The sequence below is a fragment of the Luteibacter sp. GL_149 genome (assembly GCF_057834065.1).
This window is the reverse complement of the sequence record NZ_CM174395.1, coordinates 2,981,765-3,039,435: the sequence shown is the minus strand read 5'-3', so window position 1 is coordinate 3,039,435 and position 57,671 is coordinate 2,981,765. Positions and strand designations below refer to the sequence as shown.

50 protein-coding genes (2 of these 50 running past the window's edge) are annotated in these 57,671 nt (G+C 62.6%); 21 read left to right on the top strand and 29 right to left on the bottom strand.

Features of this window, described 5'->3' with window-relative positions; genetic code table 11:
- The 4 genes from AC3IR3_RS13480 to AC3IR3_RS13465 form a co-directional block, all read left to right on the top strand.
- Window positions 1-55, top strand: the end of a protein-coding gene (locus AC3IR3_RS13480; RefSeq protein ID WP_489192824.1) for a TolB family protein. 920 nt of this gene lie to the left of the window's left edge; the window shows 55 of its 975 coding nt (coding positions 921-975); the start codon falls outside the window, past its left edge; it ends in the stop codon at window positions 53-55.
- 107 nt (window positions 56-162) lie between these two features.
- A complete protein-coding gene (locus AC3IR3_RS13475) occupies window positions 163-1,254 on the top strand; it encodes a sensor histidine kinase (protein WP_489192822.1) in 1,092 nt (363 codons plus the stop codon).
- Window positions 1,251-2,006, top strand: a complete 756-nt coding sequence (locus AC3IR3_RS13470) for a LytR/AlgR family response regulator transcription factor (RefSeq protein ID WP_489192820.1) — start codon at window positions 1,251-1,253, stop codon at window positions 2,004-2,006. The genes AC3IR3_RS13475 and AC3IR3_RS13470 overlap by 4 nt, the downstream gene beginning before the upstream one ends.
- A gap of 154 nt (window positions 2,007-2,160) precedes the next feature.
- Window positions 2,161-3,132, top strand: coding sequence for a TolB family protein (locus AC3IR3_RS13465; RefSeq protein WP_489192818.1), 972 nt, complete (start codon window positions 2,161-2,163; stop codon window positions 3,130-3,132).
- 20 nt (window positions 3,133-3,152) lie between these two features.
- On the opposite strand, the gene AC3IR3_RS13460 is transcribed toward AC3IR3_RS13465, so the two are convergent.
- Window positions 3,153-3,644: a MerC domain-containing protein gene (locus tag AC3IR3_RS13460; protein ID WP_489192816.1), complete on the bottom strand. Its 492-nt coding sequence runs from the start codon at window positions 3,642-3,644 to the stop codon at window positions 3,153-3,155.
- Between the two features lie 56 nt (window positions 3,645-3,700).
- On the opposite strand from AC3IR3_RS13460, the gene AC3IR3_RS13455 reads away from it, so the two are divergent.
- The 6 genes from AC3IR3_RS13455 (at window position 3,701) to AC3IR3_RS13430 (ending at window position 9,008) form a co-directional block, all read left to right on the top strand.
- The gene (locus AC3IR3_RS13455) at window positions 3,701-4,231 is read left to right on the top strand and encodes a ZrgA family zinc uptake protein (protein ID WP_489192815.1); all 531 of its coding nucleotides are present in this window, start codon (window positions 3,701-3,703) and stop codon (window positions 4,229-4,231) included.
- Window positions 4,228-4,944: an ABC transporter ATP-binding protein gene (locus AC3IR3_RS13450; RefSeq protein WP_489192813.1), complete on the top strand. Its 717-nt coding sequence runs from the start codon at window positions 4,228-4,230 to the stop codon at window positions 4,942-4,944. Before AC3IR3_RS13455 ends, AC3IR3_RS13450 begins: the two co-directional genes overlap by 4 nt.
- Before the next feature lies 1 nt (window position 4,945).
- Window positions 4,946-6,202, top strand: a complete 1,257-nt coding sequence (locus tag AC3IR3_RS13445) for an ABC transporter permease (protein ID WP_489192811.1) — start codon at window positions 4,946-4,948, stop codon at window positions 6,200-6,202.
- Window positions 6,202-6,912 (top strand): DUF3299 domain-containing protein, encoded by a 711-nt coding sequence (locus AC3IR3_RS13440; RefSeq protein WP_489192810.1) that lies wholly within the window; start codon window positions 6,202-6,204, stop codon window positions 6,910-6,912. Before AC3IR3_RS13445 ends, AC3IR3_RS13440 begins: the two co-directional genes overlap by 1 nt.
- 45 nt (window positions 6,913-6,957) lie before the next feature.
- The gene (locus tag AC3IR3_RS13435) at window positions 6,958-8,229 is read left to right on the top strand and encodes a GTP-binding protein (protein ID WP_489192808.1); all 1,272 of its coding nucleotides are present in this window, start codon (window positions 6,958-6,960) and stop codon (window positions 8,227-8,229) included.
- Between the two features lie 203 nt (window positions 8,230-8,432).
- Window positions 8,433-9,008, top strand: coding sequence for a hypothetical protein (locus AC3IR3_RS13430; protein WP_489192806.1), 576 nt, complete (start codon window positions 8,433-8,435; stop codon window positions 9,006-9,008).
- A 52-nt stretch (window positions 9,009-9,060) separates the two neighbouring features.
- On the opposite strand, the gene AC3IR3_RS13425 is transcribed toward AC3IR3_RS13430, so the two are convergent.
- On the bottom strand, window positions 9,061-9,960 hold the full coding sequence (locus AC3IR3_RS13425; protein WP_489192804.1) for a LysR family transcriptional regulator: 900 nt from the start codon (window positions 9,958-9,960) through the stop codon (window positions 9,061-9,063).
- 180 nt (window positions 9,961-10,140) lie between these two features.
- Between AC3IR3_RS13425 and AC3IR3_RS13420 the strand changes: the two genes are divergently transcribed.
- The 3 genes from AC3IR3_RS13420 (at window position 10,141) to AC3IR3_RS13410 (ending at window position 12,258) form a co-directional block, all read left to right on the top strand.
- Window positions 10,141-10,989: an alpha/beta fold hydrolase gene (locus tag AC3IR3_RS13420; RefSeq protein WP_489192802.1), complete on the top strand. Its 849-nt coding sequence runs from the start codon at window positions 10,141-10,143 to the stop codon at window positions 10,987-10,989.
- Between the two features lie 82 nt (window positions 10,990-11,071).
- The gene (locus tag AC3IR3_RS13415) at window positions 11,072-11,470 is read left to right on the top strand and encodes a DUF427 domain-containing protein (protein WP_489192800.1); all 399 of its coding nucleotides are present in this window, start codon (window positions 11,072-11,074) and stop codon (window positions 11,468-11,470) included.
- Window positions 11,471-11,511: 41 nt separating this feature from the next.
- Window positions 11,512-12,258 (top strand): SDR family NAD(P)-dependent oxidoreductase, encoded by a 747-nt coding sequence (locus AC3IR3_RS13410; RefSeq protein ID WP_489192798.1) that lies wholly within the window; start codon window positions 11,512-11,514, stop codon window positions 12,256-12,258.
- Window positions 12,259-12,356: 98 nt separating this feature from the next.
- Here AC3IR3_RS13410 and AC3IR3_RS13405 read toward each other — a convergent pair whose 3' ends face one another.
- A complete protein-coding gene (locus tag AC3IR3_RS13405; RefSeq protein ID WP_489192797.1) occupies window positions 12,357-13,103 on the bottom strand; it encodes an SDR family NAD(P)-dependent oxidoreductase in 747 nt (248 codons plus the stop codon).
- Between the two features lie 270 nt (window positions 13,104-13,373).
- On the opposite strand from AC3IR3_RS13405, the gene AC3IR3_RS13400 reads away from it, so the two are divergent.
- Complete coding sequence (locus AC3IR3_RS13400) at window positions 13,374-15,020, top strand: acetolactate synthase large subunit (protein WP_489192795.1); 1,647 nt, start codon at window positions 13,374-13,376, stop codon at window positions 15,018-15,020.
- 58 nt (window positions 15,021-15,078) lie between these two features.
- Here the strand turns inward: AC3IR3_RS13400 and AC3IR3_RS13395 are convergent, their stop codons facing one another.
- The 21 genes from AC3IR3_RS13395 to AC3IR3_RS13295 form a co-directional block, all read right to left on the bottom strand.
- A complete protein-coding gene (locus AC3IR3_RS13395) occupies window positions 15,079-16,095 on the bottom strand; it encodes a sigma-54 interaction domain-containing protein (RefSeq protein WP_489192793.1) in 1,017 nt (338 codons plus the stop codon).
- A gap of 117 nt (window positions 16,096-16,212) precedes the next feature.
- Window positions 16,213-19,161: a DUF6519 domain-containing protein gene (locus tag AC3IR3_RS13390; protein ID WP_489192791.1), complete on the bottom strand. Its 2,949-nt coding sequence runs from the start codon at window positions 19,159-19,161 to the stop codon at window positions 16,213-16,215.
- A 22-nt stretch (window positions 19,162-19,183) separates the two neighbouring features.
- On the bottom strand, window positions 19,184-21,361 hold the full coding sequence (locus AC3IR3_RS13385; protein ID WP_489192789.1) for a hypothetical protein: 2,178 nt from the start codon (window positions 21,359-21,361) through the stop codon (window positions 19,184-19,186).
- Complete coding sequence (locus AC3IR3_RS13380; protein ID WP_489192788.1) at window positions 21,358-24,246, bottom strand: putative baseplate assembly protein; 2,889 nt, start codon at window positions 24,244-24,246, stop codon at window positions 21,358-21,360. Before AC3IR3_RS13380 ends, AC3IR3_RS13385 begins: the two co-directional genes overlap by 4 nt.
- Entirely contained in the window at window positions 24,246-26,870 is a 2,625-nt protein-coding gene (locus tag AC3IR3_RS13375; protein ID WP_489192786.1) for a putative baseplate assembly protein, read from the bottom strand. Before AC3IR3_RS13375 ends, AC3IR3_RS13380 begins: the two co-directional genes overlap by 1 nt.
- Window positions 26,867-27,235, bottom strand: coding sequence for a GPW/gp25 family protein (locus AC3IR3_RS13370; protein WP_489192785.1), 369 nt, complete (start codon window positions 27,233-27,235; stop codon window positions 26,867-26,869). The genes AC3IR3_RS13375 and AC3IR3_RS13370 overlap by 4 nt, the downstream gene beginning before the upstream one ends.
- A gap of 10 nt (window positions 27,236-27,245) precedes the next feature.
- The gene (locus tag AC3IR3_RS13365; RefSeq protein WP_489192784.1) at window positions 27,246-27,563 is read right to left on the bottom strand and encodes a hypothetical protein; all 318 of its coding nucleotides are present in this window, start codon (window positions 27,561-27,563) and stop codon (window positions 27,246-27,248) included.
- Window positions 27,564-27,582: 19 nt separating this feature from the next.
- A complete protein-coding gene (locus AC3IR3_RS13360; protein ID WP_489192782.1) occupies window positions 27,583-28,131 on the bottom strand; it encodes a phage baseplate assembly protein V in 549 nt (182 codons plus the stop codon).
- A complete protein-coding gene (locus tag AC3IR3_RS13355) occupies window positions 28,128-29,258 on the bottom strand; it encodes a hypothetical protein (RefSeq protein ID WP_489192780.1) in 1,131 nt (376 codons plus the stop codon). Before AC3IR3_RS13355 ends, AC3IR3_RS13360 begins: the two co-directional genes overlap by 4 nt.
- Window positions 29,258-29,641, bottom strand: coding sequence for a LysM domain-containing protein (locus AC3IR3_RS13350; RefSeq protein ID WP_489192779.1), 384 nt, complete (start codon window positions 29,639-29,641; stop codon window positions 29,258-29,260). Before AC3IR3_RS13350 ends, AC3IR3_RS13355 begins: the two co-directional genes overlap by 1 nt.
- The gene (locus tag AC3IR3_RS13345) at window positions 29,638-30,288 is read right to left on the bottom strand and encodes a hypothetical protein (RefSeq protein WP_132143179.1); all 651 of its coding nucleotides are present in this window, start codon (window positions 30,286-30,288) and stop codon (window positions 29,638-29,640) included. Before AC3IR3_RS13345 ends, AC3IR3_RS13350 begins: the two co-directional genes overlap by 4 nt.
- A complete protein-coding gene (locus tag AC3IR3_RS13340) occupies window positions 30,285-33,836 on the bottom strand; it encodes an eCIS core domain-containing protein (protein ID WP_489192777.1) in 3,552 nt (1,183 codons plus the stop codon). The genes AC3IR3_RS13345 and AC3IR3_RS13340 overlap by 4 nt, the downstream gene beginning before the upstream one ends.
- Window positions 33,833-34,054, bottom strand: coding sequence for a hypothetical protein (locus tag AC3IR3_RS13335; protein ID WP_489192776.1), 222 nt, complete (start codon window positions 34,052-34,054; stop codon window positions 33,833-33,835). Before AC3IR3_RS13335 ends, AC3IR3_RS13340 begins: the two co-directional genes overlap by 4 nt.
- Complete coding sequence (locus tag AC3IR3_RS13330; RefSeq protein WP_489192774.1) at window positions 34,051-35,889, bottom strand: ATP-binding protein; 1,839 nt, start codon at window positions 35,887-35,889, stop codon at window positions 34,051-34,053. Before AC3IR3_RS13330 ends, AC3IR3_RS13335 begins: the two co-directional genes overlap by 4 nt.
- On the bottom strand, window positions 35,886-37,151 hold the full coding sequence (locus tag AC3IR3_RS13325) for a Pvc16 family protein (protein ID WP_489192772.1): 1,266 nt from the start codon (window positions 37,149-37,151) through the stop codon (window positions 35,886-35,888). The genes AC3IR3_RS13330 and AC3IR3_RS13325 overlap by 4 nt, the downstream gene beginning before the upstream one ends.
- On the bottom strand, window positions 37,148-37,741 hold the full coding sequence (locus AC3IR3_RS13320) for a hypothetical protein (protein ID WP_489192770.1): 594 nt from the start codon (window positions 37,739-37,741) through the stop codon (window positions 37,148-37,150). The genes AC3IR3_RS13325 and AC3IR3_RS13320 overlap by 4 nt, the downstream gene beginning before the upstream one ends.
- On the bottom strand, window positions 37,738-38,433 hold the full coding sequence (locus tag AC3IR3_RS13315; protein ID WP_489192769.1) for a hypothetical protein: 696 nt from the start codon (window positions 38,431-38,433) through the stop codon (window positions 37,738-37,740). Before AC3IR3_RS13315 ends, AC3IR3_RS13320 begins: the two co-directional genes overlap by 4 nt.
- Before the next feature lie 12 nt (window positions 38,434-38,445).
- Window positions 38,446-38,970 (bottom strand): phage tail protein, encoded by a 525-nt coding sequence (locus tag AC3IR3_RS13310; protein ID WP_132143163.1) that lies wholly within the window; start codon window positions 38,968-38,970, stop codon window positions 38,446-38,448.
- Window positions 38,971-38,980: 10 nt separating this feature from the next.
- The gene (locus tag AC3IR3_RS13305) at window positions 38,981-40,546 is read right to left on the bottom strand and encodes a phage tail sheath family protein (protein ID WP_489192767.1); all 1,566 of its coding nucleotides are present in this window, start codon (window positions 40,544-40,546) and stop codon (window positions 38,981-38,983) included.
- Between the two features lie 38 nt (window positions 40,547-40,584).
- Complete coding sequence (locus AC3IR3_RS13300) at window positions 40,585-40,971, bottom strand: hypothetical protein (RefSeq protein WP_489192765.1); 387 nt, start codon at window positions 40,969-40,971, stop codon at window positions 40,585-40,587.
- 51 nt (window positions 40,972-41,022) lie between these two features.
- Window positions 41,023-41,286, bottom strand: a complete 264-nt coding sequence (locus AC3IR3_RS13295) for a hypothetical protein (RefSeq protein WP_489192764.1) — start codon at window positions 41,284-41,286, stop codon at window positions 41,023-41,025.
- Between the two features lie 455 nt (window positions 41,287-41,741).
- On the opposite strand from AC3IR3_RS13295, the gene AC3IR3_RS13290 reads away from it, so the two are divergent.
- Window positions 41,742-42,515: an alpha/beta hydrolase gene (locus AC3IR3_RS13290; RefSeq protein ID WP_489192762.1), complete on the top strand. Its 774-nt coding sequence runs from the start codon at window positions 41,742-41,744 to the stop codon at window positions 42,513-42,515.
- A 35-nt stretch (window positions 42,516-42,550) separates the two neighbouring features.
- On the opposite strand, the gene AC3IR3_RS13285 is transcribed toward AC3IR3_RS13290, so the two are convergent.
- The gene (locus AC3IR3_RS13285) at window positions 42,551-43,444 is read right to left on the bottom strand and encodes a helix-turn-helix domain-containing protein (protein WP_489192760.1); all 894 of its coding nucleotides are present in this window, start codon (window positions 43,442-43,444) and stop codon (window positions 42,551-42,553) included.
- 112 nt (window positions 43,445-43,556) lie between these two features.
- Window positions 43,557-44,339, bottom strand: a complete 783-nt coding sequence (locus AC3IR3_RS13280) for an SDR family oxidoreductase (RefSeq protein ID WP_489192759.1) — start codon at window positions 44,337-44,339, stop codon at window positions 43,557-43,559.
- Window positions 44,340-44,473: 134 nt separating this feature from the next.
- On the opposite strand from AC3IR3_RS13280, the gene AC3IR3_RS13275 reads away from it, so the two are divergent.
- A complete protein-coding gene (locus AC3IR3_RS13275) occupies window positions 44,474-45,367 on the top strand; it encodes a LysR family transcriptional regulator (protein ID WP_489192757.1) in 894 nt (297 codons plus the stop codon).
- 105 nt (window positions 45,368-45,472) lie between these two features.
- Here the strand turns inward: AC3IR3_RS13275 and AC3IR3_RS13270 are convergent, their stop codons facing one another.
- Complete coding sequence (locus AC3IR3_RS13270; RefSeq protein ID WP_489192755.1) at window positions 45,473-46,315, bottom strand: isocitrate lyase/PEP mutase family protein; 843 nt, start codon at window positions 46,313-46,315, stop codon at window positions 45,473-45,475.
- Window positions 46,316-47,117: 802 nt separating this feature from the next.
- On the opposite strand from AC3IR3_RS13270, the gene AC3IR3_RS13265 reads away from it, so the two are divergent.
- From AC3IR3_RS13265 to AC3IR3_RS13255, 3 genes are all read left to right on the top strand, one after another.
- A complete protein-coding gene (locus tag AC3IR3_RS13265; RefSeq protein WP_489192753.1) occupies window positions 47,118-50,309 on the top strand; it encodes a TonB-dependent receptor in 3,192 nt (1,063 codons plus the stop codon).
- 81 nt (window positions 50,310-50,390) lie between these two features.
- Window positions 50,391-52,760 carry a GH92 family glycosyl hydrolase gene (locus AC3IR3_RS13260; RefSeq protein WP_489192752.1) on the top strand — a complete coding sequence of 790 codons (2,370 nt, stop codon included), beginning with the start codon at window positions 50,391-50,393 and terminating at the stop codon, window positions 52,758-52,760.
- Entirely contained in the window at window positions 52,723-54,642 is a 1,920-nt protein-coding gene (locus AC3IR3_RS13255; RefSeq protein WP_489192750.1) for a glycoside hydrolase family 2 protein, read from the top strand. The genes AC3IR3_RS13260 and AC3IR3_RS13255 overlap by 38 nt, the downstream gene beginning before the upstream one ends.
- 96 nt (window positions 54,643-54,738) lie before the next feature.
- On the opposite strand, the gene AC3IR3_RS13250 is transcribed toward AC3IR3_RS13255, so the two are convergent.
- Window positions 54,739-55,092, bottom strand: coding sequence for a YkgJ family cysteine cluster protein (locus AC3IR3_RS13250; protein ID WP_489192749.1), 354 nt, complete (start codon window positions 55,090-55,092; stop codon window positions 54,739-54,741).
- Window positions 55,079-56,821 carry a SulP family inorganic anion transporter gene (locus tag AC3IR3_RS13245; RefSeq protein WP_489192748.1) on the bottom strand — a complete coding sequence of 581 codons (1,743 nt, stop codon included), beginning with the start codon at window positions 56,819-56,821 and terminating at the stop codon, window positions 55,079-55,081. Before AC3IR3_RS13245 ends, AC3IR3_RS13250 begins: the two co-directional genes overlap by 14 nt.
- A gap of 82 nt (window positions 56,822-56,903) precedes the next feature.
- Between AC3IR3_RS13245 and AC3IR3_RS13240 the strand changes: the two genes are divergently transcribed.
- The gene (locus AC3IR3_RS13240) at window positions 56,904-57,134 is read left to right on the top strand and encodes a CopG family transcriptional regulator (RefSeq protein WP_207906806.1); all 231 of its coding nucleotides are present in this window, start codon (window positions 56,904-56,906) and stop codon (window positions 57,132-57,134) included.
- Window positions 57,118-57,671, top strand: partial view of a hypothetical protein gene (locus AC3IR3_RS13235; protein WP_489192746.1) — the 5' portion only. The gene runs 229 nt beyond the window's last position; the window shows 554 of its 783 coding nt (coding positions 1-554); it begins with the start codon at window positions 57,118-57,120; the stop codon falls past the right edge of the window. Before AC3IR3_RS13240 ends, AC3IR3_RS13235 begins: the two co-directional genes overlap by 17 nt.

Below are 57,671 nucleotides of genomic sequence, written 5' to 3'. Positions count from 1 at the left end.
CCCATGGCTGGAAGCGCACGGTGCGAGACCATCCGTGGTGTGCGCAACGGGCTGACCGATGGCGGAGGCGGGATCCGCCATCGATGTCTTTGGGCACTTCCGGCAGTCGGTCCGGGCTTGCAAACTGATCGGCAACCGGTGGACGGCATCCACGAGGATCATGTGTTCAACCGCATCGCATCGCTACGCTGGAAGACCTGGGGGCTGGTTTTCGTCTTCTGGACGATGCTGGCTCTTTCTTACACGGCCAGCATGGTGATTTCCTCGATCAGCGAAGGGTCGCCAGTCGCCTGGTCCCGTCCGCTCACATGGAACCTCACCAACTTCTATCTCTGGATGCTGCTGACGCCGCTGGTCGCCTGGCTCGGGCGTCGCGGCGGCGGCCACGGCTGGGCGCGTTTCTGGGCCGTGCATGTGCCATGCAGCGTTGCGATTTCCGCGATCCAGGTAATGATTTTGATGTCGATTTACTGGCTGCTTTGCGGGCCGCCCGCGTCCAGGAGCGACATGTCCTTCGCTGCGTTCGCACGCATGCAGTCCGTCTATAACGTCCATCTCGGCTGGATTACCTATTGGGTGCTGCTGGTGGTGTTGCGCGGGATGGAATCGCAGCGGCGGCTGCGCGACGAAAGACTGCGCAGTTCGCAACTGGAAACCCGGCTGGTGCAATCGCAGCTGCAGACGCTGCGTGTGCAGTTGCAGCCGCATTTCCTGTTCAACACGCTCAACGCGATTTCGGCGCTGGCGCTGGCCGACCCTGTGCAGGCACGGCTGATGATTGCGCGATTGAGCGACTTCCTGCGGCTTACGTTGGAGGAACGTCATGCGCAGCAGGTACCGCTGTCGCGCGAACTGGAATTCCTGGAATGCTATCTGGGCATCCAGCAGGTACGTTTCCAGGATCGGCTGACCACGCACTTGGATATCGCCGGCAATACGGTGCATGCGCTGGTACCCAACATGATCCTGCAACCGCTGGTCGAGAACGCACTGCATCACGGCCTGCTGGACAAGCCCGAGCGCGGCACCCTGCATATCGTCACCCGGCGCGATGGGGACGAGCTGCGTTTGCAGGTGGACGACGATGGTCTCGGTTTGCCGCCGGATGGCCCGAAGGACGGACTGGGGCTTGGCAATACCCGCACCCGACTGGAAATGCTGTTTGGCACGGCGGCGACACTGGAACTATGGAACAAGCCGGAAGGGGGGACACGGGTGGAGCTGCGTTTTCCGTTCCGGGAGCAAGCAACGTGACTTTGCCATCCATCCGCACCTTGCTCGTCGACGACGAAGTGCTGGCTCGATTGGCCCTGCGCCAGGCGCTGGGTTCGCATGCGGATGTCGAGATCGTCGGCGAATGCGGCAATGCCTTCGAAGCCCAGCAGGCCATCAAGGCACTCGATCCAGACCTGTTATTCCTGGACATACGCATGCCGGGTATGGACGGATTCAAGCTGTTGCACAACCTGAATCCGGGGACGTTGCCGATGGTGGTGTTCGCCACGGCTTTCGGTCAGCATGCCTTGCGCGCGTTCGATGCCAATGCGCTGGATTATGTGCTCAAGCCGATCGATCAGGCCCGTTTCGATCAGGCCATGACCCGCGTACGGCAACATTGGCAGGGACTGCACGCGGCTTTAGCGGGGAGCGTTTCCACCGTTCGTGCCACGCCCTATCTGCAACGCATCAGCGTGCACAGTGGCGAACACATACGCGTGATTGCCACGGCCGATATCGACTGGATACGTGCCGACGGTAACTATGTGCACATCCATACCGGCGGCAAGGCGTATCTTCATCGCGAGACCTTGCGACATCTGCTGACGACGCTCGATCCCGCGCGGTTCCTGCGTATCCATCGCGGTACCGTGGTCAATATCGAGCGCATCCGGGAAGTGCATCCGCTGTTCCAGGGCAGTGCCGAAGTGGCGTTGTACGACGGGACGCGGCTCAACCTCAGCCGGCGCTTTCGTACGCAGGCACGCCGTGCATTGGGCATGCCCTGATACACGTGGCTGCGGCCACATGCACCGTTCGCCCCGGCCATCCGGCCGCTTGTCCCTCGGCGGCGACCACCGGTCACAAATCGGCTGCGCCTAAGCGTTCCCAGCACGATGCTGTGGATCGACAAAGCATCCCCAAGCGGGAAAGGAAAGCAGCATGCGATTGAACACATTCGTTCTGGCCATGTCGTTGGCGCTGGTCGCGGTATCGGTCAGGGCTGGCGAATTGCTTGGCCCCGGCATCATTTCCACCGGTCAGCAGGAAACGTCTGCCACGCTTACGCCCGATGGCAACACGCTGTTCTTCATGCGCTCGGATTTCGCCGAGAAGGACGACACCATCCTGGTCTCGCATCGTAGCGGGGGCCGTTGGTCGGCACCGGAAGTCGCCTCGTTTTCAGGGCAGTGGCATGACTCCGAACCGGCGATGTCCCCGGACGGCAAGCGTCTGTACTTCGTGTCCAACCGTCCGGTTCATCCCGGCGACGCGCCGTTGATGGCGGAGATAGGTGGGCAGCGATTTCCCGGCACGAATCTCTGGTACGCCGAACAACGGGCGGACGGGGGCTGGGGCGAGCCGGTACACGTGGACGGTGCGCTCAACGACGGCGCGATGCTTTACAACCCAGCGGTGGCGGCCAACGGAAATATCTACTTCTCCGCGCACAGGGACGACTCTGGAAAGCTTTATCAGATATATGTCGCACGTCGCACAGCGAACGGTTACGCAGCTCCACAGTTGCTGGACCTGGGCGACATCGGCCGCAATCGCATGGATCCGGGCGTGGATCCCGAGGAGCGATTCCTCGTCTATGCCGGCAACGAAGGCGATTCGCTGGGTAGCGCCGATATCTACATCGTATTCCGCGATGCGGATGGAAAATGGGGCAAGCCAGTACATCTGCCCGGCGAGGTCAATAGCGCGTCGCTGGAGAACGCGCCCTCTGTCGGTCGCCACTTCGGCGAACTCTATGTATCGAGCAATCGGCAGGACGAGATGCGATTCCCCAAGCCGCGCGACACCGCGGCTTCTTTGCAGGGACGTCTGCAAGGCCCGCTCAACGGGTCGCGCAATATCTGGCGTTTCGATATCGCCGACGTATTACGTGCGCACGGTATCGATCATTGACGGAGGATAGGGTGCGTCGATCACGGTTGCCGGGACGTTTCCATCGATGAAACCGGGGGCGGCGGTATGCGCGGCCCCCGGTTTTTTTCCTGCCTGCGAAGCATCCGCAGATTGACGAGATGCCCGGTGACCAGAAGGGCGCCACCCAGGACGACGCCTGCGATGTGTACCCAGCCGCCGACCAGCATGCGCCCGTACCACGCCGCGACGAGCGATACACCACCGCTGCACGCGATCAGCGAAGGGTAGGGCGAGCGGTGCCATCGGCATCCGTGAGCCATGGCGAACGCACTGAGGAACAATCCGAATCCAATGAACCACGGCTCGAGACTGATCAGTCGGAGGAGCGCCATGGCTATGCCCCGGTTAGGAGCATTGAACGAATACAGTGCGATAGAGAGGGAGGGGATGGCGAAGAGCAGGAGTGGCAACGCAAAGCAATGAACAGCGCAGATCACCGCCCACGTGGCGGCGATGCGATCAAGCGCGACGGACGGGGCGTAGCGGGGCATGGACAACTTGAATATCTTCCGATAATGTAACGTTATAACATTGCATCAAGTGACATATGAGAAATTCCATCGCGGCATTTCTGTGGGTGACCAGCATCGCCGTCGCTTCCGTACGCGCTCAGGATGTCCGTCAGCTCGGCCCCCACGTGCACGGGCAGACACGCGTCCAGGTGGTGGTCGACGGCGATACGCTCGATGTTTCTCTCGTCATTCCGGGAGCGGATGCGGTGGGTTTCGAGCATCCACCAGCGGGACCGGTGGAAGGGGCGGCATACAAGAACGCCGTGGCAAAACTGCATGCCTCCCAACCATGGCTGCAGCCTTCGGCCGCGGCGGCATGTGTGCCTGTGTCGGTCGAGGTCACCCCCCATGGCTACGGGCAGGATGCAGTCGTTGGAATGCACGCCGAGCTGGAAGCGACTTATCGATTCCGCTGCTCGCATGTATCCGCACTGGATGCCATCGACGTGCGACTCGTCGACGTGTTCCCGGCGACGCATACGATCGTTGCCGATGTGCTGCTGCATGACGGAGCCCTGCGTCAGGAACTCGATCCGGGCATGGTCAGGATCGACCTCAAGCCATGATTCCGTGGGGTGCCGTGCCGTTGCTGACCTGCCGCGACCTGCGTTTCTCGTGGCCGCGTACGCATGCCACGCTGACGATCCGCGATTTTCAGGTGGGGCAAGGCGAGCGTGTTTTTCTTTGCGGGCCGAGCGGCAGCGGCAAGAGCACGCTCCTCGGACTGATCGGAGGCGTTCTGCAACCGCAGGGAGGGGAGCTTGTCGTACTCGAACAATCCCTGTCGGTTCTTACGCCAGCCCGGCGCGACCGGTTCCGCGCGGACTTTCTCGGTTTCATCTTTCAGCAGTTCAATTTGCTGCCGTTTCTCGATCCGGTCGAGAACGTCATGCTCGGCTGCGCGTTTTCACCTCTACGGAAGGCCCGCGCCATGGCGTCGGGCCGGACGGTGCGTGACGAAGCGCTCCGGCTCCTGGTCGCCCTTGGTCTGGATGCGCGCATTCTCGAACGACGGGGCACCGGTCAACTCAGCGTGGGTCAGCAGCAGCGCGTGGCCGCCGCGCGTGCATTGATCGGTGGGCCCGATCTGGTGCTTGCCGACGAACCGACATCGGCACTGGATGCCGCTACGCGAGATGGATTCCTTCGCCTGCTGTTGGCCGAATGCGCGCGTCATGGTGCGGGACTGATTTTTGTGAGTCACGACATGGCACTCGCCAGCCAGTTCGATCGGGTCGTTACGCTTGAGACCTCCCCTTCGCGGCAGATGGAGGCATGAGGTGGAACTCGTTCGGTTGACGTGGAAGAGTCTTCGACAACGCCGCGCCGGTGCTTCGCTTACCGTGTTTACGATTGCCCTGAGCGTATTCCTTCTACTTGGCGTGGAACGCGTACGCACGGACGCGCGCCAGGGATTTGCCAGCACCGTCGCCGGGACAGACCTGATCGTCGGTGCACGCTCGGGCTCGGTCAACTTGCTTCTGTATTCGATATTCCACGTTGGCGAAGCGACCAACAACATCACCTGGAAGACCTACGAACAGATCGCGGCGATGCCCGACGTGGCCTGGACGGTGCCGTTGTCGCTGGGCGATTCGCATCGTGGATTCCGTGTGATGGGGACGTCGCGAAACTTCTTTGTCCACTATCGCTATGGCCGCGGGCAGCCGTTGAATTTCGATCGCGGCGGCCCGTTCGACGATTTGTACGATGCCGTCGTCGGTGCCGAGGTCGCGCGTCGCCTGCAATACAAGATCGGTGACCGGATCGTCCTTGCGCATGGTCTGGGCGGCCCTGCGTCGGCCATGCATGCCGATAAACCGTTTCGCATCGTCGGTGTGCTGGCGCCCACGGGCACGCCCGTCGACGCGACGGTCGCCGTCAGTCTTGAGGCTATCGAGGCGATTCATGTCGATTGGCGCTCCGGGGTGCGACTGCCCGGTGCTGGTGGAAACGCGGACGATGCCCGGTACCTGGACCTCACACCGAAAGCAATTACCGCCTGTCTGGTGGGCCTGAAATCGCGGCTTTCGGCTTTCGCATTTCAGCGAGCGGTCAACGATTATCCCGAAGAGCCGCTTCTGGCTATTCTGCCCGGCGTCGCGCTTGGCGAGCTGTGGCATCTGATCGGCACGGCGGAGAATACGCTGCGCATCATCAGCGCGATGGTCGTCGTCGTGGGCATGATGGGTATGTTGACGGGTTTGTTGAGCATGCTCAACGAGCGTCGGCGCGAGATGGCGATCCTTCGCGCGGTGGGCGCGTCGGCAGGAACGGTATTCGCCTTGCTTGTCGCCGAAAGCGTTGCGCTTACCGCGGCCGGTGCCGTTCTCGGCTATCTCCTGCTATATGCGGCACTCTCGTTGAGTCATCGATATGTCCTGGCGCATTTCGGGTTGTCGCTGGATGTGGCACCGGCACGCTCCGAGTGGGGACTGTTGGCGGCAGTCATGTGTCTTGGTCTGGTCGCCGGGTGCATCCCGGGCTGGATCGCTTATCGACGTTCTCTTGCCGATGGCTTGCAGGTTCGCCTGTGATGCGTGCATGGTCATTGCTTCGGCTATTGCCGCTCGCCGCGTTGTTCCCTGGGCTTGTTGCGTGTGGCGACCGAAGCGATGCGGACTCCGCGGCAATCGCGCCGAATCCGTTGGCCGCCGCTCAGCAGCAGGCTGACGAGGGCCGTGCCCGACGCGCGGCCTCGGCAGCCGATGGCGCACTTGCTGCGGAAACCTATGCGGCATCGCGTGGCATCGTCGCGACCCAGTCCGCGCTCGGCCCATCCGATAAGGACGGGTATGCGGAACTGGACTGGAGCCAGATGGTGCCGCCGGAGGACATGAAACTTCTGGAGGACGCGCCACCCGTCCTGCACATCGGCTCGCAGCGAAGCGCGCAGGTGGGAACCCTGCATACCGTTGCGGCACTGGAGGGGCGGAAGGTTCGCCTGCCGGGATTCGTCGTGCCGCTCGAATCGGACGGCAACGGACATATGACGGAGTTCTTCTTCGTTCCTTTCTACGGCGCATGCATTCATGTGCCGCCACCACCGCCGAACATGTTGGTGCACGTCTGGCTGACTACGCCTGTCGATACACCGAGCTTGTACGACACGTTCACCCTGAAGGGGACGTTGCATACGGTGGTTACCCAAAACGCCATGGCGTCGTCGGCGTATGCCATGGATGGCGCCACGCTGGAAATCTATCGAAACGACGACGACGAACGACTTCGCAACGCATTCGAATAGAAGCGTCTGCAACAGGCATGCGCCTAAATACATCGGGAGAAACCTATGAAAAATCGTGAGCGACTCTTGCCGGTAACTGTTCTTTCCGGGTTCCTCGGTGCGGGAAAAACGACACTACTGAACCATGTCCTGTGCAATCGTGAAGGACGCCGCGTCGCCGTGATTGTCAACGACATGAGCGAAATAAATATCGACGCCGCGCTGATTCGCGACGGGGGTGCCGAGCTGAGTCGCACCGACGAGAAGCTCGTCGAGTTCAGCAATGGATGCATCTGCTGCACCTTGCGCGACGATCTGATGCAAGAGGTAAAGCGACTGGCCGACGAGGGCCGCTTCGACTATCTCCTTATCGAATCGACGGGCATTTCCGAACCGATGCCTGTCGCGGCGACCTTCCATGTGCGCGACGATGCGGGGTTCGGTCTGTCCGATGTGGCTACGCTGGATACGATGGTCACCGTGGTCGACGGTCACAGTCTTCTGGCCGACTATGGTTCGACCGACACGCTTGCCCAGCGTGGCGAGACGGCGGGTGAGGGCGATGCGCGGCCGCTGGTCAATCTGCTTACCGAGCAAATCGAGTTCGCCGATGTCATTGTCGTCAATAAATGCGATCGGCTGACTGACGATCAGCGTCTCGATGTGCACAGGGTGCTTCGCGCGCTCAATCGCGACGCCCGGCTTGTCGATGCGACTCGCGGTGAAGTCGAACTCGCCGCGGTACTCGATACGGGATTGTTCGATTACGAACGAGCACAGCGCGCGCCGGGCTGGGCCAAGGAACTTTTAGGCGAACACCAACCCGAGACCGAAGCGTATGGCATTACGAGCTTCGTCTATCGCAGCGACAAGCCTTTTCATCCAGCACGCTTTCAGGACTTGCTGACCCGCGGCATTCCCGGCGTGCTCCGAGCGAAGGGATACTTCTGGCTGGCCAACCGGATGGACTGGGTGGGCAATCTCGCGATTGCCGGAGGCGCGACCGAAACGACACCCGCCGGCCACTGGTGGGCAAGCCGGTTGCGCGTCAGGGCAGGGATGCGACGTCCGTTCGGATCGCAGGACCTGGCGGTACGCCCACCTTCCGGGAGCGAACTGCCCAGTATCGAACAGCGCCAAGCGCTGGAAGACGTATGGCATCCGATGTTCGGCGACCGTCGGCAGGAGCTGGTAATGATCGGTATCGACATGCCCGAAGCGGATATCCGCGCGACGCTGGACACATGCTTGCTGCGCGACGACGAATTCGTCCGTGGTCCCGTCGCCTGGCAGGCGTTTCAGGATCCCTTTCCCTTGTGGTCGTCCGCTGCCGGGTGAAGTCGTTTGCGCGCCATGTTTCGATGCGTCGGTTAGGCGGCGCCGGTGTCGCGTTGATCGTGATCGCCGGCGCCACATTTTTTGCGTGCGAGCCTGAGCGGCCTGACGATCCGGCAACAGTAGACGTCAAAGCAGGGCATGTCGGATTGCCTCCTCCGTTGTATGCCGTTCTGGGGCCTGAAGAGGAAAGCCTGGGGCAACTGTTGAATGACCATGATGACTTCGCCAGCGACGTCGTCTTCCTTATCGTGGCCGCGCAGCGTCGACGCTGTCATCCCGATCACGCCCACGAGCTGGGGCATATGGCGGCGGCCGCGCAGCTTCCGGTCCTGAAGGGCTCCGCGACCGCGCTTGCCGGAAAGCCGGCATGGCGCGGCCGGTTGTATGGCGCCATCCGGGAGATTGCTTCGCGTGCGCCATGCGAAGGGCGATTCGGTGCAGGGATAGGTTCGTTTAACGTAACGATCGAGCCCGCAAAGTATGCACAGGCATTTCCAGACAGCTTCTTCGAATCATCGCTGGCTGCGGCATCGGTGGAGTATGGGGGTGAGTCCCTGGGCGACCGGTCACGGGATGACTGCGTCCGTATCGCTTATGGCGCGTTGCCGCTGGACGAGACGGGAGCATGGCAATGTGCCGCCATGCGTGCCGATGCGCGAAAGCATGTCGTGGCGTTGTGTCGTCAGCGGATGGCCAGCATCGGTACTTCGGGAAGCCAGGATCAGCTTGCTTCCGCTATCCATGGCGCGGCCACACGATTGCCGGTGTCGTGTCGATAGGGCGACCGGACAGGGCGACGGGATTTCATGCAAAATACTTCATCGCTTCGACTCACGGCCGAGGCTTCGAAACGCGTGCGATCAGGTCATCCAGATGCGACAGAAACATCTTCAGGATCGGCGATTTGTTCGATTTGCTGTAGCCAACCGCCAGATCGATGGTGGGTGCCTGACCTGACAAGGGACGGCTGATTACCGACCAGGGCATTAGGTTCTGCACATAAGCGGGAATCAGTGCCAGGCCACGTGTCGAAGCCACCAGTGACATCACCATGGCAGGGTTGTCGACGACTTGTTCCGGTGTGATGTCAACGCCGGAGCGCTCAAGGTAGTCGTCGATCACCGCACGCAGCACGGTGGCCTTGTTCCCCATGCCTATGAAGGGTTCTCCCACAAGATCCTGGGGACGAATCGTGTCGCGCGACGCCAGTCGATGGTCGCTGGGCATCAGCACTATCAGCAGCTCGTGCGTCACCGGGCGGTAGACGAGTTCGTAATCGGGTTCTGCGCGCAAGAACGCGAGGTCGAGCTTGCCACGAACCAGCGCTTCGGCGAGGTCCGGCGAATAGTCGCTTGAAACGGTGATTTCGATGTTCGGCAGCTCGGCGCGAAGAATGTGCATGGCTTCAGGCAGCCAGGTCATTTCCTGCCCGGTAAGAAAACCCAGTGCGAAGCGTTGTTTACCCGGTTGCGCGGCCCTGCGCGCAGCGTCGATGGCGGCGTCCACCTGGCTCAACGCCAGGCGCGCATGGTCGAAGAACACCTTGCCTGCCTCGGTAAGGGTTACTCCCCGCGCACTACGGATCAGCAGATCCACACCGACCTGATCTTCCAGATCTTTGATCTGCCGGCTTAGCGACGGCTGCGACGTGTGCAGGCGGCGTTCGGCAGCCACCGTCAGGCTGCCCGTTTCGGCGACCGCGACAAAGTACCGGAGGTGGCGCAATTCCACGGATTCTTTTCCATGTCATGCCTATCAGGCATGGGGACCAGCTTACAAAGTCTTTTTCAAGTGCGCTACAGGAGCGGAGATTTCGCATTGTGGCGAAGCATCCCGAATCGATAGCCATGCCTGAAAGGCTCTTCCTGCGCCCCGTGATATCGACCCGAACCATTCCAGAGGAGTTCCGACTTGAGCAGCCATACCCATCAAACGGCCCCCACCCGGTACGTCGACGCCAACGGCATTCGCTTTGCCTATCGACGCTTCGGCAAAGCCGGTGGCGTTCCTCTCGTACTCAACATGCACTTCACCGGCACGATGGATCATTGGGACCCCGCCATCACCGATGGCTTTGCCAAAGATCGCGAAGTGATTCTGTTCGACAACGCCGGCATCGCGAGCAGCACCGGTGAGGTGCCGACCACCATTGAAGGCATGGCCGTCAATGCGGCGGCATTTATCAAGGCACTTGGTCTGGACCGGGTCGACGTACTCGGCTTTTCGTTAGGTGGTCTGATTGCGCAAACCTTGACCCTGGATGAGCCGAAACTCGTTCGCAAACTGATTCTGGTCGGCACCGGCCCGCGTAGCGGCGAAGGCATGTCCTCGCTCACGCCGGAGGCGCAGCAGGTGTTCGGTGCCACCTATGACGAACCGGATCATCTGTGGCTGAAAGTCTTTTTCACGGATTCGGATGCCAGCCAGACCGCGGGTCGTGCCTTTCTCAAACGCTTTCGCCAGCGCATCGAGAACCGCGATCCGGAGGTCGACGAGAAGGTGGCGCCGGCGCAGATCGAAGCGCTTACCAAATGGGGCGCTCCGCGCGAAAACCCGTATACGTATCTGAGAGCGCTCACGCAGCCGACCCTGGTCATCAACGGCGACAGCGACGTGATCATCTACACGGCCAACTCTTACATCCTTCAACAGAATATTCCCAATGCGCAGTTGATCCTGTATCCCGACGCCAACCACGGGTCGCAATACCAGTATCCCGAGCGATTCGTGCAGCACGTTTCGACTTTCCTGGCCGAATAACCCGCCAGGACAAACGCCTCTTGTCTCGCCTCTTTTACTGGGCGGGACGACCCTTCGTCGTTATCCTTCGTGGAGACAGACCGTGACCCAGCCCACATCCCCCAATGCCAGGACGATCAAGGTACCCGGAGCGGATCATCCCATCACGATCGTTCGCAACGAACAGCGCGTCGTTGTGAAGATCGCTGGCCGCACAGTCGCGGATACGGGTAATGCATTGACGCTGAAAGAGGCCAATTATCCGGCGGTCCAATACATCCCCCGGCAGGACGTCGACATGACGCTTCTGCAACGTACCGAACACGCGACTTACTGTCCCTACAAGGGCGATTGCGCTTACTACAGCATTCCTGCCGGTGGCGAACGCGCCACGAATGCGGTGTGGACGTACGAGCAACCCTACGATGCTGTCGCCCTGATCAAGGACCACGTCGCGTTTTACCCGGATCGCGTCGATACGATCGAAGTACTCGAGCACTGATATTCCCTCTACCCAATACCCCATGAAAACGGAGAAACCTCGTGAGCAACCTCACTGGTAAAACCGCCCTGGTGACTGGCGCTTCGCGCGGCATCGGCAAGGCCGTTGCGCTTGCGCTGGCCAAAGCCGGCGCGCAGGTTCTTGTCCACTACAGTAGCGCGCAAAAGGAAGCCGATGCCGTCGTGGCGCAGATTCGCACGGCGGGTGGCCGTGCCGAGAAAGTGGGAGCGGATCTGAGCGCGCCGGATGGCCCGCATGAACTAGCCAGACAGGTTCGCGGCATCATCGGCGCCCGGCTGGACATTCTTGTCGCCAATGCCGGTATCTCGAAGGCGGCATCGATCGAAGAGACCACCATCGATGATTTCGACCAGCTCTTTGCCGTCAACGTGCGTGCTCCGTACTTCCTGATCCAGCAGTTATTGCCGGCCATGTGCACGGGAAGCAATATCGTCTTCACCTCGTCGCTCGCCGCGCGTGCCGTCGTGGGCAATCTGTCCGCCTATGCGGCGACCAAGGGCGCGGTGGACACGCTGGTCAAGCATCTCGCCGCGTCGCTCGGGCCGCGCGGTATCCGCGTCAACGCCGTCGCACCGGGTGTGGTGGAGACGGAGATGTCGAACTTCACCAAGACCGAAGAGGGCCGCAACGCGGCGCTCGGCATGCAGGCGCTCAAGCGCGTGGCGCAGCCTGACGATATTGCTGGTGCGGTTGCTTTCCTTGCCTCGGACGAGGCGCGCTGGATCACGGGCGACATCTTGCAGGTGGACGGCGGATCGAAGCTGTGACGATGGCGCTCCCGTAGCGTTCTCGTCAGGCGCCACGCGCGCCATCTCACTCGATGCATCAGGCCGGATGCGGAGAAGAACTCCGCATCCGGACAGGATCAGTTGGCGGTGTGGCCGCCGTCGACGTTGAGGATATGGCCCGTGATGAATGAAGCGGCATCCGATGCGATGAATACGATAGCGTCGGCTACTTCTTCCGAAAGGCCGAGGCGACCTAGCGGAACTCCCGACACCAGAGCCGCCTTGTTCTCTGGCGTGCCTGTAAAGCGGGTCAACATGCCGGTATCCGTGGGGCCGGGCGCCACGCCGTTTACACGGATTCCCGACTGGGCGATCTCGAGCGCCACCGACTTGGTGATGCCTTCGACCGCATGCTTGCTACCGACATAGATCGAGGCTCCCGCTGCACCCTCGTGACCGTAGGTCGAGGAGATGTTGATAATGTTGCCGCTGCCCTGTCCTTGCATGACGCGCACTTCGTGTTTCATGCTCAGGACCACGCCGAGGACATTCGTGTCGAACGTCGCGGCATAGCTTTCAGCGGTCTGGTCCGTAATCGGACCAACCTGGCCTTCGGTGGCAGCGTTGTTCACTGCGATATCGAGACGGCCAAACCGTGCGACCGTCTTGTCGACCATGGCGCGGACCTCGTCCTCTTTGCGGACGTCGACGTTGATGAATTCCGCCTCCGCGCCGAAAGAGCGAAGCTCCACGGCCAGTGCGTTGCCGACCTCGTCGCGCCGGCCGGCAACGGCTACCTTCGCGCCCTTTTTGGCAAAGGCGACGGCAGCGGCACGGCCTATGCCCGTGAGGGCTCCCGTAATCAAAACGACTTGCTTGCTCATTGCGTTATTCCCGATGACAGATGGATGCATGTAACTGACTCAGGAGCAGAGATATGTCTTGTCTATCGACTATCCATGCGTCCATGGAGGCCACTGTGGGCTTCCGTGACGTGCATGGAAAAGACTTTGTAAGCAGAGGGGCATACCTCTCAGGCATGGAGTGGTTATGGTGTCGAAGCCTTCGGGAAGTTCGTTGTACTCTGGCGCCGCGCATGTGATTTTTTCCGACGTAGCCGTCGCGACGTTCCGCTTTTGAATGGGAGAGTTACCGTGGCCAAAGGCTCCGACCTGTTAGTCGCCGCTCTCGAGAACGAGGGTGTCGACCGGATTTTCGGTATCCCCGGAGAGGAAAACCTCGACGTCGTCGAGTCCATCCGGAAGTCGTCGATTCAACTCGTCCTCACACGGCATGAACAAGCGGCGGCCTTCATGGCCGCCACCTACGGCCGGCTTACCGGCAAGCCAGGGGTATGCATCACGACGCTCGGTCCCGGGGCACTGAACCTGACGACAGGTGCCGCTTATGCGTTGCTCGGGGCCATGCCGATGATCATGATCACCGGCCAGAAAGCGATCCTGTCATCCCGGCAGGCGCGATTCCAGATCGTGGATATCGTGACCGTGATGAAACCGTTGACGAAGCTTTCGCGCCAGATCGTTTCCGCAGCGTCGATTCCCACGGTCGTACGCGAAGCGTTTCGCGTGGCGGAGGAAGAGCGTCCGGGACCGGTACATCTGGAGCTTCCCGAAGACATCGCCGCCGAAGAGTGTCGGGACGTCCCTTTGGTTCCACCTCATCCGGTGGAACTTCCGCTGGCAAATGCAACGGCCCTCGATCGGGCTGCGCAGATGATCATGCAGGCGAAATCGCCGCTTTTGATGCTCGGTGCGGCGGCATCGCGTCCGCGATCGACGGCGGACCTCGCCCAGTTCGTTCTGCGGACACGGATTCCGTATTTCACGACACAGATGGGAAAGGGCACGGTCCCGGGCGGAACCGAACTCTACATGGGGACGGCGGCACTCTCCGAGCGGGACTATGTGCATGAGGCTATAGAACAGGCCGACCTCATCGTCACCATCGGCCACGACACGGTCGAGAAGCCGCCGTTCATCATGGGGATCAATGGCCCCAAGGTCGTCCACGTGGGATACCTGCCGGCCAATGTCGAGCAGGTTTACTTTCCTCAGGCGGAAGTCATTGGCGACCTGGGTCCTTCGCTGAAGCTGCTTGCGGATCGCATCGAAGGCAAGATCCCCCATGCGCAAGCTCTCCTGCCGTTGCGCGAGGGTATTCTGAACCGGATTGCCGCGCGCGCTACCGAGGATCGCCTCACGCCGCAACGTCTGGTGCACGATGTCCGCGAAGTCATACCGTCGGACGGCATCCTCGCCCTGGACAACGGGATGTATAAAATCTGGTTCGCCAGAAACTACCGGACACAGGTCGCGAATACGCTCTTGCTGGATAACGCCCTCGCCACCATGGGAGCCGGTCTGCCATCCGCGATCATGGCCGCGATACTTTATCCGGAACGCCGCATCATGGCGGTCTGCGGCGACGGCGGTTTCATGATGAATAGTCAGGAGCTGGAGACAGCCGTCAGGCTCGGACTCAACCTCGTTGTGTTGATCATCGAAGATCATGCCTTCGGCATGATCCGGTGGAAGCAGGCGGTCGATCGCTTCCCGGACTTCGGCATGACGTTCGGTAACCCGGACTTCGTGACTTACGCCGCCGCCTACGGCGCCAAGGCAACCCGGGTCGGCGAGGTCGGCGAGCTGCGACCGGCGCTGGAGAACGCATTCACGGGCGGAGGCGTGCACCTGGTCATCGTGCCGGTCGACTATTCGGAAAATACGCGGGTCCTGGTCGATGAGCTGCAACAACGGCTGCCGATAGTGCCGCGGGTTTGACGATAGCGCCGGCGCTACGGAACATTCGTCGTGCACCTGCCCGAACGAAACAGCCCGGTTAGCCCAGCTTCCCATCCGGCCAGTGCTTGCGAATAAGCCGGCAGAACGCGCTGCGTTCCTTGTGCGCCAGGCGCGCGGCGAGACTGACATTGCCACCGGCCATCGACAGCACCTCGGTGACGTAGGATCGCTCGAAGCGAGCGACAACTTCGGCTTTCGCGCACTTGAAGGTCTTTGCATGCGCGCTGGGAGCACGCGTGGCGATGCCCTCCCTGCGCGGGGAGGTGAAGTGCAGCACGTCGTCTTCGCTGAACAGGTATTCGCGGTGGATCAGGTTCTCCAGCTCACGCACGTTTCCGGGCCATGCGTAATCGCGCAGAAACGCTTCGGTCTCCACGTGAAGCAGTTTGTCGGGCCGTTGATAGCGCTGGCCAAGTCGGCGCAGGAAAGCATCGGCCAGTAGCGCCGCGTCGCCGGGGCGTTCGCGCAGGCTCGGCAGTCGGAACGCCAGTACGTTGAGGCGGAAGAACAAGTCCTGACGGAACCGCCCCTGCGTGGTCATCGCTTCGAGGTCTGCATTGCTCGACGCGATGATGCGCGTGTCGGCGTGCAGGGTCCGGCGCCCGCCCACGGCACGGTATTCCTGGTCCTGCAGGAAACGCAGCAGGACCACTTGCGTGCGCTGAGACATGGTTTCGATTTCGTCGAGCAGCAGCGAGCCGCCATGGGCCTGCGCGATCAGTCCGGGCGCGGCATCGCGTGCATCCGTATACGCACCGCGTTCGTGGCCGTACAGCTCGCTTTCCAGAAGGCTTTCGGGGATGGCGCCGCAGTTGACCGCGACGAAGGGCGCATTGCGCCGCGCACTCATATAATGGATGGCCCGAGCGGCCAGCTCCTTGCCCGTACCGGTTTCGCCTTCGATAAGCACCGGAGCGGTGCAGGCGGCGACCTTGCGGATAAGCTCCAGCGCGGCGAGGAATGCGGGCGACGCCCCGATGAGGTTGGGCCGGTCGCCGTCATGCTCCCGGCCAGGTTCGGCCAGTGCGCGATCGACCCGGTTCGACTGTTCCATGCCGCCCCCGATTCCGCATGCCGCGGATTTGGTCAGAGCAATCCCCAGCGCAGGAGATTAGCACGCGGAACGGGATCGTAATTACTTAAGTAACCAATATGTAAAGAAATTTGTGACCTATTGCCTGATGTTGAGGTCCTTCCAGGGGGCCCCGGGCGGGGCGCCATTGAGCAGGATGTCTCCCTGGGTGATGTTGCCGAGGATGGTCGCGGCAGGGCCCCGGTCGCCCAACGTCCCGGCGATGATCGAGATCGCCGGGTCCTGGCCCTGCACCTGGTTGCCGCCCACCACGACCGAGGTCGAATTCGCGATCACGGCGGGTGTGCTGTCGGTGCGCACGACGGTGCAGTGGTTGTTGCTTACGTTGCAGACGCCAGGCGCCGAGACGATCACCGCGACCGCCCGCACCCGTGCGGCGATCTGGTTGCCCGTCACTTCGATCCGGGACCCCGCATCGATCGTTTCCGGGGTGAGCTTCTTTGCTTTCGTGGCTGCAATGGCAGCAGCGGATTTCATCATCAGCAGGTCGACGTCGGTCAGCTTGGCGCGGCTTTTCGCGATGCGGGCAATCGCGATACCAAGGAAGAAGCGATCGCCAAGATCGACATCCTTGTCCGCAAGAACGACATTGCCGGTGACGTCGACCGTGCATTGCCCGTCGTCGGCCACCGTGTCCATTATCACGACGATCCCCGCACCGCAGCCGTCGATGCGATTGCCACGCACCATCAGCGACGCGAACAGGTAGCCTGCCTGGATCGCACCGTCGCGGAAGTTCTCGATGCGGTTGTCGACGACCTGCGCGTGGCGCGGCGTACCTGTCTTGCCCGAATCGTCGCCGAGCATGATTGCGCGGCCGTGGCCCTGGTCGCGTATGACCCGGATCTGCGCGAAGTCGTTGTCCACAATCGCAGCCGTCGCCGCATTGCTCACCACGCCGTTGCCGAAAACGAACAGCCGGTTGCCGCTGAAATGCAGCGCGGTGTCGCCGGCGCCGACATTTGCGATGGCGTATGCCGTGTCGGAGCACTGGCCGGCCGCGTTGCCTTCGATGCGGACCACCGAGCCGATGTCGGACTTCAGCTGGACGTTTACGGCGGTAAGAGCGCAGGTAAACGTATTGCCGGTCGCGTACAGCTCGCGCATATCGACCGGGTTGGCGTTGCCGTCCCTGGGTATTTCCGCCGACAGGCTCACCAGACCGTTGGGTGTACGGAACGTGTTTCTCTGAAGCCGCAGTCGTCCGATCTGCTTTAGCAGGCCGATCGCCACCACGGAGGGGTTGGTCGTCGCGCTCCCTTCGAGTGCCTGCGTGGATATATCGACCTGCTCGACGGTCAGGGTCACGTCCGTCGTGCTCAGCAGCACGATACCGGCAGCGTTCTCCGGCCTTTCGATGACGATCGCCATCGCCTCGATGGCGACATTCGCTTGCGCGTCGACCAGGAACGCGCTGCCGCCGAGCGCGACGACGCGCGTGGCGGTGCCTTGTCCACGAAGAGTCAGGCTGGCCCGATTCGCGACCTTTACCGGGTCTCCGAGTGGGTACTCACCCGCTTCGAGGCAGACGGTTCCGCCGGTACGCCCCACGAGATCGATGGCCTTCTGCAGTACGCCGTTGTCTTTTTTGAAATCGCCCGGCGAGATGCAGATCGTACAGGCGCATCCGTCGCTGCCTGTACTTTGCGCAGGCGGCCAGGGCTTGCGGCAGTCGGATACCGTCGTCGGCGTGGTCACCACACCGAGGCGTGCATAGTGATGATGGATACCGAGCGGTGGCGCGTCGATCAGGATTTCGACGGATGCATCGACCGTACGCGCAGCGAACAGCCAGTAGTCGCCCGTATGGAAAATGCCGCCCGCTGCCGCCACGTCGAAGCTGACGGCGATGCCATTCTCCAGTGAGATGACCGACGAGGCCGACACTGGCACGACGATGCTGCCGGTGGCGCCCGCTGCGGAAAGATCGGTGTACACCTTGATCGGCGTGACGTCGGTCTGGAAGACCTGGCCTTTCTGGTCCCAGCGCCGGATGCGTGTACCGTTCAGTGGATCGGGCGTGCCGGGAACCGTAAAGTCCGGCCCGGTGATGGCTTGTTCCACAGTGATGCTGCGCGCGACGCTGTCGACGCCGCCAGTGGCGATGCGCAGCATCATCCCCGGAAGTTGATTCAGTTCGTGCCGGTCGTCGGTCAGTTCGATCCAGTCGCCGGGCTGGAAGCTGAGTTTGTCGTCCTTGCCGACGCTGTCGACGACGAAACTCGCGTTGTTGGAGAAGCTCAGCACGTGCGCTTCGACCGATGCGTTCTCGCGCGAATACTTGAATGTGGCGATACCGGGTGGACCGGGTGTTTGGATCTCCAACCGAAACAGCTGATTGTCGGGGCCCTTGAAGCCGCCTTCGGGCGGAATGATGCAAGGATCGTCGCTGCCGAACGCCGCCACATGGGTGCTCAGTCGTCCGGCCGAGGGCGCGATGAGCGCGTTCCAGTCGGTCAGGTTGGTGTCGCACGCTACGCTGCCCGACGCGGCGCCTTTGATCTCCAGTGTTTTGACTTGCCAGACCGTCTGCGCGCGCGTCGACGTGCCGAAGCCCACGGCTTTCTCGACCAGTGCGGGCAGGTGCATGGACGTGACTTCGCGCTCCCACACATCGATATAGGCAAGGAAGATGCCCGGCTTGCTGAGGTCAGGTATGACCGGTGCGGGCAACCAGGGCTGTTTGTCGAATGGCGTAGCGCTGCTACCGCGGGATTCGGCCAGTTGCGCATCCCACGTGTCCGGGGCCACGCCATGATTTTCGGCCAGCAGTCCGTCGACGTAGATACGGCCCGGACCGATGGTCAGGCCCGTACCGGCGATGGCGATGGCAAAGGCGTCGGGCGTCGTCGCGGGCACCACGGCGTCGCCGCCGAAGGTGTCCAGCGCGGTGGCTTGCGTCAGGCGCTTTACCTGTGCGACCCATTCGTTCCAGTCCTGGTCCAGTAGCGGACGGCCCTGTTCCAGGAAAACGCCGACGAAGTTCCTGGTGGGATCGAACGTGTAACGACTGTAATCACCACTCATGGCGTTCCCCGTATGCGTTCACTCAGCTTTCGTAAAAGATGCCGGCTTCGAGGCCGACGCGAAGGTATTCGGACAGGCGTACACGCAGGTTGCCCTCGCGCTGTACGCCGGCGACGGCATTGAAAACGCCCGGTTCGCAATCGTTGTCGGCACCGCCGCGTACCGCGTCGCCACTGGACCGGTCCAGCTTCGCGTAGGCGGGCGAGCCATAACGCAGCGTCACGAAGTGCGGCGTGCCAAGGTCGACGGTATCCGCCGATTCGGGCAGGCAGTGATAGCGGCGCGGCACGCGTGCACCCGGCGACAGGTAGGTGAAACGGATGCAGCCTTCCTGCAGCCGATCGGCCGCGATGGGCGCTGACCAGTCGTCGGGGCTCGCAAGGCGGGCCATAAGGATCGAGTTGCTGACCAGAGGCAGCGTGCGTGCGTGGATCTTGCCGACCACGGTGCAGTTCACGAGGCTGAGCGCGCCACCCGCCGACTCGTTGTCGTGGTCGGCATACGCCACTTCGGTCTGGTCCGTGGCGTCGATGATGGAGTCCGCCGCGTTCGCGCTGCTGAGCGCATGCACGCGGATGCCGCCGACGATCGACTGGCGGATCGTCAGCGCCACGCCCGGCGTATCGATGTCGATGCCGGGTGTCTGGTGGTGCACCGGCGAGCCGTCCGGATGCAACGCGATGCCAGGGACCAGCGTGCAGTGCGCGATTTCCAGGAGGGCAAGCGCATTGGATCCCCCCGAGCCCACGGTCAGCGTGTCGCCTGCGATGAGCAAGCCGTTGAGACGCACGGCGGATTGCCCGCCGCCGCCGATGACCAGCGGTGCCGTGAGAACGAGGGTGGGCCGATACCCGTCGGCGGCGCGCAGCACGACCTGACTGTTGGCCGGCGCGGCGATGGCGAGCGCCTCCTCGTATCGTCCGCTGTCCCTGATCTCCACGACGCCACCCTTGGCTCCCAACGCGGCGATCGCGTCCTGGATGTGCGCGTGATGGTCGGGTACGAGGATCAGGTTCGCTGGCGCGCTCGCATCCGCGGTCTCGGCTTCGCGGTCGTACTCGCCGCCTCCCATCGGTGCACTGAATCCGTAGTGAAAATCCACCTCGAGGGACGTGCCAGCGGGAAGGTCGACACGGGCTCCGATACGGCCAAGCACCGGATCGACCGCGTACTTGCCATTAACGGTGGGCAGATGGGCCCAGGTTCCCGCGTGATCGCTCAGGTTGCAGATGCACACATCGGTTGCGGGCACCGGCGTTACGGTGCCACCCGTGCGTTCGTACAGAAGCAGGCTCAGGTCCGCGCCGTAGTAGTCGTTCTTGCCTGCATCCAGGACGCGCCGGCTGATCGGTTCCGGCACGTTGATGGGTTTGGACATCCCCGAGAACTCGACGATGGGAAGCGCGTGCGAATACAACGGTTGGTCGATGCCCAGCGGATGGAAACGCCAGCGTCGACTGTCGACGGAGACGGCCGGCGAGCCGGTCAGCGGCCACGATGCGATGCTCCACAGGAACATGCCGATATTGGGAATGTTGTAGCGTCCGCTTTCGCTCGCTATGCGACGAACATCGATGGTGTGCATCACCGGATCGAATGCCGTATTCAGACGTTCCAGCGCGTTGCCGTTGCGCATATCCGGCGACGCGAGGCATGGCGGACGGATATGGTTCATCGACTGGCTGACGACGATGCGCTGGAAAAACTCCACGGCGGTGGCGCTCCAGCCCGTGACGTCGCGCGCCAGTTGTTCAAGGCATACCACCGTGCCCTTGCGCCGGCGGTAGCCGATCGTATGCGCTACTTCGGCGCGCGGACTGGCGATAGCCGGGGTCACGCCATGCAGCATGCGGTAGCCGATCAGATCGCCGATATACGGTACGACCCAGTCCGCGCAGGTTTCGATGAACTGGTCGTCGTAGAGTTGTTCGACATTTTCCTGCAACGCGGCGATCTGCTCGGCAAGCAGACCGATCAGGCTCGCGAGCGGACCGGCCAGGCCGCGCTCTCGCACCGCGCCGTAGACCTGCTGTTGCGCGGGCGTGAGCACGCCGCCGCTATCGAGCACACCTTGCAGTTCGAGATAGTTCTGCCGATCGGCCGCGTCCAGCCAGCCCGGCGAAAATTCGGCCTGCGCCAGGTCGCGTATCCGCAATACCGCCGGCAGCAGGCGCAGCATGTCCTGCGGGTTCAGGCTCATGCCATCGCTCCCAGTTCGAACGGTGCCGGATCCAGCGTCAACAATTCCGCAGGGCTGACCGTGCCGTCGGCGCGCAGCGCGGGAAGGGCGGCGACCAGTTGGGCGACCGGCTGCGGGCCGACCGGGCCGACCTCGGTGCGATACAGCCGCTGTATGTCGACAGCCAGTACGCCGGGCACGGACTGGACGATGGCATAGACTTCGTCGATGTTTACCGGCTGACCGAACGCGCGTGCGTCGAAGGCATACGCCGCACGCAACGTCGCCATCACGGCTGCGGCCGTGGCCAAGGGATCGGCGTCCGCGGTGTAGGCGACGGCTAGTTTCAGAGTGAACGTGGCCTTCGTATACGTGTGTACCGTCAAAGGCATCAACGGGTCGCCGTACGCGCGTAGGCTCGCCACCAGATAGCTCTGTGTATCGCTTCCGTCGGGTATCGGCTTGCCGTCGGCACCGGCGATCGTGACGTGGATACCTCTGCCGGGTCCGTTGCCGATCCATATGGCGTGCGCCTTGGCGACGCCAGCGAACGCGCGTGCGTAGTCCGCGTAATCGCTCAACGACACCGCACGGTCGAGCGTGAGTATGCGCAGCGGCGCGTTCATGCGTGCGCTGCTCAGTTCCTCGGCATCCGCGCCGCCCGTGGCGTCGTTGGCATTGACGACGGACTTGACGCCGAGCGGGCGGGTGAGCAGCGAGGTCAGCTGTCCGCTGCGCAGGTTGCCGGCCGACCCGATCCCCTTGCGATAGCGCAGCCTGACATTGCTCTGACCGGTCGGCAGGCGCGCACCATCGCCACCGAAGTTGATACGGGTCACGTCCATGTCGTCCTGCCATGTGTCGTAGACGTGTTCTTTCGGGCTATGCGAATAGCGGAACGGTACCTCGGTCCAGAGCAGCGAATTGACCCGTACTTCCAGCGTCGACGTCGCGCCTTGCGGCGAACCGGGACGGGACACGTACGTCAGGGGCGCTTGTTTGAGCGTGAAGCTTTGCGCTGGCAGGCTCGCGTTTCCGCTGCCCGCGATCTCGGTAACGGTTTCGCCGTGCGTCGCGTCCGCGATGTTGGCGTTGACGGCGACGGTGGCACGGTCGTAACAGTTGACCAGGACGCTGGCCAGGGCAAGCGTAGTCGTGGTCGGCGTGAGCTTGACGGCGTCGATGCCGCCGAGCAGCGCGACCACTTCGCTTAACATCGGATCGTCGCGCGTCGCCGGCGTGAATGCCAGCGTGCCCGCCGCCGCATCCAGTTGCACGCTATGGCCGTCATGGTCGAGTACCGTCCAGCGAAGCGTGCCGGTCAGGCCCGGATTGCCGAGTGCATCGAAGGGTATCGGTTGCCAGAAACCCGGACTGATTTCGCTGGCCGGCGCGCCGAGGACCGGAAAGGTTTCGCCGGCCTGCGCCACGCGCGTGGGCTGGCCGATGAACTTCACGATGCCGGTGTCGCGGGGCAGGGTGACGCGCTGCCGTTTGCCGTTGACGGCGATCTTCTGTCCGGGAGCGAGGCCCGGACGGCTGACGCCCAGTACCAGCGTGCTGCCATAGACCGGGTAGCGCACCGGACGAAGTACGGGAATCAGTTCTTCGCTCTGCACCATGAGCAGTGTGTTGCGTGGATCGAGCGTGTCGGCGGTTGCATTGCCATCCACATGAAGGCGCGTAATTTTTGCCGACAGCGCAAAGTCGCTGCGCGATAGCTGATCGACTGCGCTGATACGGTAGAGCGAGGTGCTCAGGTGCTCCCCGACCATGGCAATCACCCAGCTGACGCCGATGTAGACTCCCGTCATGCCTCCGATCAGTCCTCCGGACACCGGGCCCAACCCCTTGGCAAGCGTCGCTTCGGTCATGCCGCTTGCTTGCGTGACCGATGCGACCCAGCTTCCGCCAACCACCTTTGAATACAGTGCGTCCAGATCGAACGGGCCCGTCTTGGGTACTTCGAGATTCTTCCATTTGTACTCGGGTACTTTCGATCCATCGAAAAGTGCTTTGTTGCCATCGTTGACAAGCAAGTTGGCATCGGGCGCGGCGGCTCCGAACAGTGCGGCGCGCTGACGAAATACGTGTGCGCGGAAACCGTTGGTGGCAGTGGCGTCCCACGACGCGGTCAACGGACGCGTCCAGCTCAGGCGCGTGATATCCAGCGACTTGTCTTCTTCCACACGATCGATCCAGACGACCAGCGACGGATCGCTCGCCGGAACCGAGCTATAGCGTGCGGCGGTTACCAGTGCGATCGCATCGCCTTGCGAAATCTGCAAGCCGGTGCCCGCGACATACAGATCGGTGGACCCGGCCGCAATCAGCGGCAGAGTGGAACCCACCACGGGCATGGCGTTCCATTCGACGCGCGCAGGGAGGTCGACGACTGTTTCGAAGGTCTGCGCCATCTGCCCGGGATCGGGGATGCTCTGCACGCGCGTACCGGCCGGAATAGTGACCGGCTGCGCGGCGAGCGACAGTTGTCCCGGCGAGGGCTCCAGCGTGAACGCAAGCGACGTGCTGGCGGCGACACCGGGCGCGGCCCTGTAGCCGGTCAGGCGCGCCAGTTCGATAACCGAACGGCGTTCGGTCGCCGTGCGCAGGAAAGACTCGTTGATGAGGCGTTCCTGATAGAAGGTCACCACGTGGGCCGCGCAGGCGACCGCGTCGCACACAGCGACGGTCCAGTCCATGCCTTTGTCGCCGTCGACGCGCGCGGTGAGCCTGGACAAGGCCGGGTAGTCGGTACTGGACAGACGCGCGAGCATGCTCGCGCGGAACTGAGGCTGCGTACCGATGCGATAGGCAACGGTCTGCAGGCCGGGTGCGTTGTAGATCGCTTCCGGGGTTTCTTTGTCGGTGCCGGTGCAGCAACCGCATGTCATCGGATCGGCCATCATTTGCCTCCGTGGACGTCCAGGCGAAGCACGCCGCGCTCGGGATAATTCGGATCGTTATCCAGGCGAGCGATCTCGAACGGGCCGATGGGCAATCGTCCGTCGAGCAGGTAGGTAGCGTCGTTGGTGCCCTGGCGCTGGAACGTGGTGACCTGTACCGACGCGACGCCGGGTACGTCGTGCGCAGCCTTGTAGATGCCGCTCAGATAAACACTTTGCCCGAAGCTGTAGTTGTCGGCATGGAACAGACCCATGCCGCCGTCGGGGAGGCGGCGGTTGCCCAGGGTAAGCAGCAACTGCTGGCGGACGTCGCTACGGAAATAGTCCGGCTTCACGCAGATATGCAGCGAGACTTCCAGCGGAACGTAGTGTGGATCGTTGACGGACACATCCTGGCCCGCCATACGGAAAAGATCGATCAGCGCGGGCAGTTGGTCCTTCACGTCCTTCACGTCGGCACCGGCGATGGCATCGGGCGTGATCTGCACCGTGTACCAGCTCCCGGTCCAGCGCAGCGATGCAGCCGCCCGCTGGATGCGTGGGTCGCGTTCGGCGACGTGCGCATAGTCGTCCATCGTCACCGCGCGTTGCTGGGTGCGGAAGGCGAAAGGCGCGCGCTGGCGCACGGACTCGGCATCTTCCGCGTCGACGCCACCAGTGGCGGGGCAAGGATTGCGCACGGCATCGATCGCGTTCGTGCCGGCTACGACATGCGCGATGCTGTCGGCACCTACGTTGCCCGCCGTGCCGTTGCCGGTGCGATACCACGCGGCGAAAGCCGTCATGGGAGCTGCGCGCATGGCACGGTTGTCGTCGCCGTAGCGAAAACTGGCCCGAGCGCGCTCGTCCACTTCCACCACCACGTGCCGGTCGACCGGGTTGCTTCCGAGCAGACTGCGACGGGGTTCCCACGCGTGCTCGTGCGCGTCCAGCGTGCCGATCAGATGTACTTGCGGCAGCACTTGTTCCATGGCGACATTCACCGCCGCCGATGCCGGACCTTTCGGATCGTATGGATCCGGTTGTGTGCCGAAGATCTTGCCGCCGGTGTCCACCAGTTTGCCCGCGGCCTGCGTGAGCGGCGTGCGCTGCAGCGACGGACGGTAGCGTGGCGGTATCGCTTTGGGTGTGCGCGGATTGCATGGATCGTCGCAGCAACTGTCGACCGTAAACAGCGTCGGCGAAGGCACGACGCCCAGGTCTTCGCCGTGTGCTGTGTCGAGTCCTTCGGGAAAGGACTGGCCGTGATCCACCAGGACCATGTTCCCACGCGCGACACTCACGTCGGAGCAGGGTTTGCCGTCGATGATCTCGCTGATGCACAGCGCGAACGGCAGCGCGTCGGCACCGGCCCAGGCAATCTGCGTGATGAGTGAGCCTTCCACCGGATCCTTGCCTGTCGCATCGACGGCGGTCAGGCGCACGACGTGGCGGTGGAAAATATCCGCATCGCCGGGTTGACCCGTGTGCGGACCGATGCGTTCCTCGAAAACCATGACGTCGCCAACGGCCAGACCCGTCAGACTGCCGGCCAGCGTGGCCGACGTAGCGCCGCTCGGCAGACAGCAGCGACTTTCGCTCCAGGTGTAGAACGACACCTGGTTATGTTCCGAGCGCAATGTCTGGATGTAGCCGGTGGCCTGAAGCGTCGGGTCGAGCATGGCCTCGAAGACCAGTGGCCCCGTGCGCATCGCATCGTCCAGCACCGGACCGACGGGGATTTCCGCGGGAAATCCGGCGCAACGCGTCAGGAAACGCGTGCCTGCGAGAGGCAACGCCACGGTACCGGCCACACGGATGTGTACCCACGCACGTGCATTGCAGCCGTCGTGCATGGGGTAGTCGACCAGGGTCGCATGCCGACGCAACGAGATGCGTCGCCGTGCGGTGCTGAAGTACCCTTCCGTCGAGGCGGCATCCTGCTGATAGCTCAGCTGGTCGTGTGCATAGGCCATCAGTTCGGTCACCGCCATACCGAAGTCGGCTTCGCTGGACTGCTCCCAGGCCGGTACCAGTTGCGCCAGGCGGTCGAGCATCAGGCGACGGAAGCTTGGGTAGTCCTTCGCCAGATAATCGATGTCCGGTATGTCGCCGTCGATGCCGATACACACATCCGGTGGTTTGCAATCGAAGTCGGTGGGGCATTGCACCTTGAATGCAAAGTCGATCTGCGAGAGTTGTGGGTCGAAACCCGCTGGCGGCGTATCGACAGTGGACGATGCCACCACGTTCAACGTATAGGTCGAGAAGTCGCCGGCGACGGCGGTGCGCACGATTAGCGTCGAGGTGGCATCGGTGAGTTTGCCGATGACGGCGAGCGTGCCTGCCTCGGCCGCCGCGGTGTCCGGTGGAAGCGGCGAAGCGAGAGGCAGCGGAGTGGGGGACGCCACGCCGGCCCATTCGATGGCAATGCCGACGATACGCTCGCCGCCGGTGAGCCTGACGTTCTTAGCCGAAAACCCGGCCGGCAACGGCTTCAGGAAATGCACCAGCAACGTACGCTGGCGTAACGGATCGGTATCGGTCAGATCATGGTCGATGACCTCGAGGTAGTCGAGCCCGTTGAGCGCGGAATGGTTCAGTACGCGCTCGCGACGGTCGGCGGTGCAGCAGCGGTAGATCACGGTGCGCCCTCCACGCTGCGCTGGAACGTTTCCATCCGCCATTGCCCGGAGGTCAGTCCCTGGTAAGTCACGCTGATCGTCAATGTCGCGTCATCCACTTCGACGCTGACGTTGCTTACCGTCAGGAGATGCCCAAGCCAGCGCTGCAATCCACTCTGGATAAGCACCTGCGTCGCGCTGGCCAGTTCGAAGCTGTTCGGTGCGAAGACCATCTGCATGACGCCGCTGCCGAAGTCCGGCAGCATCACCCGCTCGCCGGGTGACGTGAACAGCACCTGCTCGATCAGGTCGCGCAGGTGCGTGTCGTCCGTTGCCTCGGCGGTGTACCCGCGATGATCGAACCGGTAGGGATAGGCGAGATTCACAAGTCTGCCCTCACGTGGCCACGGCGCGTATTTGCGCGACGATGGGCAGCATTGGCGTGCCGCTCGGCGCGCAGACGGAGACGCCACTCTGAATCGCGACAGGTTGGCCCATCGCCATGACGCGCACCGCACCGACCACCCACTGACCGGTTACGCAGGGGCCGGGAGCGGGCGCCACGAACGGGCATCCGGCGATCACATATGGCACCGCCATCGTGGCTACCGGTTGGCCGCTGACCATGACGCGGGGTACCGGCGCGCCAGGCGTCGCCTGTCCTCCGTGCGTACACTGGACGGTCGCGCCGACGTGCAGAATGGGTCCGGGCATGGTGGTCGGTCCTTGTCGGCTACATCACGGTGAGGGCGCCGAGATTGATATCGACGATGTTGGCGGTCAGGGTGATGGACGCCCCTTTGCCGTTCTGGATGAATACGCCCGCATCGTTCACGACGAGCATCGCGCCGGTCAGGCTCTTCAGTACGATGCCGCCTGTCGCCGGTGTCGGCGGTGCGTCGCTGAGCAGCAGCGTCTGCTGTCCCATGGTCTGCATACAGATGTTCGGCGACGCCGGATTGCCAAGCAGTGCCAATGGCGGCACGTCCGAGGCCGCACCCCAACGGCATCCCACCCAGATCGGTCGCGACGCATCGCCCTGTTCGAACTCGACCCATACGCCGGCGCCAATGGGCGGCACCATGAAAACGCCCATGGGCAGACCCGTCGGGCCGGCCAGCGGCACACATGCCTCGGCCCAGCTGGTGGGCGCGTCGCCGGTGACATCGGGAACGATCAGCATCAGCCGGCCGCGCAGCAACGGGTCGACGTTCTGTACGACCGTGCCGCGGTATTTGCCGTAGAAGCTGCGGACCTGTGCATCGGTAATCGAAGTCGTCATGGCATCACCGCCGATACGTTGGAGATCAGTCCGTCGCGCGAAAGATTGAAGTTCTGCTTGTATTCGCCGCGCTTGAGCGAATGGCTGACGCTGTTGACGTAGTACAGCCCGTCGTAGGTGCGTCCGGCGCCGCGCACGCCGACCATCATTCGCGACCGAAGTACGCGGCCGTAGCGCAGCACGTCGAGTGTGCCGGTGCCGGTGACCGCATCGGTCGACTTCCACAGGATGCCCAATGCGCGATTGGCCGCGTCGGTCAGCGACAATCCGGCCATGCCCTCGACGAATTCGACCTTCGCGGGGATCGACATACGCAGCCCCATCGGTGGGCGCAGGATGTTGATGTCCGGGATCGGGATGGGGATAGGAATCTTGCCGGTGAACGGGTCCATCACGGTCACCACCGTGATCTTCTTCATCGTGCCGTCCAGGCTGAAGCTGAGCGACTCGACATTGGTCGCCGCGTCCGAGTCGATGGTCAATGCCGGTTGCGGGTCGGGAATGCGGATGTCCGGACCGAAATAGGCGATGTTCATCCCTGCCACGGGGCCCGGTTCGATGTAGAAGACATAACCGACCTGCTTGGCGAGCTGCTTGATGTACGCCAGATCGGTGCCTGTCTGGCTCGGCAGTGCCTCCAGCGGATTGGATACGTCCGGAAGGATCGGCGGTATGGCCAGCGGGACGATGCCGATCGCGGCGTATTTGGCCAGGATCAGATACACGCGCGCGATGATCGGCATCGCGGGGAAACGCATGAATGGCATCTCCACCAGATCCATCATGCGGCTGAGATCTTCGCCCGTGATGGTGAGCGTGGATTTGCCGACGTCGTTGCTCGGGCTCAGTTCCTGCCGAGTAATGACGCCGTCCATGATGACGGTCGTCTGTCCGTTGACTGTCACCAGCAGGATCACGCGGGTGATGATCGGATCGAAATATCCCGATGGCAGCAGTCGATTCACCAGGCCCGATTCGCGGCCGGCCTTGAAGGTCAGCTGGAAACCGCCGAGTTCGGTCGAGCTGGTTACCTGCACGGCGTCCAGTGCATCCACGACCTCGGCCGGCGCCGGCGAGGGAACCGCCGGACCGATCAGCAGGCTCAGATGAATGCCGCCGTCGAGCATCAGGTGCCTCCCGTCGGCGAGGGCACGTCTTCGGGCAAGGTGATCCGAAGCCGCTCGCCGACCGTTTCGACGAGTTCGCTCGGGCGCAGCGCGCGATTGGCATCGCAGATGCGCCAGTACAGCAAAGGATCGTTGAAGTATTTCGTCGCGATGCCATCCAGCCGGTCGCCCTCGGCGACGACGTGGCGTTGCAGCGGACGAAAGCGCTCCGGTGCCGGCACGAAACGCCGGGTGAGGTAGCTGACCTGACTACCATCGGGCAGCGTCATGGTGGTCGTCGGGATGCCGTAATAGCGACTGTTCGGCGCGAAGGCCTGCATGCCCGCGGCGGAACCTTGCAGGATGGATTCGAGCGTGGCCAGCGCCATCGTCGAGCTGCTCATGGAATGCCTCCGATGCCAAGGACGGACAGGCCGGGAGAGGGCGCCTTCGCGCTCAGCCGCTCCTTCGCCTGCAGGTAACTCAGGAAGATCGACGTGCCGCGATGCGTGAAGGGCAGGTCGTCGACGGTCAAGGTGCGCAGGCCCAGATTGAGCTTGGCGCGGATGGGATTGAGCAGTGCATCGAACGCTTCTTCGGTCACGCTGAACTCGGTGACGCGCACGGGTACGACGCGTTGTGCGCTCCAGACCAGCAGTGCGAGCGGCGCTTCGGTGGGCGCGATCTCCAGCGTGCCGGCCTGCGCGAGTACGTTCTGGTTGATCAGGTCCGCCGACTGTGGATTCACCAGCGATTCCAGTGCGGCGATCTGCGGATACAGCCCGAATTTCACGACATCGGGGTTACTGTCGGGCGCGGCGAGCTGGTCCGTGGCATCCAGTTCGGCTTCGATCTTGAAAGTCTCGATCGCCGGACCTTTCAGGCGCATTGCCTCGGAACGATCGCCGCCTTCGCCGATGCCCTGAACCTGTAAGGTGCGCGAAACGCTGTCCGGGTTGTACTGCATCGTGATCACACGCAGCACCGTGCCGTTCACCGGATCGATCAGCACGATGCCGGCTTTGAGGATGCGCGGAAGCGGCTGGGTCATAGCGGCTTGTCCTTCGGACTGCTCGCGCCCATGACGTTGTCGATCAGTTTGGCGGGATCGAGATTCGGTTTTGTTACTTCGATATCCGACGGGCCGGGCGTGTCCAGCCCTTTGTCCGAGCTGTACGACAACGGCTTGGTGACCTTGATGCCGAGCGTCAGACCCGTGTTGAACTCCTTCGCGGCAAGCGTCCAGTCCCGTTCCGTCGCTATCTTGAAGGGACCGACGCCGGCCTCGGCCTTGACCACCGCCTCAAGCGCGAGCCGGATAGCGAGCGCGAGCGACGCGGCGAAATCGGCCTTCGCCTCGTACCGGCCCTTGGCATAGAAGAGTGTGATGTTGGACAGAACCTCGCCCGAAAGAGTCGCCGTCGCGCTGACCTTCAGGCCACCCGAAACAGACGCGATGCCGACGCTTACTTCGATCAGGCCGCTGATCGATCCTTTGATATACGCGGATGCGCCGATCCAGACCTGGCCTTTGATCTCAATGGACAGATTCGGGTCATCTTCGAGCGGGTCGAATTTTGCTTCCGCCGAGGCGTTGCGAATCTCGCCAGGACCAATCTGATAGCCAGCTTCGAGTTTCCCTTCGATGCGCGCGTTCACGCCCACCACACCGACACTCAGGCCTGGGATGGGAATACTGACTCCCACGTCGAGAATCGTGGCGTCGCCTTTGAAACCTTCGAACAGTTTGATCGGCTTGGCGAACGCGAGCTTGCCGTCGACGTGCAGTTTCTCGTTCTCGTCGAGCGCGACGCCAGCCGTCGCGTCGATGCCCTCGCGTATCGCAAGGGTCAGGCTGCCTTCGCCGGTGAAACGTCCGGTCGGTAACAGGTGCACCTTCAGTACGCCCTTCGCGCGTCCCTTCTCGAAATGGACCGTGCCGTCGCCCGAGAATTTTTCGTCCTTGTAACGCAGGTCGATCGTCGCATCGAAGTTCTTGTACTTGAAACCGATGCCCTTCGCTTCGCCGCTAAGATGTTCGCCGTCGTACTCGATGGCGATATCCACGGGCTTCATCTTGGGGATGTCGAACGTGCCTTTGCCCTTGAACTTCCAGCCGTCCCTGTTTTTTATCAGTTCGACTTCGACGCCCTGCGTCGAGGGAATATCCAGCATCACCTTGCCGCTGGCTTCGATATCGACGCCGCCGCCCTGGTTCTGTCTGAAGCCGATGCCGACTTCGCCGCTCTTCACGTACTTCAGCTTCTTCTGAAGATCGGTCAGTCCGACTTTGCCATGGCCCGACCAGCCCGCCTCTTTCGTGTACTCGAAGTGTGCGGTGGCGCTGTCCACGCCGGGGATGAAGACATTCAGATCGCCGCCGAGCCGGAACCCGGCGGAATCGACGGTGGCCTTCAGTTCGCCCTCCATGATCTTCCGCTTGCCCGCGGAATATTCGATGCCCAGCGTGCCCTCGGCCTTCAGTTCGGGCGAAAGAATCAGCGCGATGTCCGCTTTGGTGACTTTTGCGCCGGGAATGGGGAGTTTGTAGTCGGCGGGTACGAGGTCTTTCGATATGGAGAGAACTTCTTTCTCGTACTTGATATCCAGTTTCTTCAGGAATGGCAGCGATGGCTTGATATAGCCCTTGAAGTCGACACCGTCATCGGTGAGCTCAACGCTGGTGACCGCACCTGGCGACATGAACTTGTAGTCGATCGGAATACCTTGGTCTTTGCCCGACTTCGGAGTGAACGGTGTCAGCAACCCCGATTTGAGATTCACCCCAAACTCGAACGGTGCGTCACCTGTCTTACTCTGCGCATCGCCAAAGGTAAGGGGGAGTCGTGTCGACCTTTTTTCGTCCAGCGCCGCGCGGAGCGTGTCCTTGTCTTTCCCACGCGTCAGCGTCTTGAGCGTAAAGCCGGGTAGAAACGTTATCGCCCCCGTATTGTCATACCCAGGGTTGCCCAGTTGGATGGATTCGCCCGACTTCGCTTTGGAGAAACCTTTGTCGACGCGCAGCGTTGTTATGCGTCCGCCCTTCGTCTTGATGACATAGGCCTCCATGCCTTCCGTCAGGACGGTTTTTCCTTTCGACGCTTTGAACGCCCGTTCGTGGATTCCAAGACAGGTGGGATTCGTTTCCGTTCCGACGTCGGCCACGGTCTTTCCGTCCATGACCGCTTTTTTGAAAGTGAGTTGAATCTGAGAGGCGTTTTTTGCCCCCAGTTGATCTTCGCTCCGGATTGCCTTCGCAAGTGTCGAAAGCTCTGTCCACAGCGTGCGCCCGGCCAGTTCATTCATGGGTCCGTTCAGCGGCCGCAGGTTCTCCTTCGTATTGTTGCCGCCGACCTGGAGCTCGACGATATGATCGGTCTGACACTTGGTTTTCTCGCCTCGGGGAACATAGAACGCCGTCTTGTGACCTCCGGCGTCCTTCCAATTTGGAAGTGCCGAGGCTTCATCGCGTGGCCAACCGACTTTGTCCAGCCATCGATCACGCAATTGCTCGGAGCTATCCCTTGCCTGCTTCAGCACGATTTTGGCGTCCTTGTCGAAATCGCCAATCGTCGCCGCCAAAGCGTGTTTATTGGCGAGGTCGTTGTACGTTTTCTCGACGTCGACGCCCTTGCTCTTTGGCACTTTCAGCATTGACACGTCGAAGGCTAGATTGAACGGGCCACCATTTCGTTCATCCCTGTCCGGGTCGACGCGGACGGTCATAGCGGGCATCTCGTCAGTCGCCCCGATGGCAATGGACATGCTTCTCGCAGGTATCGGGAGCCTCGCAAGGGTTGCTGCCGGTGCGATGCTTATCGGGGGTGCGATGCCGGCGGGCGCTTGCGTCACCGGGTGACCTTGCGTCTGGGTCCGCACAGGGGCGGCACCTTGTTGCGCGACGTGCGCAAGCTCATGCGCCAATAGCTGCTTGCCGGACTGTGTGCCCGGACGATATTCGCCGCTGCCGAACACCACGTGCTGGCCATGTGTGAAAGCTCGTGCCTGAATCGCATCCGCCGCGCGTTCGCCTTGTATCCCGGTGTGGATGCGCACATGGGAGAAGTCGCGACCGAAGCGTTCCTGCATGAAGTGCAGAGTGGCGGGATCGAGGGACGTTCCGTGGTCTTCCAGCGCGTCGAATACCGAGTCGTTCGATTGCGCGTCCGTCTGGCGTGCCTTGCGCTGCAATGGTGCCGTGCCATCGAGTTTTTTCGCGGGTGCGGGTGCTGCCACGGGTTGGTGTACTGGCGAAGGCGCGGGCTTGGCTGTCATGGCTGGGTGGGCGTGCTGCGGATGGGCGTGATTCTTGTGGTGAGGATCGTGTTCGTCGTGGGTCTCGTGTTTTTCGTGCAGGGGCTTCGTATCGTCGCGCGCACGCCGCTGATATTGCGGCCCCGCAGCGCCAAGGGATGGTACGGGTTTACGATTCATCACCGCGTCGGCGGCGCGGTCGGCCTCGTGCTCCAGTGGATCGCCCGGTTCCGACACGCGCGCTTTCTTCTGGCAGTGCGGGCACTCGGATTTATCGTCGCTCTTCTTCTTGCGCGAGATGAGCGGAGGAATGGCGCGCGTCGGCACGAAGCTGTGCTGGGTCATGGCTGGCCCCTCAACAAGGCTTCGGCGATCGCGCGCGCGACGTCGCGTGCCGTGCCACCCCGCAGGTCCACGCGTATCCCCCCGCGCCTCAGATCGACCAACCGACGGTCACGCAAGGCGCGCGACAGCATATCCGGCAACTGCGCCATGGCCGCGCGGGCGGTGCGCTCGTCGATGCCCGAAAGCCGCAGGTGGTCGATGTGGATGCGTGTGCTCACCGGTCGCCTCCGTGCAGCCACGATTCCTGCCACGGACGTTCCAGCTTCATGCACTCCGCTCGTGCCGCCGCGACGATGTGTGCGGTCCGAACCTCGCATCCTGCGTTCGCCGCGCGGCATGCCGCGGACCACGCGATGTTCGCGATATGGCCCCCGGCCAGCGGCATGCGCGCCAGTTGATCGGGATCGATGTCGGCCAGTGGGGTCTGCGCCGGGAAGGCGTGGCGCCATATGTCGCGTCGCGCGGTCTCGCCTGGGAAGGGGAAGCGGACGACGAAGGCGAGGCGACGCAGGAAGGCCGCATCCAGCAATTGGTCGAGGTTGGTCGTAAGTATCGCCAGTCCGTTGAAACTCTCCATGCGCTGGAGCAGGTAAGCCGTTTCGAGGTTGGCGTGACGGTCGCGGCTGTCCTTCCCTTCCGTGCGCCTGCCGAACAGCGCATCGGCTTCATCGAACAACAGCACCGCGCCGCCGCAGTCGGCGGCGTCGAAGACGCGGGCGAGGTTTTTCTCCGTTTCGCCGACGTACTTGCTGACCACCCGCGACAGGTCGATGCGATACAGATCGTGTCCGATCGCGTGCGCGATCACGCGCGCTGCGAGGGTCTTGCCGGTGCCCGGTGGTCCGGAGAACAGCGCAGCCACACCGTTGCCGCGGCCGTTGCGTCTTGCGAATCCCCAGCTTTCGCCGACGAGGACGCGCGAACCGGCATGAGCGGCCAGTTCGCGCAGCTGGTTGGCCTGCTCGTCGGGCAGCACTAGCTCCTCCCAGTCCACGTTCGCATCGATGTGCTCGGCCAGTCCCGCGAGATTGCCCCGGGTCAGCGCACGACAGGCGTCGGCCGCATCGCGTTCGCTCGCAACGGTCAGGTGCAGCCGCTCTGGAGCGTGTCGATATTCGGCCGCCAGGCGCATGATCGCGGCCTCGGGCAGCGCGGGAAGGTGCGCGCGCCAGCGGGCGCGGCGCGAGTCCAGGTCGCTGGCCGGCAGGCGCAGGATGGTTTGCTGGCGCGTTCCCGGGATATCCGGCGAGGCGTCGGCGGCTACGACACATGTCGTGATCTGCTCGATCGCGCGCAGCCAGCGCGGGGACCATTCCGTCGCTTCGAGTAGCAGTATGCGCGGCGACAAGGCGGCTTCGCGGCGCCACCGGCGGATGAATTCATTCGGCTCGGGATCGGCCTGCGTTGCATCGGGAACCGTCATGCGTAAGGCCGCCGCGCCAGTGAGAGCGGCGGCAGCCAGCACGTGAGCATGGCGCTCGGCCATGCTGCCACCCGTAAGGATCGCGAGCGGATCGGCGGCGTCCGCCAGCAGGCGGGCAAGCGTATGGGTGAGCTTCGCATCCAGCGAACCAGTACCGGCGTGGCTCGTCAGTGGCGTCAGCCATGCACCCAGCCACGCGTCCAGCGTATCGATACCGCGCAGTGCGAACACTACGCGTTCGTCGGCATAGATCGCCTTCTGGCTAAGCACCCCATCGCCCGATAGCCGTACCAGATCGAGCGCGCGCAGCGGCGCGCCGGGTGCGAGTGCGGCGAAGTCGTTGCGCCCGAACAGCGCCGACGCAAGGGCCAGCGAAGGCCATGGCTGATCCGGCGAACGTTCCGCGATAAGCGCCGCCGCCTCGTCGTCCAGATCGGGCGCCGCCGCCAGCAACAGCACGTGCCGTGCGAACCTCGACAGACCCAGCCGCAATGCAAGATCGTCCAGCGGCGATCGGCCGTCGGCCTGCCACGGACAGGCATCGTCGCCGCGCAGGCGGGATTTCAGCCATGCCAGTTCGGTGCCGAGCGATTCGGCCGGATCGATGCGGGTGTCGACGAGCGCATTCATGGCGTCACCTGGATCGACGGGGTGGTGAATGGACCGCTGGCGGGAAGCAACGTCGATTCCGCGCCGTCGACGCGCACACGCACCAGCGCCGTGCCGAGCGGCACGGTGGCCGGGACGACGATCGACAGCGTCGGCGATGTTCCCCATCCCGGCGGCAACGGTGCGGGCGGCGGCGGTGGGTCCGGCGGAGCGACGCGCGTGGGCACGCGGAGCACGCTGTTGCCGATGATGATGTCCGCATCCTGATCGAAGCGGACGGGCGGGGTGACGTTGAGCACCAGCGTCCCGCCACGGGCGACGGTCGCGGGAACGGCACCCAGCGTGGGCACCACCATGAAGGCTAGTGAATTGGACTGTGCACCCTCGCGTGTCGTGCCATCGGGTGTGTGGAAGTCGACAGGCTGGCTGACCACGACGGTATTCACGCCTGCATACAACGTGGCCGGCACGGTGACGGTCAGGCGCTCCATCGTGCCGTCGGAATCGGGGGCGACCGTGTCGCGGGGGAACACGACTTTGACGCCAGGCGCTATCAATTGCGATCCGATAAGTGCCAGTGTGCCGCCCACCGCAATCGTCGACGGCTGTACTTCGAGAATCTGCGGACGCTGCAACGGTTGAACGAGGATGTTGGGCGTGGCGACCGGCTTGGTGGCGCGCAGCGGATCGGTGCGCTGGATGATCACGCACGAGGCGACATAGGCGGCGCTGGGCCGGTATTTCGCGCCGAAGGCCGTCCATAACCGCGATATCTCTTCCGTGCTGAGCACTTCGGGCGACACCTTCACCACTTCGAACTGATCGGCCAGGTTCGAGTCGGCGATGGTCTTCAGTTGCGGCGGTACGTCCGTCGTCGTCACGCCGGCCAGTGCCTTGCGCAGGCCACTGCGCGAAAGCAGCGGCGTTTCGTGCAGCACCTGCATGCCGTAGCCGAGCAGGATTTCCGAATGCAGTTCCTTGATGCCGTAGGCCATCAGCAGGTAGTGCAGGTTGAGGGTCAGCGGAGAGTTGGCGACGCGATTGCCGTCCACGTCGCGCGTCGGCAGATCCATGTTGCGCCACGCGGCGTTCTCGGTGACCTGGTAAAGGAACAGGTTGAGCTGGCTTTTTGCTCCGACGCCTTCGATCGCGATGCGATCGGGCGGTAGCGCGGAAATCAGCACGTCGCCGACGCTGCCGGTGACATGCTCGTCGAGCACGCCGTCGGCCAGCAGGTTTTTCAGCGCCTGGGTTACGGCGGCCACGGCCAGCGCGGTGCTCATTGCTGCTGGCTCCGTGCGTCCAGGTACTCGGACAGGGACAGCGGCCTGGGTGCGACGGTCGCGCGACCCGGGGCCGATGGCCGGACGGTGGGCGACGCGACGATTTCGAGCTTGCCGATGTGGATTTCTACATGCGCTTCGGCGCGTGGCGCCGGTTCGCGTTCGCGTGGGGCGGTTGCGGGTTGCGGCTGGGCGCTTCGACGTGCCGGTGGTGGCGTGGCATCGTTGCTGCCTTCGCGTCGAGGTGTCGGTGTCGCGGGCAATGTTGCCTCGGACACGCTACGAATGGGCAGCGTGTCCGAGGGTGTTACCGTCGTTACCGTATGCGGTGCGATGGTGTATTCGTGAGCCTGCTCGCTTGCATCGCCGCGGTCGGGTGCATCGTCGGCACGGGGACGCGCCGCTACTCCATCGACTGCTTCGATGTCTGTATTGAGCGGTGCGATAGCGGCAGGCATGGGTGCTGCAACGGGGGGCACATCTGCTTCGGGTACGGGATCGGGCAGCCACAGATCGCTGATATCGCGTCGCGGACGGATGCCGTCCAGCTCGCCGCGTGCGCGCATCAGGACCGCAGTCAGGAAATTCATGACACACCCATGCGCGCGAAATAGAACGCCCTGCGCCACGAGGACATCGCCAGCACGCTGACTTCGCTCCATCCATACGCGCGGCATAGCGCCGCGACGTCGAGTAACTGGCGGTGAGCCCAGTCACCCGCGCGCCCGAGTACGAACGCACAGATATCCAGCGGCAACGCGTCGTCATGCGCGCAGGCCGGGCAGGTGAGGCCGACCGACAGGTTGGCCAGCGGCGCCATGGCATCCAGTCGTACTTCGCATAGCGTACGTACGGTGGCCGGAATATCCGTCGCCGACTGGGTAGCGCCGTCGAGATGCGCAAGCACGATGCAGCGACCGAACAGCGCATCCTCGCTGACCGGCTGTCCGAGTGCCCATACGACATCGTCGATGGTGGGAATGCACAGTTCGATATGCCAGCCATCGCGATCGACGATGCCATCCGTCATGGCGCCGATAGCGAGCTGCGCAACGGGAATGGCGACATCCATGCGTTCGCCGCAATGTGCGCAGGTCGCTTCGCCGTCGAGGATATCGCCGGTCAGCTCGCGATGAAGCGCAAGCATGGTCGCATCGCGTGTGCCGACGTCGAGGGCACCGGCATGGCGGGTTCCCGCACCCTCCAGCAAGGTGGCGGCGCGGCGGCATACCGGTTGGGCCAGGGTCGCTTCCCAGGCGGATACGAGCGCGGCGACGTCCATGAGGTCCGGTCCTTATCCAGGCAACGCGAAGCTGGGCTCGGATGGCTCGAGCGTGCCGACATCGCGCTCCCAGCCCTCGTTTTCCAGCTTGATATGCTGGATGGCCGTGGCGTTGGCGTTGGCATCCAGATCCGGTAATGCCTGGTACTCGGACACCCATGCGCGATAGATCAGATACGAGATCGCCAGTTGTCCCGCTTCGTTGTAGACCTCCAGGATCAGATTCTTGCGGAAGTCTTTCAGCGAAATTTCCGAACCCAACCCGGCGCCTACCGCCCAGACTTTGTTGGCCCATTGCTCGAAGGCGATGTCGTGCGTTACGCCACGCTCCAGTGTTATGGGCTCGTATTTCGTGCGACCGGGCGACTTGCGTGGCGTGGACGGGTCGCCGCCTTCGCGATGCTCGACCACTTCCGTGGTGCGCTTGAGCGCGCTGCATTTTGAAATGCCGGCGACGTAGCGTCCGTCCCATTTCAGCCGGAACTTGAAGTTCTTGTAAGGATCGAAACGGGTGGCATTGACCGCGAACTGTGGCATGCGATATCTCCTAGGATTGCGCCCTGATCTGCTGGATCTGCAACACGACGAACTCGGCCGGTTTGAGCGGCGCGAATCCGACCAGGATGTTGACGGTGCCGTTGTCGATGTCGGTCTGCGTCGTCGTTTCGCGGTCGCATTTGACCAGGTAGGCATCTTTTGGCGACGACCCCTGGAATGCACCCTGCCGGAACAGCGACTGCATGAAGTCGCCGACGTTCAGGCGGATCTGCGCCCATAGCGGTTCGTCATTCGGTTCGAACACAACCCATTGCGTGCCGCGATAGAGGCTTTGCTCGATGAAATAGGCGAGCCGGCGAACCGGCACGTACTTCCACTGGTCGGCGAACACGTCGGCGCCGCGCATCGTGCGCGCGCCCCATACCACACGTCCGATCACAGGGAAGTGGCGCAGGCAATTCACGCCCAGTGGATTGACGACGCCATTCTCCGCGTCGCTCAGCAATGCCGGGTCGAACCCGTTGACGGTCAGGGCGCTGACGCCGATCAGCGATGCGTCGGTGCCCGCGGGCGCCTTCCATACGCCGCGGTTGGTATCGGTGCGGGCATAGATACCGGCGACGACGCCGCAGGGCGCAAAGGATTGCAAGCGGTTCTCGGCCAGGGAATCGGCCATGAGGACGCGCGGAAAATAGATGGCCGCGCTGTCGGTCGGTGTCACGACAGCACCCAGTCCGGACACGACGGCTTGCGTGTCGGCCCATGCCGAAGGCGCATCGACGATCAGGATGGTCTTGCGCGATTTCGCATACGCTGCAGCCGCTTCCCACGTTGGCGTGGTCACGTCGACATCGCGCGTGAACGGCGGGATGCAGAGAATGTTGATCAGGTCGGTCTTGTCGAGCAACCAGATTCCGCCCTTTCCGGTCAGCGAGGGGTCGGATATCTGCGTCGCCCCAACGGCCGTACCGTCGCCGCCAGCCACATTGAATGCCGTATAGAACGAGGGGTTCGAGAAGGGATCGACGTTGGGGGGCACGGCCGCGTTGAGGGACGGTCGCGATGCGCCCATCGTGCTCACGCGCACTAGTTGGGATTGCTGCTGAAGCACAGTCATGACGAATCGCGGATCGGCGGGGTCGACCGATACGTTGCGGAAGAACTCCGTCGTGTTGGTGCCCGGGTCCTTCACGTACAGGTTGAAACGTTTGGGATCGCTGGTGGGTGGCGAGTCGTGCTTTTCGCGTGTGTCGTCGTCGATGTGGACCAGCAGTCCATCGCCCCACTTGCCCTCGTTGGCAGCCGACAATGTCGTGCCGCCTCCGATCGTGAGCGACGCCAGCTTGGCTCCGTTATGCACCCGCGCGATGACCGCCTGGCTGCCGCCATTGAGATAGAACTGCTGAACGGCGTAGCTGAGTGTGCTGTCTACCGATAGCCCGCCGTATACGCGTACGAAATCGGAAAAGCTTTGCAGCAGCACGGGGCGATCCGTTGGGCCCCGGATCGTTCGCCCAACGAAGGCCGTGATCGATGTGGCTACACCGGTGATCGTATGGACCGGGCTTTCCAGCTCTTCGACATAGACACCTGGGTAGGTCAGGGCAACAGGCATGGCACGTCCCTCGATGGAAGGTAGAACACGGCGTCCGGTCAGCTCGCGCTGCGGCCGACCAGGATGTCGACGGTGATGTCGTTATCTGAGGCGTTGGTGAAGGACAGCTTCGCTGCGCCGCTACCGAGCAGCGAGACCGCTCCGGATCCGGTCAGCGCGATCGGCCCGTCGAGCTTCGCGGTGACCGTTCCGGCGGTAAAGGTGAGCGCCGCATCCGCCTTCGATGGCTTGATGAATAGCAATGACACGCCGGTCCAGTTGCCGGGGCCCACCGTGACGTTGGCCGTACCTGGCGTCGGCGCGGCAGCCTTTGGCACAAGCACGGCCAGCTTGTCGTAACCGTCGACGACGACCGTATTGGCGTCGCTTAACGTCGGTCCGCCGATGACGGTGGCGGTAACGTTCCAGTTCAGTGTCTCGGACATGATCGGGTTGCTCTCGATGCGATTGAGTTCGGACGGACCTGGTCTATCTGTCTATTGCCGCGTTGGATCGTCTGGCATGCCGGACGACGGACCGGCGTACAGCGAACTGCCATCGGGTAGCGACACACGCGTGACGCGGCCCTGGACCAGCAATTGCCCGAGTGCCAGTTCAACCAGCGCGATGTCCACTTCGGCGTTACCTCCCAGCCACCATTCCCGGATGCCGCGCACGCTGTCCGCCGCACATGGATGCCCTTGCAGGTAATCCACGATCTGACGCTCGATGTCGAACAGGGCTTGCCTTGCATCGGTCATGGCATCTGCCACCGAACCATTGCAGGTCACCGAGCAAGGCGCATGCCAGCGTGGTGGCAGAGGCAAGTCATTGAAATCGTGGAGGCGGGATCGCCCCGATCGATGCGGGTGTGGCGTATTCGCCCGAGCGTCAGCCAAAGCAGGCGAGGCAAATTCGCCCGTACCTGAGTCCAATCGGCCACAGGCGGCGCGTGGCGATGCTCATGCGCTTGGACGGCGGCTTGACCTCTGTCCTGATTCGACAAGTGAGCGGTCTCTTTCCGGCAAGACCCCGGCTTGGTTTAGGGCAAAGAATTCCATCGTCGGAACTCGACGGGTCGCCGTTGCCGCGACGCGACTTCAAGGAACACATGCCGTGTGTAAGAGGTACCAGGGCACATTTGAAGGGCCTCGTACGGATAGCGCCGCAGCGCCGTTGGCCGTACGCACATTGTCGCGCTGTGGGAGCTTCACCAATGAATCTCAGTAAGTACCTTGCGGCTGCCGTTGTTGGCGGCACGATGTTGACCGGTGCATCGGCCTTCGCCGCCGATACGCGCCCTTCGGTGGTATTGGTTCATGGAGGTTTCGTCGATGGTTCCGGTTGGGAGGGCGTTTACGACATCCTGAAACACGATGGGTATGAAGTGACGATCGTCCAGAACCCGACCACCTCACTGTCCGACGACGTCGCTTTCACTCGCCGGGTACTGGAAAAGCTGCCTGGTTCCGTCGTTCTTGTCGGGCATTCCTACGGTGGCGTGGTGATCACGGAGTCGGGTAACGCGCCCAACGTCAAGGCGCTGGTTTACATCACGGCGTTCGCTCCGGACGCTGGCGAATCGGTTCAATCGCTGATCAAAAATCCGCCGCCGGGCGCACCGGTGCCGCCGATTCTGCCTCCGCAGGATGGATTCGTGCTGTTGGATAGCGGCAAGTTTCCTGCCTCGTTCGCCGGCGATCTGCCGCCCAAAAAAGCGGTGTTCATGGCGGACTCGCAGGTGCCGTGGGGCGTGAACGCCTTCGCGGGAGCCGTGACGCAGCCGGCCTGGAAAACCAGGCCGAGTTGGTACCTCGTCGTCACGGACGATCGGATGATCCCGCCGGTGGCGCAGCGCTCGATGGCAAAGCGGGCGAATGCTACTGTCGCGGAGACGAAGGGCAGCCACGCCATTTACGTGTCGAATCCCAATGTCGTCGCGACGCTGATCGAAGATGCGGCGAAGAAGGTGGCGACTCAAAGCAAGTAAGCGGTAAAGAGAAGGCCTCGAGTGGGGCCTTCTCTTTATGACGCGTTGCGTCTGAATGAGCCCGGCGACACGCCTGTCGCACCGGCGAAAACGCGAGTGAAGTGGCTTTGGTCCGCAAAGCCACAGACTTGCGCGACATCGGACAAACTCAATGCCGGCTCCCTGAGCAGAACTTTGGCCCGGGCGACCCGGCGACCCAGCAGATAGCGATAGGGCGGCTGCCCCGTGGATCGCACGAACAGTCGTGTGAAGTGTCGACTCGACATGCCGAATTCCTTAGCGAGGAAGGCAAGCGAGATATCCGAGTCAAGGCAGTCCTCGATCATATCGAGGCATCGTTGCAGATGATGCGCGGAGAGACCGTCCACATTGACGTCGATCGGGCAGGGCTGGCTACCGTAGGTGGCGCATATATGCGCGGCCAGCGCCATCGATACATGGTCGAGGAACAGCGCACTGACCTCGTGCGGGCGGGCGAGCACCGGTTGCAACGATCGCAGGAGTGCTTCGATGGTGGCATCGATCGCGGAGGCTCGATGGTCGGTGGGAAAGTCACTGAAGGTCCGGCCATGCTGCTCGGAGAATGCGGCGAGAAAATGTCGAGGCAGGTAGGCGTTGAGCATGTGAAAGGGGTCCAGCACTTCCACCTGAGGTCGACGGCGCAGATCGTGGATATGCATTGCCCCGCGCCGAAGATCGTAGCGTTTGGCCTCCTTCCCCTCGTAGAAAACCCGGGCGTGTCGACCTTCCACAAGACGTACGGACACCAGGTAGGCGTCGTCATAGGGAAAGGGGTCCGTCATGCCGTGACCGGCCCCGCCGATGACCTCGCTGAAAACAAGCGTGGATTTAAAGAGTCGGCGCGTGGAAAGCGAGGGTGCGGCGGGTCGACGAAGTGCGCGCAGGTGATCCTGGTAAGAAACCGTCATCCCGCCCCCCGAGGTCTACCAACGGGAGACAGTTTGCCAAGCCGTTGCCGCATAACACAAGGCTGCGCAGCACTGAAGGTGTGGGTGCGGAAGTCACCGCACCCACGAAAGATCAGATCTGCGTCATGCCGCCATCAACCACCAGTTCGGCGCCGGTGATGTAGCTGGCGTCGTCGGAGGCGAGAAACGACATCGCCTTGGCCATTTCGTCGGCACTAGCCGCGCGCCCCAGCGGGGTCTTGCTGGCCACATCGAGCAGGTACTGCTCAATGTCATCGTCGCTCATACCAAGCTCAGACTTGTAGGCCGGTGTGACCACCACGCCCGGAGCAACGATATTGACGCGGATATCCCTGCCCTTGAGGTCGGATGCCCAGGTGCGTACGAACGAGCGCAGGGCTGCTTTAGTTGCGGCGTAGACACCAAAAGCCGGTACGCCCTGGTTAGCCGTGATCGATCCGGTCACCACGATGGCGCTGCCTTTGCTCAATAGCGGCAACGCCTTCTGGACGGTGAACAACGTGCCTTTGACGTTGATGCCGAAGTACTTGTCGACCTGAGCCTCGGTGATCGTGCCGAGTGGGGCAAATTCTCCACCGCCTGCATTGGCGAACAGGAGGTCCAGGTGTCCATGCGCTTTCCCGATCGTGGCGAAGATGCGGTCCAGATGTGCTGCCACGGCGATGTCGCCTTGAATGGCGATCGCGCCGTGCCCGATGTCGGCCACGGCGGCGTCCAGTTCGGCTTGACGGCGGCCACTGATGAAAACCGTTGCGCCTTCGCGGACCAGTCGCCTGGCGGTCGCCAGACCAATGCCTGAACTGCCGCCGGTGACCAGCGCGACTTTGCCTGCGTGCCTGGTGGTGTGAACGTTGGTCAGGTCGGAAATGTGCATGAGGAACCTCCATTAAGCGGCGCATGCCGCCTTACGGATTTCAATCTATGAACTGTGGAATTCGAAATAAAGGGCTGATTTGTGGTTTCTTTATTTCCAGTGGGGAATAATCTATCCATCATCGAGGTGCGGTCATGGATCATCTGCAGGCTATACGCGCGTTCGCTCGCGTCGTTGAGACGGGTGGCTTCGGCCGTGCCGCGCAATCGCTACGCATGCCCAACGCCACGCTAAGCAAGGCCATCCAATCACTGGAAGCGCACCTCGGCATCAAGCTGCTTGAACGAAGTACGCGACGGGTCAGCGTGACCAACGATGGCGCTGCGTACTACGAACGCACCAGGCATCTGCTCACCGAGCTGGACGATATCGAGGCAACGTTGGGGCGTGCCCAAACCAGCCCGCGCGGACGTCTGCGGGTGGACACGGGAGGATCCATTGCCAGCGGCCTGCTGATCCCGGCGCTGCCGGAATTCTGCGCGCGCTACCCCGATATTCAACTGCAGTTAGGCGTTACCGACCGCACCGTCGATCTGATCGGCGAAAACATCGACTGCGCTATCCGCAGTACCGCCAACGATGGCGCGCTGATATCCCGAAAGATCGGTGTACTGGCCTGGACTACATGCGCCACGCCTGCCTATCTGGATCGATATGGCGTGCCAACCCATCCGCAACAGATCGTCGACGATGGATATCCCGTTGCCGGCTATTTTTCAGCGCACAGTGGGGTGGTGCCTCCCTTGCACTTTCAGCACCAGGGCCAGCCGCTGGTCATTGAGCCGTACTGCTATGTCATGGTCAACGATAGCAATGCGCATTTGGCCACCGTGTTGGCAGGCATCGGTCTGATACATACGCTGGACTTCATGGTTCGCCCGGCGATCGAGCGCGGCGATCTTGTCGCTGTTCTCGAGGACTGGCGGCCACCTGAGCTGGATGTGTTTATCGCTTACGCACCAAGTCGCGAGCTCAGTACGAAAGTGCGCGTATTCGTGGACTGGGTGGCAGAGCTCTTCCAACGCTGAAACACGTGCGTGTCGTGAGCCTCGTTTTCATCGAGCCGCCCACGCATTGGCGGACTATTGCGCCTGCTCACGGCAGGTTGCCAACCGGCGCTACTTTTTGTCTCGTCAGAGCGACAGATAGTCATCCGTCCCGATGATCTTTTCGCGATCCTGGAAAGAAACCATGTCTTCCTTCAGGGAGGCACTGTCCCCATCGCGGTGAATAGCATCGAGTACCCGCTGGCAAGCCATGATGGCGACCCGTTGGAGGTCGGACGGAATAATCACCAATCGATAACCGAGCTCGCGCAGTCGCTCCCGTGGAACCAGGGGTGTCTTGCCGCTGTAGAACATGTTGATCAGCTTCGGTTGTGGAATCAGACGTGCGATCTCCTCAATCTGCTCGACTGTCTCCGGGGCCTCTACGAAGATGACGTCGGCGCCCGCTTCGAGGTAAGCATGCGACCTGTCGATCGCCGCTTGAAAGCCGTCGGTCGCGATGGCATCCGTTCGCGCGATGACCACGAAGTCGGGATCGGTCTGGGCATCCTTTACGACCTTGATCTTGTGGACCATTTCCGTTGTCGAGATCAGCGACTTGTCGTCGAGGTGACCGCAGCGCTTTGGAAATGTCTGGTCTTCGATGTGCAGGGCCGCCATGCCGATGCGCTCGAACGCGCGGATCGTGCGTCGCGCGTTGGCGGCATTCCCGAATCCCGTATCGGCATCCGCGATGATCGGCACGCCGGTGACTTCGGCCATCTGTTCGAGCCGTTGCTGGACTTCGGTAAGACTGAGGAGTCCGATATCCGGAAAACCGCAACTCCGGGCAATCGCTCCGCCGCTTGCGTAGATGAGTTCGAAGCCGGCCTGCTCGACCAACCGCGCCGTCATGCCATCGAACGCTCCCGGCGCGATATGAATGTCGTTGCCGTCGATCATCCGACGAATGCGTGTCGTGGCTTTCATGGATTTCCTTGGGGACGTGGTCGGAGCCAGAACAAGATAGCGCTGAAGCGTGCCTGCGTCAGGGTAGAGCGATCTGTCCAAAAGCAACCTTCGGTCGAATGGTTGCCATGAACATCCGACCATTTCGCGGCGCGATAGCGCATCGGTCGAAGGCCGGGTTTTTGCAGCGCAGCGTGACACCTTCCGGCTTTAGCGTCTTAATCTGTCCCCAGGGGATTTAGATCGATCTAAGTCAAAAGTGATTCGGGTCATGCCGTGGCCGCGAAGCATCCGAATGGCTTGGACGGGGTGGGGAGGGCTGAAGGACGTGCGCATCGAGCGCCGTCCGCGCGTTGCCGTTTCCCGCCAGACCTGCCGAGGGGAATGGGAAGCCGTCACATGAAACCAAGAACCGCCCGTATTTTCATGATCACAAACTCGCGCGGCACATGCGTGCCCGCGTTCGCGAGAACTATTGCCAGCAGCATGGATAGTTGCCGCCGTATTCCCCGTACCAGTCAGTAGGCGGGAAACAACACGTTCTGTCGCCACGTTGCCTCTCGTCCACCGACGATCGCAACAAGGGTAACCGCTGCCTTGGGCAAGGTTGCAACAGGCCTTTGCGGTAGAGCATCCGGGAATTTGAAGCATCCATCGCCGACGAGCCGCAGGCCCGTTGATTGCCGAAAATTTGGATCGATCCAACTCGATGAGGAAGGAGGCCACATGCAGCGATAAATCGCGCATCTGAAGCAGTGATGTAACGGGGGGATTACCGCGCCGGTTCCACAAGGGCGCACACCACTGAGGGGAATAAAAAGAAATGACTTATCTGCCACACATGCTTAAGCGCAAGCCGCTGTACGCCGCGCTCGCCTCGGCGACCTTGTCATTCGCCGGCTACCTGGGGGTGCCCGCGTTAGCCTTTGCGCAGACATCGGTGCCTGCCGCAACGACAGCACTCGCGCCGGCACAAACGACCGATAGCCCGACGGCGAAGAAGAACGTCAAGGACAAGAAGGCAGATAAGGAGAAAAACGAGGGCACAACCAATCCCACGAACCTGGACACGGTCGTCGTTACGAGCTATCGCCAGTCGATCGACCAGAACGTGATGGACAAGCGCGATGCCAATGCCATCGTCGAGGTCATCAACGCGCAGAACATCGCGCAGTTCCCCGCCAAGAACATTGCCGACGCGCTTGCGCACGTGCCTGGCGTGGTCATCAGCCGCGAATCCGGTGAGGGCAAGACGGTCAGCATCCGTGGCCTTTCGCCCGAGCTGACGCTGACCGAATTGAACGGCAACTACGTGGCCTCGGCCGATACCTCGACCGGCCTGACGCGCTCGTTTAACTACACGCTGATGCCGGCCAACATGTTTTCGGAAATCAAGCTCTATAAGAGCCTGGAAGCACGCCTGGACGAAGGCGGCATCGGCGGCAATGTGGACCTGCGCACGCGCCGCCCGCTGGAGATGAAGGCGAATGACGGCTTCGTGTCCGTCAATGGAGCGGGCTCCGACAACAGCAACAAGATCACTCCCCAGGTGTCGGCCCTGTGGTCCTGGAAGAACAAAGACGAGACCTTCGGCGTCCTGGTCGCGGGCTCGTACCAGAAGCGCCGGGAAGTCGATTACATGGCCAACGCCTCGAGCTGGCACTGGTGGGGCAACGACTGCACCGACCGGGCCACGTGCACCGCGCCGCCGACGGACGTGCATGGCAATCCGTACGGCAGCGACGTGGCACCCAACATCGACCTGTGGTCCGGCGGCGGCGTGGTCGACCAGGCCGGCAAAAGCTATTCGGGTTACTGGATGCCGCAGCAGTTCGCCACGAGCCGGAACCAGCTGGACCTGAAGACCAAGGGCGCCCAGGCCACCATGCAGTTCAAGCCCAGCGACCATTTGCTGCTGACCGGTAACTACTTCCGCTTCGAGCGCCAGCAAACCCAGATCACCAATACCCTGGAAGTGCCCGAGTGGGGCCTGCCCGGCAACAGCAACTATGCGGACCAGCAGGGCCGGCTGCTCGCGCCCAACGGCCTGACGTTCGACCCTTCGCACACGGTTGTGACCGGTGCGAACTACGTCCTTCCGCCCAAGGGCCAGGGCTGTAACTCGTTGACGAACCCGGTCACCGGCGCGCAACGCCAGGCGGTGGACGTCTGCTCCACGGAGATCCCGTGGTTGAACGGCAACTACTCCGTCGAAAAGGCTACCTCGCAGACGCTCAACCTCGAAGGCGAGTGGGATAACGGCGGTAGCCTCAGCGGAACGTTCAACGTCGGCCGCACGTGGGCGAAAGGCGGCCCGTCGGTGGAGCTCAACATGGCCGCCAAGCCGCGCAACTTCGTCGACGGCCAGTGGGTAGATGGCAGCAACGGAGCCGCGTGGACGTTGAACGGCAAGCCGACTCTCACGGCCTCGTCTGCCGTGCTGCAGAACATGTTGGCCGGCGGCGGACAGGTGGACCTTGGCTCGACCGGCTCCAACATGGTCAATACCAGCAACTCGCAGAATTTCGCCCAGGCGGACTTCACGTGGGCCTTCGATTCCAACTGGATGCAATCGCTGCAGTTTGGCGTCAAATACCGCGACAACCACGCCGAGCAGCAGAGCAACGAGGTTCGGTGGTACTGCAAGGGCACGACGTCGCAGTTCCAGACCTGCGATCCAAACGCCGGCCAGCTTCCCGCGGGTTTCCTCCAGGCGAACTCGCTCGACGGCAGCACCGGGGCATACAACGACAACGTCTTCCCGGCGATCAATTTCCCGGCTTACTACAACTACCTCAACTCGACCTACGACCGGGCGCTCTACAACAAGCCCCAGAACAAGTCCTCGATCCAGGAGAAAATCGGTGCAGCTTATGTCCAGGCCAACTTCGACACGGGCACGGTTCGCGGCAACGTGGGCTTGCGCTTTGTCACCACCAAACAGGACCTCACCATCGCCGACGAGATCACCACCAACAACGCGGTGTATTACCACGATGGGGGCGGCAACATCCTGATCTGTCCGACCACGGGCAAGAACATCGGCGGTGGCGCGTGCGCACCGGGTGACTTCCAATACCTCCCGCGCGAACAGTCGGTGATCGAGACGTTCTCCAATGCCTCCACGGCGAAGCGTTACAACAAGCTCCTGCCCAGCTTCAACATCGCGTGGACTTTCGCGGACGACTTCGTGCTGCGCGCCGCCGGTTCGCAGGCGATGGCCCGTGCCAACTACACCGACCTGGCCCAACTGGGCAGCCTCACCAACAACACCCAGGCTTACTACAACGACCGCAAGCAGTTTGGCGCACCCTTGCCGGGTTGGTACGGCAGCGGCGCGAACGCGGACTTGAAGCCGTTCACGGCGACGCAATTCGACCTGGCGGGCGAGTGGTACTACGCGCCGCACTCGGTCGTGGGCATCGATCTTTTCGAGAAGAAGGTGAAGAACTTCATCGTACCGGTTACCGTCAACAACATTACTGTGAACGTCGGCGGCACGCAGCAGAACTTCATGCAGTACAGCACCAATGCCAACGGCCGCTCGGGCACGTCAAAGGGCATTGAGCTCTACACGCAGCACACCTGGGACTCGGGCTTTGGTTACATCGCCAACTACACGCTCAACAAAACCAACGAGACCCCCGTCTCGCTCGGCGACACGCAGGTCGGCAAATCGGAGCTGATCGGCAGCGCCAAGTACGCGGCCAACGTTTCGGTGTTCTATGAAAAGCATGGGCTGCTGTTGCGTGCCAGCGACAACTTGACCGGTCGCACCATGCAAGGGTTGTCGGCGGGTCTTCCCATCTATTCGCAGCCCTACCGTCAGATCGACCTGAACGGCGATTACGAGTTCAACAAGCACCTGATGTTGACCGCGTCGATCATCAACCTGACGAAGTCGACGCCCCATGAGTACCTGGGCAGCGATACGAGGGCGCGGCTCTATCAGCTCGAATACGCCGGACGCCAGTACTACATGGGCATCACGTACAAGTTCGGCGATGGCGGTTGAAAGAAGACGAGCGGGGTCGGGCTTCTCGCCTGACCCCGCGCAACGGCAAGCGTGCCTTCATTTCAGTCGCAGGAAGACATCATGAACACCTCTCCCGCACGCGTTCGTCGTCGTGCACCTCTCGTCGTGGCGCTATCGATCTTCGCACTCGGAAGCATGGGCGTGGGCCATGCCACGAACGGCAACCCACCTCCCTCCGCGGGGTCGGCGGTCGATGAAGCCAACCCTCTGGTCGGCACCGCGCCGCTGGACCGGCAAGCACTGATCGGCAATGCGCCCCCACCGGGCGAACCGTTGTATTCGGGCATGACATCGCCGGGCGCGAGCCTGCCGCAGAGTGCGACCGAAGCGGCGCCGGTCAACATCAATGCCGATCTGAGCTTTGCGACGGGCGTCCCCGTGTCCTATGCCTATGGCCGTCCGGCCATGATCGGTTTTTCCGGCGGCGGCGCGACGTACGGTGCACGCGCCGCGCCGATGGTCATGCCGGTCGTAGGTGACTGGACCGTGCCGCCGGACTACGCGCAGTCGTATTACGACAAGGCGAGCGAGAAGGCGTCGCCCGGCTACTACGCGGTCGAGCTGGATACGTTCCACACCCGCGTCGAACTGACGGTGACGCAGTGGACCAGCCTGATGCGTTTCACCTTTCCGGCGAGCCATCGCTCGAATATTGTCGTCAACCTGCGCCGCCCGGGCGGCGATGTCGAGGTGGTGGGCGACCGCACCATTCGCGGCGTCGATGCGGGCGGGCGCGCGGAGCACTATTCGGACGGCCCCTGGTTCGTTGCGGAGTTTTCGCGTCCGTTCGCTGGGTTCGGCACGTTCCACGCAAACGTCAACGACAAGGGCGAAGGACTCGGTAACGAAGACGTGCAGGCCGATCGCCGCACGGTGTCCGGTAGCTACGCGGGCGCCTACGTCACCTTCGACACGCAGGCCGGCGAGCAGGTGCTGATGAGGATCGCCCACGGTCATAGTGCAGAGGAAGCTGAGCAGCGGCTGCATGCTGCGGACGGGGATTTCGAGCGCGTGCGTACCCGGGCGCGCGCGACCTGGGCGCAAGTGTTCGATCGTGTCGACGTCACCGGTGGCACGCCGAAGCAGCGCGCGCTGTTCTACTCGACGCTTTATCACGCCTTTGCCAGCCCGCGCCTGATCGCGCGCAAGGGCGAGCACTACACCGGCGCGGACGGCCACGTCCAGGTCGCCGGCTACGACCGCTATGGGCCGGTGCCGTTCTGGGATACGGGCCGCAACCAGATAGCATTGCTGATGTTGCTCGAGCCGCAGGTTGTACAGGACATCATGCGCTCCGAGCTGGACATGGCGCGCGAACGCGGCTACATGAACACCTCGTTCCACGGCGACCACGCGGTGTTCCTCTACGATGGCGCATGGCAGCGTGGCATCCCGTTCGACTACGCCGCCGCGTACGAGTATCTGCGCAAGAACGCGACCGATCCCAAAGGACCGCGCGGTTACCTCGCGGAATACATGAAGAACGGCTGGATCGCCGACATCGTCCCGCCGGGTAATCCGAGCCCGCCCTACGCGGGCGGCAAGGCAGGCGTCGCCACCACGCTCGAATACGCCTGGGACGATCACGCGCTCGCCGATGTCGCCCGCCGGCTCGGCAGGAAGGACGACGCCGGGATGTTCCTGCGCCGCGCCGCGAACTACCGCAACGCGTTCGATCCGTCGGTGGGCTTCTTCCGTGGACGCACCGAGGATGGCCAGTGGATTTCGCCGTTCGATCCGGCCGAGCCTTACTACAACTTCATGATGAAGGAAGCCTCGGGCTGGTCCACGCTGTGGCTGGTACCGCACGATGTGCAGGGTTTGATGAATCTGCTAGGTGGGCGCGACGCGTTCAACGCCAAGCTCGATGCTTTCTTCTCCACGCCGTACCAGCCCAAGGGCATCTGCCGCGACTGCACGGGCCTGATCGGCCAGTACGTGCAGGGTAACCAGCCGGACCAGCAGGCGGCCTATCTCTATGCATGGAGCGGCCAGCCCTGGAAGACGCAGGCGCTGACACGCCGCATCCTCGCCGAGTTGTACGGAAGCGACGCCACGGGCTACGGCTATCCCGGCATGGACGACCAGGGTTCGACTTCGTCCTGGTATGTGCTCAGCGCGATGGGCTTCTACCCGGTCGATCCCGCCAGCCCGGACTACATCATCGGCAGCCCGATCTTCGACCGCGTCCGCCTGCGTCTGGGCAACGGCAAGGTTTTCGAAATCGTTGCGCGCAACAACTCGGACCGGAACATGTACATCCAGTCCGCCACGCTCAACGGCAAGCCGTGGACCAAACCCTGGTTCAGCCATGCCGACATCGCGAATGGCGCCACGTTGGTGCTCACGATGGGGCCCGCGCCAAACAAGACCTGGGGCACCGATCCGCACGATGCGCCGCTTTCCATGTCGGCGGACTCGCGAGACTGATGGGGAATCACGAATGACGAGCAACATCATGGTACGGGGCGCGAGCACCTGGATTGGGATGGCCGTGGCCATGGGCTTTGCCCCGATGGCGATAGCGGCGCAGGATCGGGCGGCTGTCTGGAACGGCAAGTTGGCGCCATTGGCCACGCCGTGGACTGCCGAGGTGTCGCCCGGCAACGCGTTGTCCGCGTATCCGCGGCCACAGCTGGCGCGTCCGTCGCTGGAGCATCCTCAATGGATGAGCCTGAACGGGCTATGGCAGTACGCGGCAGGCGACGGGCAAAGCCCGCCGCCGTTCGGCCGGACGCTGAAGGATCGGGTGCTGGTGCCGTATCCGATCGAATCGGTGCTGTCGGGCGTGCAAAAGCATTCGGACTTCATGTTCTACCGGCGATTGGTGGACGTGCCGGCTGCCTTCACCGCGCAGGGCCAGCACGTGCGGCTGAATTTCGGAGCGGTGGCGCAGGACGCCACGGTGTATGTCAACGGGTTGCAGGTGACGCGCCATATGGGCGGCTATACGTCCTTCGGTGCGGACATCACGCAGGCACTTCGCCCGCACGGCCCGCAGGAGATCGTCGTCGCCGTGCATGCGCCAGTGGACGGCGCCAACGCGATGGTCGGCAAGCAGCGGCTGAAACCCGAAGGTATCTTTTACACCGCGGCCTCGGGCATCTGGCAGTCGGTGTGGATAGAACCGGTGCCGGCCACCAGCCTGGCGCAACTGAACTTCACGCCGGCACGCAGCCTGGACGCCTTCACGGTGACTTCAAAGCTGCAAGGCGGCAGCGACGACGCCACGCTGCATGTCGTCGCCTATGCGGATGGCAAGCCGGTGGGCGAGGCGAGCGGACCGGCAGGCAAGCCGCTGCATCTGGCCATCGGGCATCCGCGTCTGTGGAGTCCGCAGGATCCATTCCTGTATACCTTCAAGGCCACCCTTGCGCAGGGCGACCTTCGCGACGAAGCGACCAGCTATGCCGGTCTGCGCACCATCGCCATCGAGAAGGTGCGCGGACGCAATCGCATCGTGTTGAACGGCAAGCCGACCTTCCTGCTGGCCACGCTGGACCAGGGCTACTGGCCGGACGGCATCTACACCGCGCCCACCGACGAGGCGCTCAAGTTCGACATACAGAAGACCAGAGACCTGGGCTTCAACACCATCCGCAAGCACATCAAGGTGGAGCCGGCGCGCTGGTACTACTGGGCCGACCGCCTCGGCCTGATGGTATGGCAGGACATGCCGGCGCTGCCGACCGGGCGCAACGACAAACTCAGCGACGCCGACAAGGCCGGATTCCGCGCCGACGTCTCGGCCATCGTCGAACAACTAAAAGGCGAAACCTCGATCATCGGCTGGATCCCCTTCAACGAGGGCTGGGGCCAGTGGAACATTCCGGCCGCCGCCGAGCTGGCAACGCAGATCAAGCAACTCGACCCCTCGCGCCTGGTCGACGCGCGCAGCGGCCTCAATTGCTGCGACACCAAGGGCGATCCACACGCCGGCGACGTCTACGACGTGCATGACTACCAGGGGCCCGGCCTACCCAGTCCGGATGCAGAGCGAGCCTCCATGGACGGTGAACACGGCGGCCTGACACTGGGCGTTCCCGGCCATGTCTGGCCCAACACGCCAATTAACCCCTACGGCGCGGTGAAAGACAGCACCGCGCTGACCGACGGCTACGTCGCCAATACCGCCGTGCTGCGCGACAAGGGCGTGGCCAAGGGCATGTCCGGCAGCGTCTACACCCAGATCACCGATGTCGAGGGCGAGCACAACGGGTTGTTCACCTACGATCGCAAGATCGAAAAGGTGGACGAGGCCAAGGTGCGCGCGATCAATGAGGCGACGATACGCGCAGGCGGGCAACCCTGAGACCTGCGCATGCTGGATACGATCCCAGACGGACAAACCGCCTGGGCAGGGGTATTGAGGACGAGACTTTTGTGTCGACCACAATGACTGTTCGCCCTACAAGAGTACTTGCCGTGTTCGCGCAAGGAACTGGTGGATCTCGTCCTCGGTTCTGGTGTCGATCATATACACCGGCCGCTTTCCGTTCGGGCAAAGCAATCGTGGCGTCGTGCCAAATAAGCGGCAGATCAACGGACGTTCGCTATAGACCTCGCAGCCATGCTTGCCAAGATATGGACAATTCAGTTCGGACAATGCGGCTGTATGTTCGGCCTCGGTCTTGGCAGGCAGTCTCGCCACTTCTTCGGAGGACGCCGTCACCGGTCCGCAACAGTCGTGGCAGCCCACTATGCAGGTAAACGACGGGATGCGCTGACGCAGTGCTTCGATGGTTCGGTCATTCGGGGTCATCGTGTTCCGGATCGGTTTGCCGCTCGGAAGATGAGTCCCGAACGCATAGTTGTTGCGATAGCGCCAACGCGGCCTCGTAGTTGTCGACGAAATACAACTCGCCCTCGTGCGGATGCAGTGCCATCGCCCGGATCACCCGCTGTGGCTGCGGTTGCAAACCGGAGACGATAAGTACGATACCGCGTCGGCGGCAGCGCTCCAGCAAGGTTTTGAGTGCATGGACGCCGCTGGCATCGATGATGGGCACCAGCCGCATGCGCAGAATGAAGACCCTGGTGGCCTTCTGAAATTGATCGAGCAAATCATCCAGCCGATTGGTCGCGCCGAAAAACAACGGGCCGCTGATCTGGAATACCTCGACACCCGGCGGTAGCCGGGCACGTTGTGAGGCGTCGTCACCCGCGACGCGGTCGTCGCCGTTTTCGTCGAGCAGTTTGATGCCCGCACTGACTTCGACCGCGTTCGCCATGCGGAACATGAAGACGAAGGCCGACACCACGAGACCGACCTCGATCGCGACGGTGAGATCGAAAAACACGGTCAGGCCGAAGGTCAGCAGCAGCACCAATCCGTCACCTTTCGGGGCCGATAAGGTATGGCGGAAGTGCTCGATCTCGCTCATGTTCCAGGCCACCACCAGCAATACGGCGGCAAGGGCGGCGAGCGGCACGAACTTCATCAGTGGCGCCAAAACCAGCATGAAGACCAGCAGCAGAGCGGCGTGGATCATGCCGGCTAGCGGAGTCCGGCCACCGGCACGTATGTTCGTCGCTGTGCGCGCAATGGCCCCGGTGGCGGGAAGGCCGCCAAACAAAGCGGAGCCGACATTGGCGAGGCCCTGTGCCACCAATTCGCCATTGGACCGATGTCGCGTGCCAGTCATGCCATCCGCCACCACAGCAGACAACAGCGATTCCACACCCGCGAGAAAGGCGATGGTGAACGCACTGGGAAGCAGCTCGCGTGTGCGCTCGAACGGAATATGCGGAACATCGAAGATCGGCAGACTCGAAGGCAATCCACCGAACCGGCTGCCAATCGTCTCCGCGGGCAAGACGAAGCCCACACTCAGTGCGGTGCAGACCAGCAAGGCGATCAGGAAGCCGGGCCATCCCGGCCGCCAGTGGCGTGTCGCCACGATCACGGCGAGACTGACCAGCGTGAGCGTCACGGCAGCCGGTTGCATGGTCGGCAGCTGATGTATATATGCGACCCAGCGCCCGAGAAAATCGGCTGGCATGGTAGCCATAGTCAGTCCGAGTGCGTCCTTTACCTGGCTGGAAAAGATGCTGACGGCGATCCCCGCGGTGAATCCTGTGATTACCGGCTGGGGCATGTACTTCATCAGGGTACCCAGGCGCAAAAGCCCGGCGCCGATCAGCATCAGGCCGGCCAGAAGCGTGCACAGGATCAGGCCACCGAAGCCGAATTTCTGGATGACCACGAACACCACCGGAACGAACGCCGCTGTCGGCCCGCCAATCTGCACGCGCGAACCGCCCAGTGCCGATATCAGGAAGCCCGCGACGATGGCCGTATAAAGCCCTTTTTCCGGCGTGGTGCCGCTGGCAATCGCCAACGCCATAGCCAGCGGCAACGCCACGATGGCAACTGTCAGGCCCGCGATCGCATCGCTGCGCAGGTCGCGCCAGCCGTAGCCCTCGGACAGCACGGTGTACAGCTTTGGCACATACAGCCGCAGGTACTTGCGGGCATTGACCGTGTCCATCGTTCCCCCTGGAGCAAAGCAACGTCGATGATAATAGTATTATCATCTACTACACATTCCATGTGACTCTGGATAGCCTAGTATGCCCATCGAGAACCGTACCGCTCGCCTGACCATCCTGATCGACCCACGCAAGAAGGCGGTCTTCGAGCGCCTGTGCGCGGACGAGGACACGACGCCATCTCAGGTGGTACGTCGCCTCATCCGCGAATACATCGAGAGTGCCTCGGGACGGCCATGGCATGCGGAGGACGAGGTATCTTCCGATGAGGCTTCCGCGGAACAAGGGAGTCGCCGTGTCAGCGGCCGGTAAGCCCAGCGTCGCCGCTGCGACGGCCGGGAAAAGCACCTCGCAGGCGATGGTCGGATTGCGCCCGGAGCAGGTCGCGTTTCTGGGCGAATACGCGGCCAGTACCAAGGACAGGCATGTGTTCGTGCAGATCCTGTGCTGGCCCGCCGTTCCGGTGGCGTGGGCCACGCTGACTCAGACAGCCGCGAGCTTGCGGCAACTGCGCGGCGATACGATGGCGCTCTGCATGCCCCCCAAGGGCGGCACGTCCTGGATTCACGACGTGGCACCACAGTTGGGTTTGCCGCTTGAGCGCGATCCCGGTGCAGCGGAAAGCACACTGGCTTCCTTGATTCGCCGCCTTCCGGTTCGATTTGCAGTCGCCGTGGTCGAACAGGAAGCGCGTCAGGCCCAGGTGGCCGACGCGCTGCGCCATCGTTCCCTGTTCTCCGGATGCCTGACCGCCTATGGCGCCTATCTCAAGAGCACGAACCAGGCGGCATGTCGTGTCGTGATTGCGCCGAACGGGGAACCATTACAGAACGATGCGCGGCAGCAGAT

Coding starts and splice junctions, on each gene's coding strand:
- AC3IR3_RS13465 (WP_489192818.1), top strand. CDS start 2,161: ATGCGATTGAACACATTCGTTCTGGCCATGTCGTTGGCGCTGGTCGCG.
- AC3IR3_RS13460 (WP_489192816.1), bottom strand. CDS start 3,644: ATGCCCCGCTACGCCCCGTCCGTCGCGCTTGATCGCATCGCCGCCACG.
- AC3IR3_RS13455 (WP_489192815.1), top strand. CDS start 3,701: ATGAGAAATTCCATCGCGGCATTTCTGTGGGTGACCAGCATCGCCGTC.
- AC3IR3_RS13450 (WP_489192813.1), top strand. CDS start 4,228: ATGATTCCGTGGGGTGCCGTGCCGTTGCTGACCTGCCGCGACCTGCGT.
- AC3IR3_RS13440 (WP_489192810.1), top strand. CDS start 6,202: ATGCGTGCATGGTCATTGCTTCGGCTATTGCCGCTCGCCGCGTTGTTC.
- AC3IR3_RS13435 (WP_489192808.1), top strand. CDS start 6,958: ATGAAAAATCGTGAGCGACTCTTGCCGGTAACTGTTCTTTCCGGGTTC.
- AC3IR3_RS13405 (WP_489192797.1), bottom strand. CDS start 13,103: ATGAGCAAGCAAGTCGTTTTGATTACGGGAGCCCTCACGGGCATAGGC.
- AC3IR3_RS13395 (WP_489192793.1), bottom strand. CDS start 16,095: ATGGAACAGTCGAACCGGGTCGATCGCGCACTGGCCGAACCTGGCCGG.
- AC3IR3_RS13390 (WP_489192791.1), bottom strand. CDS start 19,161: ATGAGTGGTGATTACAGTCGTTACACGTTCGATCCCACCAGGAACTTC.
- AC3IR3_RS13385 (WP_489192789.1), bottom strand. CDS start 21,361: ATGAGCCTGAACCCGCAGGACATGCTGCGCCTGCTGCCGGCGGTATTG.
- AC3IR3_RS13380 (WP_489192788.1), bottom strand. CDS start 24,246: ATGGCCGATCCGATGACATGCGGTTGCTGCACCGGCACCGACAAAGAA.
- AC3IR3_RS13365 (WP_489192784.1), bottom strand. CDS start 27,563: ATGCCCGGACCCATTCTGCACGTCGGCGCGACCGTCCAGTGTACGCAC.
- AC3IR3_RS13360 (WP_489192782.1), bottom strand. CDS start 28,131: ATGACGACTTCGATTACCGATGCACAGGTCCGCAGCTTCTACGGCAAA.
- AC3IR3_RS13355 (WP_489192780.1), bottom strand. CDS start 29,258: ATGCTCGACGGCGGCATTCATCTGAGCCTGCTGATCGGTCCGGCGGTT.
- AC3IR3_RS13350 (WP_489192779.1), bottom strand. CDS start 29,641: ATGAGCAGCTCGACGATGGCGCTGGCCACGCTCGAATCCATCCTGCAA.
- AC3IR3_RS13345 (WP_132143179.1), bottom strand. CDS start 30,288: ATGACCCAGCCGCTTCCGCGCATCCTCAAAGCCGGCATCGTGCTGATC.
- AC3IR3_RS13340 (WP_489192777.1), bottom strand. CDS start 33,836: ATGACCCAGCACAGCTTCGTGCCGACGCGCGCCATTCCTCCGCTCATC.
- AC3IR3_RS13330 (WP_489192774.1), bottom strand. CDS start 35,889: ATGAATGCGCTCGTCGACACCCGCATCGATCCGGCCGAATCGCTCGGC.
- AC3IR3_RS13325 (WP_489192772.1), bottom strand. CDS start 37,151: ATGAGCACCGCGCTGGCCGTGGCCGCCGTAACCCAGGCGCTGAAAAAC.
- AC3IR3_RS13320 (WP_489192770.1), bottom strand. CDS start 37,741: ATGAATTTCCTGACTGCGGTCCTGATGCGCGCACGCGGCGAGCTGGAC.
- AC3IR3_RS13315 (WP_489192769.1), bottom strand. CDS start 38,433: ATGGACGTCGCCGCGCTCGTATCCGCCTGGGAAGCGACCCTGGCCCAA.
- AC3IR3_RS13310 (WP_132143163.1), bottom strand. CDS start 38,970: ATGCCACAGTTCGCGGTCAATGCCACCCGTTTCGATCCTTACAAGAAC.
- AC3IR3_RS13305 (WP_489192767.1), bottom strand. CDS start 40,546: ATGCCTGTTGCCCTGACCTACCCAGGTGTCTATGTCGAAGAGCTGGAA.
- AC3IR3_RS13300 (WP_489192765.1), bottom strand. CDS start 40,971: ATGTCCGAGACACTGAACTGGAACGTTACCGCCACCGTCATCGGCGGA.
- AC3IR3_RS13295 (WP_489192764.1), bottom strand. CDS start 41,286: ATGACCGATGCAAGGCAAGCCCTGTTCGACATCGAGCGTCAGATCGTG.
- AC3IR3_RS13290 (WP_489192762.1), top strand. CDS start 41,742: ATGAATCTCAGTAAGTACCTTGCGGCTGCCGTTGTTGGCGGCACGATG.
- AC3IR3_RS13285 (WP_489192760.1), bottom strand. CDS start 43,444: ATGACGGTTTCTTACCAGGATCACCTGCGCGCACTTCGTCGACCCGCC.
- AC3IR3_RS13280 (WP_489192759.1), bottom strand. CDS start 44,339: ATGCACATTTCCGACCTGACCAACGTTCACACCACCAGGCACGCAGGC.
- AC3IR3_RS13275 (WP_489192757.1), top strand. CDS start 44,474: ATGGATCATCTGCAGGCTATACGCGCGTTCGCTCGCGTCGTTGAGACG.
- AC3IR3_RS13270 (WP_489192755.1), bottom strand. CDS start 46,315: ATGAAAGCCACGACACGCATTCGTCGGATGATCGACGGCAACGACATT.
- AC3IR3_RS13265 (WP_489192753.1), top strand. CDS start 47,118: ATGACTTATCTGCCACACATGCTTAAGCGCAAGCCGCTGTACGCCGCG.
- AC3IR3_RS13260 (WP_489192752.1), top strand. CDS start 50,391: ATGAACACCTCTCCCGCACGCGTTCGTCGTCGTGCACCTCTCGTCGTG.
- AC3IR3_RS13255 (WP_489192750.1), top strand. CDS start 52,723: ATGCGCCGCTTTCCATGTCGGCGGACTCGCGAGACTGATGGGGAATCA.
- AC3IR3_RS13250 (WP_489192749.1), bottom strand. CDS start 55,092: ATGACCCCGAATGACCGAACCATCGAAGCACTGCGTCAGCGCATCCCG.
- AC3IR3_RS13245 (WP_489192748.1), bottom strand. CDS start 56,821: ATGGACACGGTCAATGCCCGCAAGTACCTGCGGCTGTATGTGCCAAAG.
- AC3IR3_RS13240 (WP_207906806.1), top strand. CDS start 56,904: ATGCCCATCGAGAACCGTACCGCTCGCCTGACCATCCTGATCGACCCA.